The following is a 57,671-nucleotide window of genomic DNA, read 5'->3' on the forward strand; positions in this document are numbered from 1 at the left end:
GTATTGAAAGCTCCATGTCCAGATTAATCGAACTCAGGTTCTAATGTTATCGAATCGACAGAATATTATTTTTAAAATTATTTAATTCATCAGATTTTTTCTATTTTTGACATCCGTTTTGCTCGAGTGGCGGAATTGGTAGACGCGCTGGATTCAAAATCCAGTTTCTTCGGAAGTGCGGGTTCGATTCCCGCCTCGAGTACTTTAAAAACCTGTAAATGACCTATTAATAAGGCTTTACAGGTTTTTTTGTGTCTTGTTGACAAATATTTGACAAAGGAAATTAAAAGTACCTCCTTTTCTGAAAATTATAAGCGTTTCAGATTAATCCTTATTGGGTTCATTCTTCTAGGTTTTCAATTCCACTTCTATCACGGTTAAGATTCACTGGAATTAATCTCTATATTTATCCAACTAACCAATAATTAATTTTAAAGTTATGAGAACCTTCTTGATAGTCATCGGAATCTTACTAGGTGTTTTTGTTTTATTTGGTATTGTCAATAGTATAGTAGGTGAGGAAGATACTAAAAACGAAACCTATGCCTTAATTTATGCAGAAAAGGCAATCAAGAGTAAATTGAAATCCCCATCTACTTCAGAATTTCCGGGAGTGAGAGGAACATCTATTAAGAAAGATGTAGATACATTCTATGTGCGTTCGTATGTAGATTCTCAGAACGGTTTTGGTGCAATGATGCGCACTAATTTTGAAGTCAAGGTTATGTTTGTAGGTGATAAGGTGAAAACGTCAATTCTAAAACTTCAATAAAGGTTTAAATTCATCATTCTATCTGGTCAACTAAAAATCTTTTCTGCACTTTCTCATTTGTCTTCAAGGATCTATAATAGTAATCAATAACTTCAATGGGTTCCTGCCCCTGGGGTATTGCAATTGTAATTTTTCGTTTGCTACTATTCTGGCAAAGGAATACCATATTTTCGTTCACAACATCCACCTCCTGAATATACAGAACCTCAACTTCTTTACCTTCTTTAGTATCTGTTGCAATGGTTATTGTTTCAGGTTCAAAGACTATCCTGCGATTCACTGTTTCAGTGCTACTTGTGAATATTGAGGGATAAGTTTGAGTAAATGGAGAAAAAAAGACCTGTTGCCCTAACAGATAAAAGGGTGCAAAGAATAATATTAAGCAAAGTCTTCTCATTAATTAAAGATAGGATTTTATTCTTAAGTGTTGTGATCCCAAAAAAATCATCCTTAACGCTGATTAACTTGACTGCCTTATTTAGATTGAGTATAAATAGTGAGGTTTTTTAACCTTACTAATTCTTACGTTTTTGGATAAGAGAACTCTTTTTTATCGTGTGAAAAACAAAATTCCTGCTCCGGCATAATGACCGTTACAAAATCTTGGGAATTCTAAGGATTTACGCGCATGTTGTGATATGGAAAAAACCTTCATTGCAACTTCCTTTTTTAGGGTCGGAAAACTCTCTGACGCCTGCGCGCGTATAGACCCCAAAAAACTTGGATTCTCAGGAAAGTATTCTTTTAGGTCGTTCAGTTCGTTAAGTTTTAACCTCAGCGATTCTTTACTGTTTCTCGACTGTTTCTCGACTGTTTCTGTTAAAACAAGTTCTTTCCCTGATTCTTGCGCGTGAACAGATACCAGCAAAGTCTATGCGCGCGAAATCATATATTCTTGTGCGCCCGTTGTGACCTCGAAAAAACCTTTGTTCTTGTACGCGTAGTGATTGCCCAAAAACCTTAAATGAAAATTCCATGCGCGAACAGATAGTGGGATATTCCGGTGCCGTTTCCTCTTTTCTCGGGCTTTTTTGAATTCTTCAACCCTTAGTGTAATCTTAGTGTCTTTTGTAGTTCTCTACGCGCGCGCGTATTGGTTACTTTTTTTAATCTTAGGTATTCTTAGGAATTTTGGATCTCAGTTATTCTAAGTTTTCAACCTTAGCATTTTTTAGCATTTTGCTTTTTCAACTCTTTTACCCTTGCATCTACCTTGCTATTTTTTAAACCTTGACAATTCTTGGCAATCCGAGTAATTCCGAGTATTTACGCCAATTTTTTACACATGGTTTCGTTGGCCGCTAAGCATATAATGACTGTTACAAAGTCTTTTTTATAGTGTGTAATTCGAGTAATTCCTTGCGCGTGGGTAGTTGTACAAAAAGTACCTTTTATAGGGGGATTTTCCCCTTGTTTATCTTAAAAAAACGTTCTGAAAGAATAGTTTCTATATTTGAGGTTCAACTAAAACCTTAATTATGAAAAAACTACTACTATTATTACTGCTTACCACTTTAATTTCCTGTGGCGGCTATGAATCTACGGCTGTTTCTATTGAGCCTGTTGAAAAGGTATTTCAATTGGATCAGGATAAATCTGATCTTTACATTAAAGCCAATCAATGGATGGTTGAAAATTTCGGAAGCGCAGAAGAAGTTATTCAATTTTCAGATAAAGAATCTGGAGTAGTTACTGGAAAGTATTTAATAGGCGAAACATTTAGAAAAGAAGGATATGCGGTGCGCCCGGTATACGCAATTATTAAAGCGCAGGTAAAGGATGGCGCTGCTAAATTATCTATTGATCCTGAAGAGTACATATACACAACTGGTTTTGGTCATGCTCCGCAATATGTTATTACAGAATCTGATGTGCGCAATAGCATAGAACAATTAATGAGTTCATTTGAAATTTACATGAATCAAGAAATAGATACAGATTGGTAATCTAGTATTACTCCTGCATAACCGGCCATAAAAAGCCGGTTTTTTTTCTGCCCGCGCAAAAGAATTTTGCACCTCATCGATTCTTACCCAAATACTCTCAGTAACTTAAAATCAAATTCATTTTTTACCTCAGTTTTAAACATAAAAGCCTTTTCCTCTATTCCAGTATCAGAGGGAACATATTTAAACATTCCGTAAAAGTTGTTCATCCTTTTGCCTTCAATATCTGTATGACCTTGAATTTTTTCTAAGATGGTTTGATCAAATGGCAATTTTGCTTTTACCCATTCTGGTTCGAATAGTGGGCGGTCAAGTTTTCTTATTTCGAAATCTGCATTTTCTTTTACCGATTCTTTCCCTGGTAATTGTGTCATAAGTTCGCTGTTGCCCTCGCTAGATGAAAAACGAACATAATCTTCAGGCATATAGTATAAACCACCATTAAACCATTTGGAGTGCCGTAGTAGATTATTTGCCGGGCTAAGTCTGAGGTTAAAAGCGGTATCTGGAGAATAAACCCCTATTGGTCTTTGCTCGAAATCATCTTGCCATTTCTTAGGCTCGTAAAACTTGGCCGCCCTGTCTGATCTGCTTATAGATCCAGTTTCCTTTGCATCGATAATAAAATTGTCTTTGTCGTAGGGGCTATCCTCTTCTGCCGATTCTCCATACTGCCGTCTACGTGCATCTTCTACTCCATAAGAATCAGTGCGGGACGGGCTTAATACTTCAAATTTGTTACCTGGCACTGTAACGGTTACGGGGGTAATCCAATTGCCTTGCGTATTGTATTCATCTAGGCCTAACGGTCTTTCGTAATTGCCGCCTTTTGTGTACCCCGTGGTAATAGATGAATAATAGAATTCTGCTGCCGTGGTGCGTTCTTCTACCTGAATTTCGCCTAAATCTACCGTTACCACACGCTGAAAGAAATAATCTATATTTTCAAGTACCAACTTCTGTTTTGCCCCCTCTGTAACTACTCCATAGGCTACCGGTGTAATGGCGTTCAAAGATTTGTACAAATTCTCCCAACTCCAGGTAATAGGCCATTCAATTAATTTTCCCTGCTCGTCGGTCTTTGCTAAATTTCTGAGCCATCCCCCGGGCATTGTAATAAGGTTTTTCCACTTTCCGGAAGAAAGAATACTGCTTTCAAAACAGGGGTTTCCTGTGTAAATCTCGCTTAACCTTTGTCCGGCTTCAAACAAAGTAATTGCTTTTGCTTCTGTACGTTGGTAAAAAGAATCTACTGCTACGGTCAATCCTGCATTATAATCTGAGTAGTGAACGTCCGCCCATCCGTCAAATCTTACCGGGAACCCGCCCCCAAATTGCCCCACCATAAGAAGGCCTAATGCAAAACTTTCATTTTTCTTTGGTTCTAGTTCTATAGGTTCTAGCGAAGAATAACTAATTAATTCATCTGGATTAATACTTCGTGGATCTCCCAAATCCTTTAAAACGGTTCTGCCGCCTTCCTGCAATCTCAGGTTGTCTCCATTGTCATCACAGATGTACTTATCAAAAACCAATTTTAGGTTTAAATCGTTTATTCTGTTTCCTGTTACATCGAGTTTAAAACTTGTATTTATAGAAAACCTTGTGCGTCCCATATCCCGCTCTGCCTTGTAATAAAACATATTGGCTATGCTTGGTTCGTTCCATCGTTCATCTAGTTCATACGTAGGGAAAGGAGGTTGAATATTTTCGGGGTCTGCATTCGCTATTACATTTAGCGGTAAAGGGTGAAAGGAGGTTCTATCTTCGTCTATAGAATTCCACTTGCCACTGTGGGCTGTAAATTCCTGTACATTTTCATTTCTCAATTTGCTCAGCAAGTAAATTTCCCTTCCCTGAATACTTACCTTGTCGGTGTCTAATTTGGGGATAGAATTTCCTTTTATGTCAGTAGTCCGGTTAAGTTCAAATTTCTCCCTCATGTTTGATACCAGTAACTCTCTTAAACCTCCTTCCATAACATCGCATTCGAAATACCCGTCTTTGATCTTTCTAGTGGAGAATTCAAGATAACCGGTAAAGGACAAATTCCATTCGTCTGTCTGTGGATGCTTAACAAGTTTAGTAAGTTTTACTTTGGCCTGTACTTTGTCTATTTCAAAGGCTCTTTCCAGGTATTCTTTTGCTGCTCCGGTAAATCTTAAATTATTGGTCAGATTAACGAATATACCGTATGTTTTTTCGCTTCGACCAATTAATAATTTTGTATCGTCCCATCCCAAAGGATCTTGATCAAGTTCTAATTTTCCAAATTTGGAGTTAAGGATAAATCTGATTCTGTTGTCAAACATCGTTTTTAGTTTTAATTATTAAATAGTTGCCAGGTTAAACAGAGTTGGTTGCGCTCTGCTGTAAATTCTTTGTTGCTGTAGTTTTAAATTGTTGTGCTTGTTTCTGATATTATGGGCAATTTCCTTTATCTGGGTTTGGTGATCTTTATTGCTCCAGTTCCGGGAAAGAAATTTTCTTTTCACCTCATCAAATATTTTAATATCGGTTTTGAAGTAGTATTTCAGGCCGGTATGACTTAGGAGAATACTGCCTTTTTTCTGCATTGAAATGTTTATCCCTGTAACCACACAAAAACGTCTGTTTTCGTCCTTTTTCTCAGAAGTGCCAACACCCGTTTTTAACCGTATATGTAAAGGGTTAATTTCGGGTGTTGAGGTATTTAAAAAGTCGGCCTTTTCTTTTATCAATTTTGCTATCTGATCTTTGAGGTTTTCCGGTTGTGCTTTGGTAATCTTGTTTAAATTATTCCGGTGGTACTTTAAACCGTCATAGGTTAGATTTTCCCAAAAATTGGGGTTACTATACCTGTTTTCGTACTTCGTGCCTTTCAGGGCTTTAAAATCATAAAAAATGACCTGTTGCCATTGTTTTAAAAGTATGGGTGTAAAGTTCTGTAATCCGAAATTCAGTAAATCTTCTAAAGTGTAAATGCCTTTACTGTTCAGGTCATGCATCTTTGTATATTTCATTTCGATTCTCATAACCTCATCTTCAATTTTAAAACCTCGGTTTTTATAGTGGGTTTTCTTATCGTATATTTTTAAAATATGCCTTTGATGTTGCGCCTGGATATAATTTCCTTCGTCTCTGGTGAATACCCATTTAAGCCGGTCAGTTTTATGTAATAAGCATTGTTTTAAGAGGTTTTTAGTCTTGGCCGGTGGATTTATATTAACGCCTATTTCTAATTGCTTTAAAACGCAGTTTTCAGGACGTATTCTAAAATTCTCTTTCAGATTTTCCAGTACGTCTTGTATTTCATTAATCCCGAAGTCATTAAAGTTATGAGCGCCTTTGTTCCAGTATTTATGTAAACTCCCTTCAACTGTTATGCGTTGCTCCGGGTTCGCGGTTGTGGATCCAAATATTTTAAATTCCATCCCTCTGAAATATGCGTTTAAGTATGCTCCTAATTCCCCTGTTTTGGTGTTGACTTTGTTATGAAATTCCAAATAGGGGCTTCGCTCCAGATAATGCGGGGTAACTCCTTTGAGTTCATATTTAACAAAGTCTATCAATTATAATTTATATCTTTGGGGTGGGTATGCGTTGCCGTATTCCCGAACATTTGAACAATTAGAGGGGGTTGAACGCCCCTCTTTTTTTGTTTTATATCTTCTGAGAATTAACTAACGGTTTGCTCTATTAATTTGTTTAAATCCCGGGTGTAATAGTTCTTGAAGTAGTAGAGGGTAATACAACTTTTATTTTCTGTGAATTGTGCCAGGATGAGGTTCTTTTTTTTCTGGCTGTCGCCAATATAGATACCCGGGACGGTTGTTTTAAAAAGTCCTGTTATTGGCCTGCTCCATTTCTTACCCTGTCTAATCTTTAGCCAATAATCGGGCATTGATTTTGCGTAGTTTCGGTCTTTCTGAACGTTTATTGTTTCAGATAGTAGGGAAGTGCCGTTAATGACCTCAGCAAGTTCATAATGCTTTACGCTTCTGTATTTGCCGGGATTTATTTCTTTGTAACTATGTATAATCGGTGTCGGGTGCGCTGCCATTGCTAAAATTTTAAAGTTCAACAATAGCCTGTTCTACTTCAGACCTTTTATAGTAAACGCGGTTGCCTAAGGCGTGCTTTTTGAGTTTTCCTTTTTTGCTCCAGTTATGTACGGTCATGATATCGACCTTAAGCATTTTTGCTACTTCAGAGCGGCTTAAATATTCTTCCGGCTCTTTGGGTTGGTACTGCTTTTTAAGTTCTTCTAATTGCTTTTTTACCCCTTGTAAAATTGCATCCTGTAATTGCTTTGGGGTAGTGTTGTGAAGTTGGGTTACATTATCCATTGCGTAGTATTTTTAATTATACTGCAATAATAATGTGAGGTGGGTAAGTGTGTAAAACGTGTGCAAAGGCAACCTTGCACAAACTTTATTTCATTAAATCTTTCAAGTATGAATTAATTTCTTTTTCTCTGATCTTATTGGGCCGCGTTCCATTTACTACATTTCGAATGTTTGAAGTGTCGTTACCCATTATATAAGCCATTAACTGGTATTTCTCTGTGTCGGAAATATTTAGTTTTCTTATTTGTCCTTCAAAATCTAAAACCTCATTTGCTATTCTAATTCGTTCTGTAAGGTTTAGTTTCTTCCCATTAAATAAAAGGCTTTTATTGGAAGGTACTAGATTTTCTTTTTCTCCTTCAATTATCTGAAGTAGGCTTGCTTTTTCTTTTTTTAAAAAATTAATCATAACTGGATACCATTGGTGAGAGGGTTTATTTCTCAATTGCATTTCATAGAAATCAATACATCCTTTGATAACTGCTATTCTTTTTTCTGGTTCTTGAAGTAAAAACCGGGGGTTTAATAAATGATCTTCAAGTTTTTCACTTAAAGATAAACCAGAGGGTTGATCTTTTCTACTTTTTCTAGTCACCGGCTCGTGGTGCTCTATAATGGAAAGATATTTTTCAACAAATCTTGTAATTCTTCTGCTGAGCCATCGAAATTCGGAATAATTGTCTATTTCTGAGGTATTTACTTCTTTAAGGCATTTAACTTTTCTTATTCCTTTTGCACCCCTTAACACCACTGGGTTTATTTGCAAATACTTTAGAATGAATAAATGCAAAGGGTGCGAAATATATGGATCAACAGATCCTGCTTCTATAAATTTATCTTCTAAGAATTGTATTCTGTCAAAAATAAATGCTTTTGTTGGTTGGTGAGGGTGAGGTGTGGTCATTTGAACAATTTTATGCGGTGCCATTGCTAATGTACTAAAAACCCCTTGCATGGTTCTGCAGAGGGTTATTTATACTTTATAATTTTAATGTTGGTTTGAATACCGGTACTTCAATTCTTATATTCTGCTCTTGGGCTAATTTAAATAGCCGATCCTTTTCTGCTCTGGTTTTCTTTAATTCAATTTCTATTTCTTCAGGAGTTAAATCTTTACCCTTTCGCCTTAATTCCTTTTCAAGGTGTTCTATGACGGATTGCTTTCTTTTATTCTCCTTTTCAAGATATTCTGTAAGGTCACTTTTCATAATATTTACTTTTTTGGATTTATTTTATTTGGGAAATGATTTCTTCTAAAGATTGTTTAAAATCTTCTTTGTTTTTATAATCCCTACTCTTTTTAAAAATTTCTTTTGTTAGCCGGTCTGATTCAGATTGGCTTTTTTCGTTTTCCTGCTTTAGGTACTCTACTAGATCATTTTTCATAATTGATTTTTTAAATTTTTCAACTTAATTGTTTTAAGGTGAATTATATATTACGTATTTCCTGCCGCAACTTTTTTTTTATTTCCTTCCTTTCTTCTCGGGTATATTCATTCCTGTATTCCCGGTAAATTTGAAGTTCCTTAAAGATTTTTTCAGTTCTTGATTCCATTATTTTGCTTTTTACTGGTTTGCTGCGTTTTTAATGACCTTCATTTCAGGCTCTTTGTTCTGCTGTATAGTTTCATAGAACTGCATAAACATATCTGCGTTGAGGTCTTTATCTTCCCGGCGGTTAATGTACTCCAGGAACATACTTTCTTTAGAATGGCCGGTAATTCCGATTAGAACAGGAGTAGGTATTTTTTTATAGTAGTTGGTTGCAAAGGATCGTCTGAATGTGTGAGAAGTTACAAGTTCGTGTTTTGGGTAGAAGTCTAATTTCTTCCGCTTCGTTTTCTTGTCGTACTTTTTGCCCTCTATCATTTCATTGATTTTCGCAAGTTCGCAAACATCTTTGATATGCTTATTTAATTTTTGAGTACTGATTGAATAGGGAAAATCATTTTCTACAATATCAATAATGTGCGGGGCAATTACTCCGACCGTAACGGCTTTCCCTGTTTTCTGCTGTTCAATATCAATATAAATGCGGTTGTTCTTGTATCGTAGGTTATCGGGTGTAAGTTTTAAAAGGTCGCTTGCCCTTTGTCCTATTTCGCAACCTATCAACAACCATTTGCGGGCGTTTTCCTGGGCTTCTGTTTCTAGTTCTGCCTTGCGTATTTGTTCCAGTTCTTCAAAAGAGAGGGTTTGTATATACCTATCCTCGTTTTGCTCTTTAAAACCTTCTATTTTGTGCGCGTAATCATTAATTTTTATATCCATTTTTTCAGCATCTAAACAAACGGTTTTAAGGTTGTCTAATATTTTACCGGCTGAATTAGTGGAATAAATTTTAATATTAAATAACCAATTTGTAAACCTATCTACAAAGGGTTTATTTATATCCTGGAAATGAATTTTGCTTTTTATTACTTTCTCATATTCCTCAATAATCTTTTTAAAGTTCCTATAACCTTTTAAACGGTTTTCAGAAAGTCCTACTTTGTTACTACCTTTAATTTTTCGTGTGTTGGCATTATCAATTATGTACTGGATATGATTAGTTAATAGGCTTTGATCTGTTTTTTTAACCCGGTCAAAACACTTTTCAATATTCTTCTTTAACCAATTCACATCTATTAATTGCCCGGTTGCCTGTGCATCATTAACAGCATTATATATAAACTCCTGTAACTTGTTCAATTTGCTAAAGGTCTTTTTCGTTTCCTCTGAATTTTGCTTAGGTCGTTTCGTGGTCTTGCTCCAGTCTTTAGGGTGTACTGTGAAACCGGAAGGAGTAGAAATAACATTTCCTTCTTCTAGTGAAACATAAATAAAAATTGAAACTGATTTGTTTGCCTTACTGCGTATTCTAAAGTTTACCGTTGCCATAATCTGAAGTATTGAACATTTGAACAATGCTAATTTAGTTCAATTTGTCAACTTGACAAAGACTTGACAAAGGAAATATTTATTCTATTATATCTTATTATATAACATTAAGTACTCACTAACTACTGGTTTTATTGGGTTTAGTGGGAATTTACAGTGTTAGTTGAGGTTTTAAAGTAGTTTTCGAAAAGGGCAAAATAGTGGGTTTCTATTCCCGCCTCGAGTACTTAAAGCCCTTTTAAACGCAATGTTTATAAGGGTTTTTTTTGGAGTAACAAAAGGGTAGCAATCATCTCTTTAGATCTTAATATCAATTGGTCATCAAATTTGATAAAGCATTATAATCTTCATATCAGCAGTTGCCATTAAGATTTAAAAAATAAACTGTAAATAGATTAATTACCTTAATTGTTCGCAAATAAATATATATTGGTTTAGTTATGAAAAAGTAAAATGAAAATAAAACCAATTATTGCTCAGAACTTAAACTATGATAACATACTCAAATGTTACAACACAATCGATTGCGTATTTCTTGTTACGCTGACTTCATCTAATACTACAATCTTGAAAGGCAATAGACGGATTTTAAAGTGGTTCTCCTAATACCTTTTGGAAAGACTATACCATTTTAAACCTAATTTAATTTGAAGATGGTCAGGGGTCTGTTATTGTTAGCAATAATTATGTGAGGCTGTTCCTTAATTAAAACCAACTTCATATTTTTAGCGTTTAAATCATTGTAGAAATTGATATCTTTATAGGGTTTAAAACCTCCTTTAGAACCTCCTAGCAATACATATCCCACATTGGAGTCGTAGCGCACTGTTTCTACTTCAGCTTCATGTACAGCACCTATACCAATAACATCCATTTTTCCATCATGATTAACATCTGTAAATGCAAAAGACATGGTTGGTCCCAACTGTGCGTAATTCGGCAGATGTCTCAACTTAAAATTACCACCTCCTTTATTTTCCAGATAAACAGATTTAAATTCGGTAGTTTGTTTTTGATAGGAACTTTCCAGCACTCTTTTTCCATAAATATCTTCCAAGGTTGAATTCGCAAATTGATGATAGGTTTGAATTTTCTGACTCACAAAAGGATTTTGGCTTGAAGAACATTCTTTACCACGAACAGGTACTAAATTCCCTTTGTAAAGTTTGCTCAAAAACATATCGTACTTCTCGTCATCCTCTAAGTCTTTTCCGTAGATATACAGTGGCTTTTCTTCTGTAGGATGATATTTATTGTTTCCTCCAATATTACCTGCAAAATAGTCCATATCACCGTCGTTATCAAAATCAATTTCGGCAATTGTATTCCACCAACCCCCAGTATTTTCCAGGGATGGTACATTTGCTAATAAAAATTGTTTATCTACATTCTCAAAAACGATAATTGGCATCCACTCTCCGGCAACCAATAAATCTAAATCACTATCGTTATCGTAATCACTAAAAATTAAGTCATTTACTATTCCAATTTCTGAAAAATTTGGCGCAACCTCTTTAGTGACAACAGTAAATACCCCATTGGTGTTTTGCAACACGTAGGACCTGGGCGGTAAGGGATATTTACCTGGAATTAGGTGTCCGGCCACAAACAAATCTAAATCCCCATCGTGATCATAGTCTAAAGAAGTAACGGCTTTAGTACTGGTTAACATGGTAGGTAAATTGTAAGATTTAGAAAAGTTGCCACGACCATCATTTAAATAAAGCCTGTCCTGTAGTAAAGGATCATTTTCTTATAATTCGTAGCCGCCGCTGGTGACGTAAAGGTCCAAATTACCATCATTGTTGGCATCAAAAAAATGCGCTCCATTATCTTCATATTTTTTATCTTTTTCAAAAATGGCTATCTTTTTTTTCTGAAATTTGCCATCCGGATTCTGAAGGTATAGTTCCGCAGGCTGATCTAAGGCACCTCCGAGGTATAGATCGGCTAAGCCATCTTTATTTACATCAGCTTCTGCAAAGGCTGGACCTTTTTGAGATTGTTTTTGAGGCAAAAGCACCTGGCGGGAAAAATCATTAAATTCATTCTCATGGTGTCTATAGTTTAAGCCCAAATGCTCTGGACTTACCCTATTGAAATTATTAGAAAACTTGTATTTTGATTGATTTCCGTCGGACTTAGATTTGTTTTGATGAAACGTAAGTGTTTGATTTGCCTCTACATTCTCCTTTGTTGAGATACTTCCGTTATTCCATATAATTTCTACCCGTTTAATATTGGTTTCTTCACCAATACCAAAGTTTAAAATGGGAGAAACAGAAGATTGATATCCTCTAGAAAGAAACAATTCCTGATATTGCTTGGAACTATCAGTAAACAATTTGACCTTACTTCCAATTGCGGTGACATTATTTTTACTTCCAATAAGTTTTATATTTAGAAAATTGCTCGTGGAATTGTTACGATAAATACCAGCCTTATCTTCAAGATTATTGATGATAATATCCAAATCACCATCATTGTCCAGATCTGCATATGCTGCGCCGTTTGAATTTACCGCTTTAGTAAATCCCCAATTTGTATTTTCCTTACTAAAAGAAAGATTACCATTATTCTTAAAAGCATAATTTTGAAGCTTTTCCGAAGGCATTCTGTTCAAAATTTGTTCAATGGACATATCTTTAATAGAATCTTGTTGTGTGTCCAAAAAATTCCCAAAATCCTGATTTGCTATTTCTCGTTTAATTCCGTTTGTAACAAATACATCTTTAAAACCATCACCATCAAAATCCGCAATCAGTGGTCCCCAACTCCAATCGGTTTTTGAAAGTCCTGCAAATTGAGCTATGTCACTAAAATATCCATTTCCGTTATTGAGATTAAGAATGTTGGACATATATTGATAATGGTATCCTGAAGTAACAATCGACCAAAAACCACTGGTGTTCATGCTCGGCATATTCTGCTTCCCTCTGCTATGGTCTTCTGCAGACATATCAAGAACCAATAAATCTGGTAATAAATCATTATTAATATCGGCAATATCAGAGCCCATACTACTGTATGAGGTGTGTTTTACACGTGTATCTATTTGATTAATAAAAGTGCCATTTTTGTTATTAATGTATAATTTATCTGGAGTAATAAAATCGTTGGCAACATATACATCTGGCCATCCATCGTTGTTATAGTCACCTATTGCGGCACTCAAACTAAATTCTTTATTCATTATTCCGCTATCGATAGTAACATCGGTAAATTTATTGCCGTCATTTCTAAAGAGATGATCTGAGGTTTGTGAAAAAAAATCTTCGTCTTTCAAAATTGCTGCGAGAATAACAGAATTAAGAAAATCGACTCGGTGATTAATTAGATACATGTCTAAATCGCCATCCTTGTCATAATCAAGGAAGTAAGATTGAATTGAAAAACCGTCGTTATCTAACCCCCAGTTTTGTGCTTCTTCATTAAAAGTTCCATCCTTCTGATTAATGAAAAGTTTATTAGTACGGAGCGAATTGTTGTTTAACGATGCCGATTTACAAACATAAAGATCCATCCATCCGTCATTATTTATATCTATCATATTTACACCTGTGGTCCATCCTTCAGAATCTTCTACATGGGCCGCCTTTGTAATATCTTGAAATTTAAAATCTCCCTTATTAATATAAAGCTTATTGGATTTCTGGTTAGAGGTAAAATAGATGTCTTGTAAACCGTCATTATTTACGTCTCCTATGGCAACACCACCACCGTTATAGGCGTAGTAATAGTTAAGAACATTAAAATCAGAAGTTTCCTCTACGGAGTTTTCAAAATGAATATTGGTTTGATCATTAGATAGCAATGTGAAAAGATTGTCACCTACAGTTGGTTTCTTTGTAACTTCACCTTTATCTTTACAGGAAATTAAAAATGTCAGGAATAGTAGAAATAAATAAAAAGTGAATTTATGCTTCATTGTAAGACCTGGAGTATAATGAAATATATTGTAAACCTAATTTTATTCGCTCAAGACGCCATGATTGTATTCTGCAGCCAAATATAAATTTAAAGTATAAGAATTTATTTTGAAAACAGGTCGCAAGCGGTCTTCTAAAATAACATATTGCTTTTGGATAAAAAAACAGTATTTAAACTTATTGCTATTAGCTTCCCGTTTCTTCTAATTCTGGTGGTGGAGGTAATGCTCAGACTTTTTGGATATGGTGAAAATTATCAGCTTTTCCATAAAGTTACCTCCGAAAATAGCAAGGAATATTATGTGATGAATTCTGATATTTCTAAAAAGTATTTTAAGAATACAGGATTTAATTCCGATAATCAATCAGACCTTTTTTTAAAGAGTAAAACAGAAGATACATATAGAATATTTGTTCAGGGTGCCTCCACCGTAGTGGGTTTTCCATTTTATAAGAATGGTTCATTTCCGCGAATACTCAAACATAGGCTTTCCCGCACGTTCCCTGAAAAAAATATCGAAGTGATCAACACCGGAATTACCGCTGTTAATTCATATACGTTATGGGATCTGACAGATAAAATAATTGCACAAAATCCAGATCTTGTTATAATTTATGCGGGACATAATGAATACTATGGTGCTTTAGGTGCAGGGTCGTCTGTTTTTACCGGAAATCATCCTTCTCTAGTAAGAAGTTATTTAAAGTTGAAAAACTTACGTTTTTTTCAGTTACTGGAAAATACTTATTCTAAAATTTTCGCCTCAAAAATTGATGCTGGTTATAAGGTTGGAGAAACAACATTAATGGAAGTGATGGCCAGGGAACAGCAAATCCCTTTTGATTCAGAAATTTATCATGCAGGTATAGATCAATTCCGAAGTAATTTAAATATAATCATATCAAAATATCAGGATAACAATATTCCTGTTTTATTATCAACACTAGTTTCTAATGAAAAAGATATTCCACCATTCATAAGTGATGATATGGAGGAAGAAAAATTTGAGCGGGCTTTAAGAAACGATAAAGGGAATATTTATAGAATCGGGGAACAGAATGCTGAAGCCGCCTTCAAATTGGGGCAATATTATATTGATAAGCAAAAGGATTCGGCAAAGAAATATCTGCAAATTGCTAAAGAATTAGACTTGCTAAGATTCCGGGCACCCGAAAAAATTAATGATATAATTACTGAATTGTCAGAAAAAGAAGGTGTATTTCTGGTTGATGCAAAGAAACTGTTTCGGGATAAATCGCAGAGCGGATTTATTGATAATGAATTAATGACAGAGCATGTTCATCCTAATATAAAAGGGAACTTTTTAATAGCTGATGCGATTTATAACAAAATGGAAGAACTACAATTCATAGGCCGGTGGGACAATTTTATTCCTTATGATGATGCATTTCAGGACATACCTATAACTCAAATAGATTCTATTAGAGGAAAGTTTATTGTAGAAGACCTAAAACGATCATGGCCCTATATTTTAGAAATGTCTGGAAAAAATCCGGTAAGAGGTTATCATTCAATTCAGAATCCTACTTATGAAGAGCGAAAAGCCATCAATCTTTACTCTGGTATGGAGAAATGGGAGGATGTAATGAGGCAGGCCTATCATACCTATAATAATGAGGGCGATTTTAAAAATGCGCTACGTGTGGCACAATCTTTAATTTCTGAATATCCAGAACAACCAAAAGTTTACGAAATGGCCGCTGAGATTTGTATGAAGATGGATATGATGGATTATGCTGAATTTTATTCTAAAAAAGCAGAGCAATTGAAATAAAAAATTATTTACCAGGGCTTATCAATGTCTTTACTGGTAAATAAATGATTCCTTTTATGAAAATAGGAATCTCCCTTCTCTTTTTGCAGAATTTGATTTTTTCCGAATATTTTTTGCAGAGATGATAAAGGAACCAAGAAAATATAAAAGCAAATGAACATGATAAAATAATTCATTACGAAACCTAAATAATCAGAAAATCTAAACCAGATTTTTACGATTATTAAAGCGGCTTTAATTGAAATTAAAGGAATTGCCAAAAATGCGACAGATAAGTAAATTAACCAGATATTCCCATAAACTAAAAAACAAATGAGTCCAACTAATGCCAGAACAATTATGGTTTCATAGGCTTTTTCTTTCTTCATTAAAATAGGCTATAGATAAACGGTGCTAAAGCGGACCCGTTTGTAATAAATATAAGGCCTCCTAAAATCGCAAAGATTAATATCAGAGGCACCAACCACCACTTTTTTCGTTCCTTTAAAAAAAGGAAAAATTCCTTTATGAACTCCATCTATTTTACAATTAGATAATTCTCAAGCACTAATATATCCATCCCGGTATGCATAAAGCAAAGATAAGCATTTTCAGGAGTGTTAACTATTGGTTCATCCTTCACATTGAAGCTTGTATTAATTAGCACTCCGTTTCCAGTAAGTTTTTTATAGGCTTGTAATAAGTTCCAAAACCTTGGATTCATGCTTTTTTTCACAACCTGGACCCTGGCAGAAAAATCTGTATGGGTAATTGCAGGTAATTTGGACTTAACTAAGTTACGTTTTTCTTCAAGGCTAAGTTCATCAAAATTATTCGGTAATTTTTTTACTAGTGATCTTTTAAGCTCATTAGTAAATAACATATAATAAGACTGTTTTCCTTGTTCAAAATAAATGTCATAATCTTCCTCACATACTGCTGGGGCAAAGGGTCTAAAACTTTCTCTAAATTTAATCTTTAAATTCAGTTTAGACTGCATATCACTATCTGTTGCATCTGCTAAAATACTTCTGTTGCCCAATGCTCTGGGACCAAATTCTGTTCTTCCCTGAAACCAGCCAATTACTTTTTTTTCAGCAATATAATTTGCAATTTCTTTATATAAGTCTTCTGAGGATTCAAAATATTGGAAGTTGCATTTATTTTTCCTCAAAACTCTTTCAATTTCGAGATTTGAAAAATTGGGCCCTAAGTAATTATTAAAGGGGTCGTGCAAACCAGAGAAAGTTAAATTAGATTTAAGATAATTAGTTGATAATGCAGCTCCTATTGCGCCCCCGGCATCGCCTGCAGCTGGTTGAATATAAATGTCTTTAAAAATTTTCTGATGATATAAAGTTGAATTGGCTACACAATTAAGAGCAACACCTCCGGCCAAACATAGATAATCGGCATTTGTTTGTTGTTTGACGTGTATGATCATTTTAACCAGCACTTGTTCTAAAATTTTTTGAACAGCAAAAGCCAGGTCGGCATGAACTTGGGTTAAAGTTTCCTGGGGCTTTCTTTTTCTAAATTGAAACAATTTCTCCCATTTTTTTGGGTTTACCATCCGTAATCCAACGGGGTATTCAAAATAATCTGTATTTAATTTAATTGAACCATCGTCTTTAATGTCAATTAATTTTTCTTTGATAGTATCAATAAACTGAATTACCCTACCAGACTTTGCATTACTATAAGGCGCGAGCCCCATCATTTTGTATTCACCTTTATTCACTTCAAATCCCAGGAAATAAGTGAATGATGAATAAAATAAACCTATGGAATCTGGAAATTGCAATTCTCCCATTATTTTTATTCCTTTTTCACCGCAAGCGATTCCATAAGAGGTTGTAGTCCATTCACCAACACCATCAACTGTTATAAATGCACTTTTTTTAAATGGTGATGTATAAAATGCACTAGCAATATGGGATAAATGATGTTCTGGAAAAACTATATCAATTTTAGAAACTTTACTAATTTTATATATCTGCCTTAATCTTTTTCTTATAATCTGCTTAATAAATAGTTTTTCCTTTAACCAAACAGGCATAGCTTTTACAAAGGATTTAAAACCTTTGGGCGCAAAGGCATAATAGGTTTCCAATAACCTTTCAAATTTTAAAAAAGGCTTATCATAAAATGCTATTGCATCTATATCACCTAGATCAAAACCAGATTCATTAAGACAAAATTTAATGGCTTCTTCAGGAAAAGAGGCGTCATTCTTTATCCTGGTAAAACGTTCTTCCTGCGCGGCATACAGAACTTTACCATTCGAAATAATAGCAGCAGCCGAATCATGGTAATATGCGGAAATACCAAGAATTTTCATTTAAATTAAATTTTACCGTTTTATGATTTAAAATGTAAAAAGCGTTATCATTGGATTAGCTGTTGTGCCGTTTTCTTTATAAATCTACCAAAACAAAAGAGGTCATCTATTTTCCAGACAACCTCTTTTTTAATTATTAAATCAAATTTTTTATTCAGACTACCTTTGTTTTAGGCACTGCTTAAAAGCTCTTTATTAGATTTTAATTATATCCGGGGTTTTGGTAAGCAGCTTTTTCAGCTTCAGTCATTTCCATTCCATCCAGTTGACCTTGAGGAATAGGACGTAAATAATGAAAAGGCTGAATGTCACGATTTATGGTCATTGGTGTGTGGTCTCCTTTATCGGAACCTGCAATGGTATAAGTTCTAGCCCTCTCTTCCCATTTCTGAGTGCGGGTGAGGTCATACCACCGTATACCTTCCCCATAGTACTCCCTTGTTCTTTCATCGAGGATATAGTCGATTGTAATTACGGCTGGTGTATTTGCAATTAATTCATCGCTATAGTCTTCAATTTTTTCTTCTTGCTGGTTATTGCTATACCTCCATTTACCGGCACGACCACGAATAACATTGATAAGTTCTCTAGCAGTTTTTCCCGCTTCAGTATTTGCTCCTTTTACGGCAGCTTCCGCAGCAACGAAATACAATTCAGAAAATTTTGCCACAGGAAAAGGCCTTGTGTAAGTGACATTTGCCTGTCCTAGGGTTTGACCATTGTCTGTGCGATGAGGGCCCAATTTCCATAGGCCAGGATACATGTACCTACTAATCCCCTGAGGAGCGACTACCCAATCCGCCCTGTCCGGAATAATGCCCCCTCCTACATTACTTAACCCTCCTCCTTCCGGGTAGGAAATATTACCGGGATTATTATCCAGGAATGTAAGTGCGGGATCTTCCATTGTAATAGGCAAAAAGTTTGCATTATATAAAACATCGGAACTAATATTGTTCCGGTTCCAGTTACCACGATAGATCGTAGTGAATGTGCCGTCATAACGGGAGTCGGTTGATTTGTTGGCAAAAGTGTTTATAATGGTTTCTTGGGTTGTAGCTACACCCGTCCATGGTCGGCCATACTTCTGTACCGCTTCACGTCCAACGGTTACCACTGGTTGCCATTCAGAGGGATCTTCAGAACTTCTTATTTCAGTGTAATTCCATGTAGCAAACCAGGGTGCGAAATTTCCGGGAGAACCACCGGAGCCCCATCCATTAACAGCAGCACCATTAAATAAAGAACTGAATTCCGTATGGTCGGCATATAATAACCATTCTTTATTTCTTTCATTTTCTCCACTGTGCACGTCGTAATAATATTCTAATAATCCAACTGAACCTGGACTTAGCTCAATTCCATCAACAGCTACATCATATGCTTTTTGGTAATAATACTGGGCATCATGTCCATCAGGATCCGTTCTCGTTGTTTCGGGATAGGTAGGAATATTTTTCGGATTTTCTAGCCACCAAGCATAGGTTAAATATGCTTTTGATAACGTCAATCGTGCTAAGGTTTTATTAGCGGTTCCTGTTAACCGCGAGGTCTCCGGCAAATCTTCAACTGCTCGAATTAAATCCGGAAATATAGCTTTTGTATAAACTTCCGGTACTGTATTTCGTACAGAGGTACGGGCAGTAGATCTGTTAAACTGTAGTTCGCCAGCACCGAGATCCAAAGGCACACCACCAAAGTTCTTAACGAGTAAAGAATAATAAAATCCCCTAAAAAAACGAGCTTCCGCTACAAGTTCATCAGAAATCGTCCCTACCTCTTCTGCATTTTCAATAATACCGTTCGCCGTGTTGATGCTGGGAAAAACGCTCCATATAGCTCCGTAGGGATTCTGGGTAGATGAAAGATTTCCTACACCAGACAGATCAGCATTCTTTGAATCATTATTGACATTTGCTCCATACGTACTTTCATCAGTTCCCGATTGAACACCGGCGTAATAATATCCATTGCCGTAGATATAGCGCAATCGCTCATATAAAGAAGTAATACCTCCCTCAACACCTTGCTCGGTTTGAAAAAATTCTGGTGTAAAGATGCTTCGTGGTTGTTCTTGTAGAACATCCTCAGAACAACTTCCGAAAAGAATGACCAGAAGCATACTTAAAACTAAAACTTTTTTGTTTTTTGATTTTTTCATCATATTTTTTATTAAAATGATACATTAAGACCTACGATAAAGTTTCGGGTTGTAGGAGTATTCGTGCCTATTGTTAGTAATCTTCGAAGATTATTACTTAATGGAACCGCGGCATTTTCATTTCCATAAGAATTGGTTTCTGGGTCCATTCCCGAAAAATCATTATAAGGTGAAAATAAAACAAAGGGGTTTTGAGCGGTCAAATATAGTCGTAACCTGTTCAGGCCGTTCGCCTCTAACCACTGTTCATTATCAAAATTATAGCCTAAGGTAATGGTTCTTAATTTTAAATAAGAAGCATCAAAATAGGATAAAGAATTGAGATATTTTGGTTGATCACCACCAATACCGCCTGGTTTGGGAAACATAGCGTCAGTGTTCTCAGGTGTCCAATAGTCCACATCGATATTACCTCTTCTCCCGCTTAAAATGTTTAAGTAACCATTTGCACCATAAGGTGTTGCTATTAATAAACCACCACTTTGAAAAACTCCTACCATAGAAAGATCAAGATTTTTATAAGATAGTCGCGTATTAAAACCACCCTGAAAATCAGGTTGCATATCCATGATTTGTCTGTCATCTGGACCTATAGCCCTTGTTGGGGAGCCGTCTGCATTGAAATCACCTGTATATTTAACCCTGACCATACCTTCGTTGCCACCTGGTTCGTATGTTTGAAGAAATTCATAACCTTCATCCCCCTCGTTCCATAATCCTATTGCTTCATAATCATAAATGACATTAATTGGGTTTCCCACAAACCACCAGTTGCTTTCGTCCCTTTCCTGCCCGGATGCTAATTTTGTTAGCTCATTTCGATTACGATAGAAATTTACACCCACATCCCAGGAAAAACCATCAGGGTTGTCCAGGATAATTCCGTTTAGTGAAGCTTCAAATCCTTTATTAGTTGATTCCCCAATGTTAGCGATGTAACTATTTACACCGGAAGTTGTTGGGAGACCTACGCGAAATAATAGATCTTTTGTCCTAGTATCATAGTACTCTAATGTACCTGTAAGCCGATTTGTAAACAGACCAAATTCAAGTCCAAGGTTATAGGAGGTTGAATATTCCCATCCAAGATTATCATTTGGTAATTCTGAAACAAAGAGTCCAGTTGTATATGTATCTCCGAAATTATAGGGTCTGGTACTTAACAAACCAAGTGTGGAATAGGGGTCAATGGATTGATTCGATGCGGTACCATAACCAGCGCGTATCTTAAGTAAATTTAGGTAATCTACGTCTTGCATAAAAGATTCGTTATGGATGTTCCATCCTGCAGAAATTGCAGGATATGAAACCCATTTGTTGCCTTCCGATAACCTTGAAGACCCATCATAACGATAACTAGCAGATAGCATATACCGAGAATCATAGGAGTACATTACGCGACCCATAACCGATTGAAGTCCACTTTTAAGGTACGCTTGTTGATTAGGATCAACAATTGGCTGTTCGTTGGCTCTACCTAAGTTGAAGTACTGAAAAGCATCAGCTGGAATATCATTAGCGTTCACTTGAGATCTGTAATACAAGTTTTCAGAAGAGGAGTAAAGAGCTAATAAATTTAGATCATGCTTTTCTGCGAAGGTTTTATCATAGGTAAGCAAATTTTCTGCGGTCCAATCGAAGGTATGAGAATTTGTTATGGAAGCATTAGAAATTGTTGATTCATTTGTGCTGAATACTCCTTCTCCCTGGTAATAGCCTCCATTACTCTGCCTATAATTTAATCCTAAATTTAAACGATAGCTCAAACCTTCAATACCGGGTATTTTCACTTCAGCAAAAATGGAATTGTAAGAACCAAAGCCTCTTGTTTTATCCACATAGCTATCCCCTAAATCATTGAGTGACTGGCTTGTATAAACCCACTGCTCATCAAGAGGCATGCTGATAACTCTCTTTAAAGAACCATCTTCATTATATGGACTGGCAATTGGAGAACTATTTAATGCGCCATACATTCCAATGCTATTGCCATTACTCACTGAGTAATTGTTGTTAGTTGTAAGGCCTACACGGAGAAATTCCCCTATACTTTGGTCAACAGAAGCTCTTAGAGATATTCGCTCGTAATATTGTAGTGGCAGCACAGCCTCATCCTTATTGTAGTCCATACCTGCGCTATAGGAACCATTTTCAGTTCCTCCTACAACGCTAACATCGTGATTTGTTGTTAAAGCAGATTCATAAAGCAAATCCTGCCAATCAGTATTTATATCGTTAGATTCATCCAAAGTATTATCATAAATTCCGGCCTCTTCTCGGAGCTCAACAAAATCAGGACCGTTCATCATAGGATATTTACCAAAAACACTTTTTAAACCTACAAACCCATTATACCTAAATTCTGCTTCGCCTTTTTTTCCTTTATTTGTAGTAATTAAAACAACTCCATTGGCACCCCTAGATCCATAAATTGCAGTGGCAGAAGCATCTTTAAGTATATCTAGACTTTTAATATCCGAAGGGCTAATATCCGCTATAGATCCAGCAAATGGAATTCCATCCAGAACAATTAAAGGGTCGTTGCTTGCATTTAATGAGCGTGTACCTCTGATACGGATTTGTAACGGGGCTCCCGGTTTAGAGGATGAGGGTGACAATTCTACACCTGCAAGACGTCCTTGCAAGGCCTGAGTAACGTTTGAGGAAGGAACTTCTTTTAATTCATCACCTTGAATAGAAGCAACAGATCCTGTTACTGATTCCTTTCTTTGGGCACCATAACCGATTACCACTATTTCATCCAGAGCCTCAGTGTCTTCGCGCATAACAACGTCGATATTATCTCGGTTATTAACCGGAACACCTTGAGTGATAAAGCCAATAAAACTAAATTCCAGAACTGAATTGGCAGGAACATTGTTTAGAGTATATTCACCATTAAAGTTTGTAGTGGTCCCGTCCGTACTTCCCTTAATAACAACTGTTACTCCGGGAAGTGGGCCTGCATCATCAGTTACGGTCCCGCTTACTGTGATGTTCTGGGCATGAGCACCAAAACCAATGATCAAAAATAAGAAGAAGAGTAACTTCTTCCAGAGGTGATTGTCAATAATTTGTAATTTTTTGTTCATAATTTAGTATTTAGTGTTGGAATTGGATAAATGCAAAAAAACGCTCTTAATTACTCTTAAAAGTTGATAAATATACAGAAATATTCCCATAGCGCAATCGGTTGTGTAGATAATTTGTGAATTTTTATAATTTTAACATAAAGCCATTGCTGTTAATATGAAGCATTCTGAAAACAGGTTGTATGTCTTAAGTAGGCTTTTGTTGAAATGTAACTGTAAACCAAATCAGGCATATCTTTTCTGACCTATTCCAGACCTTCCTGACCATTTTTGATGATTATTTTTTTACAATCAGGATCTAATAGATAGTAATACAAAATTCCATTTTGGGTTTATCTTATTCAATCATAAGAGATTTTTACGCAGTTCCCTAATTTCCAGGGCTGTAGATTTGGCTCTTTTTTGAATCAATTACTTCCTTTTAAAGATGGTGAGTGGACCGTTGTTGTTGGCCATAATGTAGTGGGCTTCTTCTCTTATCTTAATACCTGCCATTCCCTTTACATTATAGCCGTTATAGAAACTTATATCCCTTTCAGGTTGTAAATTTCCTTCGGAATCTGAAACTAAAATATAGCCTGTGTTAGAATCGTACCTTATAGTCTCTACTTCAGCCTCAAAAATTCCTCCAACACCAAGAATATCGGGAAAACCATCGTCGTTTATGTCTGTTATCTGAAAATCCATTGTAGGGCCAATTTGGGCCTTAGTTGGTAACTTCTTTTTTGTAAAGCTGCCATCTCCATTATTTATCGCAATAATAGAACTGAATGTGTATACTTCTTTATGATAGGAGTTGGAAATTTCTTCTTCCCCATAAATGTCTTGTAGCGATGAAGAGGCAAATTCTTCATAAGTCGGTATTTTTTCGCTAACAAAGGGGTTTTGTGCTGTAGAACATTCCTTTCCCCGTACTGGCACTAATTTACCCTTGTAAACCTTGCTCAATACCATATCGTAGGTGTTGTTGTCGTCAAAATTATTTCCGTAGATATGGAGTGGTTTTTCTTCAGAAGGGTGAAATTTGTTGTTCTCTCCCAGGTTACCTACTAAATAGTCCATATCTCCATCTTTTTCAATATCAACTTCCTTAACAGTATTCCACCAGCCTTCAGTTTTATCAAAATCTGTTATGGATTTAAGTGCAAATTTGCCATTTCTGTTCTCCAGAATGCTTATTGGAAACCATTCCCCAACAACAACAAGATCCTCATCATCATCATTGTCATAATCTGAAAAAATCAGGTCGTTTACTATACCTATTTGCAGTAGTTCCTGGGCGATTTCCTGGGTGATATCCTTAAAATGCCCATTTTCGTTCTCCAGGAGGTAAGATCTTGGTGCTAAAGGATATTTTCCGGGGATATGATGGCCGCCAATGGCGAGATCAAGGTCTCCGTCGTTGTCAAAATCTGTTGCGCGGACGGTTTTTGAGCTAGTGCTCATTTTCGGCAATTTTCGGCTTACAGTAAAGTTTCCGTTGCCATCATTAATATAGAGCCGGTCCTGTAGAAGGGGATCATTCTCGTCTAGTTCATAACCGCCACTGGTTACATACAAATCGAGATCCTCATCACCATCGGCATCAAAGAAAAGAGCGGCATTATCTTCAAAATCTTTCTCTTTTTTCCAAAATTGCCGATTTATACTTTCAAATCTCCCTATTTTATGCTGAATATACATTTGAGCAGCCTGTCCTGCTGCACCACCAATAAAAAAATCATCAAGACCGTCGTTGTTGATATCTGCAACCTGAAGCGCAGGGCCTTGTTCTGAAAGTTTTTGAGGGAGTAAAGCCTGCCTCGAAAAATCATTAAAAGTGTTTTCTTCATGTTTAAAGTTAATTCCAAGCCTTTGTGGATCTACAGATGTGAAATTTTGAGTTGACCTTAAGGGTTGCTCTTTGTCACCTTTATATTGCTTTTTGCTGAAGCTAATTGTTTGATTTGGCTCTATATTTTCTGCGGCCAGAACCGAATTGTCTCCCCAAATCACCTCAATCCTGTCAATTTCTGTTTCTTCACCTATCCCAAAATTCAGGATGTTACTTACTGAGGATTGGTACCCCCTGGAGGTATAAAGAACCTGATATTGTTGATTTTCAGGGGTGTACACTTTTACTTTTGTACCAATACCATTAATATTATTTTCACTTCCTGTGAGTTTTATATTAATAAAATTACCTACAGAATTGTTTTTATAGACAGCTGCATTTCCAGAAGAATTGTTAAGAACCAGATCCAGGTCACCGTCATTATCAAAATCGGCATAAGCAACGCCATTTGTATTTATTTTTTTATCTAATCCCCAGTTACTGGTGCTATTTTCAAAAGTTAAATCGCCGTTGTTTTTAAAGGCGTAGTTAGAAAGTTCATCAGAAGGCATAAATTTCATCATTTCAGAAAAGGTAACATTTTCCTGTTCTTGCTGAAGTTCTCTTACCCTTGTCCTGTAATCCTGGTTCCCGAGTTCCCGTTCTATTCCGTTTGAAATAAATATATCTTTAAATCCGTCATTATCAAAATCGGCAATTAAAGGTGCCCAGCTCCAGTCGGTTTTTGAAATACCGGCCAATTGGCCAATGTCGCTAAAAGAACCATTACCATTGTTGAGTTGCAGGACGTTGGACATGTACGCATAGTGGTAACCGGAATTTACCATCATTTGGAAACCTTCAGTATTCATGCTCGCCATATTCTGCTTCCCACGCTGATGATCTTCCGCCAGCATATCCAGCACCAGAAGGTCGGGTAGAAAGTCGTTGTTGATGTCGGCATAATCAGAACCCATGCTGTTGTAGGAAATGTGCTTAAAACGGGTATTGATCTGGTTAGAGAAGGTTCCGTTCTTGTTGTTGATGTAAAGAAAATCGGGACCAATATAGTCGTTGGCCACATAAACATCTGGCCAGTCGTCGTTGTTAAAATCACCAATAGAAGCGCTAAGACCCCATTCTTTGTTGATAATCCCTGCCTGTAGTGTGATATTGGTGAAATTTCCACCGTCGTTGCGAAACAGGTGGTCTGAGGTTTCAGGGAAATATTGTTTTTCGCCCGTAGGCTCAATTTTATTCGTGTTCCCAAAATCAGGGCGGTGGTTTACCAGGTACATGTCCAGGTCACCATCTTTGTCAAAATCAAAAAAGTAAGCCTGAATAGAGAAACCATTATGATCCAGTCCCCACTTTTCGGCTTCATCTTTAAAAGTTCCGTCTTTTTGATTAATGAACAATATGTTCTTCCGAAGTTCATTATTTTCAATAGAGGCAGATTTACATACGTAGATATCCATCCATCCATCGTTATTAATATCTATCATAGTAACTCCGCTGGTCCAGCCATTGCTGTCTTCTATTCCGGCTTCTGCCGTCACATCTTCAAATTTAAAATCTCCGGTATTGAAGTAGAGCTTATTGGAATTTTGATTAGAAGTGAAATAAACATCCTGAAGGCCGTCATTGTTTATATCACCAACAGCAACGCCGCCGCCAGTAAAAGCATAAGGATAATTGATATAGTTAAACCCGGAATCCTGCTTTACACTATTTGTAAATTCTATATTTGTTTTGGATTGGTCAAGCTCGGTAAACAGGGTTTCTGCGTCTGAAGTCTTTCTTTTTACTTCATCCCGGCCACAACCTGCGAGAATAATTAAGCAGATAAAAAGTATTGTTCTGAAAATTAGGGACATGTAGTACAAATTTTTGCAAATATAAAATTTCTTCCATGTTTAAATGGGAATATAAAACTTAAAACCGCCTTCCCAATAAAGGAAGACGGTTTTCAACTCTCATCACAATACAAATTAACTAACTCAAAAACTAAAACTAACTACTTTTATGTTTCAGCAGGCCTGCAAAACTAGACATGATAAATTGTTCTCCTGGCTGCTTAAAAAACAAAATTTTATTCGAATAGGGAGAGATCTATAGCCTTTCCCATTATCTCATATCCCAGTTCATTGGGATGCAGATAATCACCTGAATGGGCTTCTGATAGGATAACCAACGTATCCTGTGGGTTTCTTATGGCTTTGTCAAAATCAATAACTGCATCAAAACGTCCGCTGTTACGTATCCATTTGTTGACGGAATCACGGGCAGCTTCACGAAAATCTTTGTAGTAAAAAGACTCTTTTATTGGTCCAATTGTACCTCCGCACAAAGAAATAGGCTATTATTTTTTGTTTTACATATCGGAATCTAGATGTAAAACCTTTAACAATATGAAAAGTATATTTATAGCTTTTGGGTCTATCATTTATTTTCGAAAAGACTTTCAATAGTTATATCAGAATTTTCAAGCTCTTCAGACGTAGCCTTTATTTGGATTGCTCCGGGTTTTCCAGCTATTGGACGTACTATAACCATCACTTTTCCATTAAAAGCTTTGCGCTGATGTGAAGGAAAAGGAGTCATATTGGTAGGATCTCCATTATCTGTGGCTACAATTTCTGCAGGACCTTCAACCGAAAATTGAATAGTGTTATTTGCCGTGGGAACGGTTAGCCCATCTTCATCAACCACTTCTACAGTAATAAACGCCAAATCTTTCCCATTGGCATTTATGTCTTTTCGCTCGGCTGATGTTTTTAAAGCAGCTGGTTCGCCGGTAGTTTTTACGATATCCTCAGCCCACTTTTCTCCGTTTTTATAAGCTATTACTTTTAATTCTCCCGGTTGATAAACCACGTCATCCCACCTAAGGCGGTACTCATATTCGCCTTTTTTCTTCCTTCCCAAAGATTCTCCGTTCAGAAACAATTCTGCTTCGTCTCCTGAAGTATATACATGAACAGGGGTTATTTCACCCATTCGCTCCGGCCAGTTCCAGTGAGGTAAAATATGAGCCATGGGATGATTGGGTCTCCAGCGGGATTGATATAAATAGAACCTGTCTTTTTTAAAGCCAGCCAGATCTATAACGCCAAAGTATGAACTCCGGGATAAATAATAAGGAGTAGGTTCGCCTAAATAATCCCATCCACTCCATACAAATCCTCCAGCAACATAAGGATGCTTATCAATTGAAGCAAATACCTTATCTGGGGAAGCTCCAAAAGGGGTTGTATAAAGACCGTAGGCGCTTACAAAGTCATTTTCTGAATCACCTCCGGTGGTGTCGCTAACAGGAGCACTTATTCCTTCAGTTACAGGAAATACGTAGGTTCCCCGGCTACTCACCGCTGCAGCATTTTCACTGCTTATAATTGTTTTGTTTGGAAACTTCTCATGAAAAGCGGGATAAAGCGGAGGGGTGTTTATTCCTTCTAAATGAGCATAGGCAGGAGCATTTCTAATGCCTTCTCCCTGATAATTCAGGTTTATAACTTCTGTTTCTTCAGTTATGGGCATATCTGGTTTTGCATAATTAAAGGATGCGGTAGTAGGTCGGGTAGGATCTTCCTGATTCGCAATTTCACGTAATCTGCGGGCGACTTCGGCTCCTTTTTCTCCAGTGTATTGTTCCCCAACTTCGTTGCCGGTGCTCCACATTATAACCGATGGATTGTTTCGATCACGGCGTATGAGAGCACGTAAATCCTGCTCATGCCATTCCGGAAAAATTAAATGAAAGTCGAGCGGAGTTTTCTTACGTTCCCAGGAGTCATACATTTCGTCAACTACTAGAAAGCCCATGTTATCGGTAAGATCCAGTAATTCGGGAGCAGGGGGGTTATGAGCCATCCTGATGGCATTAACTCCCATCTCCCTGAGTTTTTCCAGTTGCCGTTCTGCCGCTCGTTTATTAAAAGCCGCACCAAGGGCTCCTAAATCGTGATGCTGGTTCACGCCTTTTATGAAAACAGGCTCGCCATTAACTATCACTCCTCTTTCGCCATCAAATTCTATGGACCTTATGCCGAATTCAGTATTATATTGATCCACAATTTTCCCGTTGAGCAGGAGGCTAGTCTCCGCCACATATAAATTGGGAGTTTGTGTTGGAGGTGGCCCCCATAACCTGGGATTATCCAGGGTGACAGAATCTTTAATTGTAATGTTGCTTTTTGCAGGTATGCTTTTTTCAGAAGCATCAAAAACAGCAACTGGAGCCTTACTTTTTTCACCATCTTTATTTAGAGAAAAGACTTTGGTCAGAGTCTCAACTACAGCTTCTTCTTGGGAATCATTATCAATTTTCACTTCTAGTTCCAATGTGGCAGAGGCTTCAGAAACATCTTTGCTTTTGATAAAAGTGCCCCACTGCCCTACATGAAGAGGATTGGTTTTTACCAGCCATACATTCCTGTAAATTCCTCCTCCCGGATACCAGCGCGAGGAATTTGGAGGATTATCAAGACGAATGGCTATTTGATTTTCTTCTCCTGGATTCAGGTACGGGGTAATGTCCAGTCTCCATGAAGAATAGCCATAGGGCCAGCCGCCGGCAAGTTCTCCGTTTATCCAGACCATCGCGTAAGACATTGCCCCGTCTATATCCAGAAAAACAGATTTATTTATATCCGCCTGCGGAAGAAATATTTTCCTGCGGTACCATGCCACCCCGGGACTTGGTAAACGACCCATTCCACCACCTACTTCTGCATCCCAGCCTTTGAGGAAAGGCCCTTTAATGGCCCAGTCATGAGGAAGATTTATACTTTCCCAATCACTGTCATCAAAACTTGGCTGGACAAAATCAAAATCCCCACCTGGGTTTCCTTCGGGCCGCTGGTAATGTTTAGTTGAATCATTAAGAAACTGATTTCCCGTGGGCATTATCCATGGTTTTAGAACATCCTTAGCTGTTACCACTTCTACAGCTTCAGTAGGTTTTGCGTCTGCGGGTTTATCATCTCTTGCATCAGTAACTTCAGGACGAACATCATAAATCAGATCATCGGCTTCTTCGGCAGAATCGTATTTCATGAATTGCCAGCTCTGGTTTATAGAAATTTTTTCCCGTTCATCATATTGAAACATTTCTGACTGTGCCATCATTTCTATCCCGCAAAAGAAAAGGAATAATGGCAGGACTAATACTTTTATCTTTGTCATAAGATTATATTTTTTCATACTTAAAAATAATTTCTGTTGTTAATTAGCATATTAAAAAAGCTGTAATAAAAATGGCTGCCCAAAGCAGTAAGTTCACCCGGCAAGACGCCCTTTTCGTGCCTCCGAGTTATTTACCCTTTTACAGCTTCGTAAGTTAATTATCACAACAACGATCTCGTTAAGATCCTCGATATCTTATCTTAAGGGAATGTCAAAGTTGATATTCCCTTAATGAGAACTATTGTTGTGCTTTAACCAACAAAGTTGAATTAAAAGATGCCATCACAAGAAACGCCAGCGTCGGCGTAGTTCCAGTTAAAATTGATTGTTACTGAGTTACATCATAATTTAAATATGATAAATATACATAAATAATTTCCCTACGCAATCGGTTGTGTTAAAAATCAGGGTTCTTTTAGAAATTTTAACATTACGCCTCAGAATTAATTATTTATTATGGTGTTTAACAGTGATTTAATAAATTCATTGAATTTGCGAATACGATTAATTAAAGTTTTTCATAATTTAGCTCTTAATGTATTCACTAAAAACCGCCTTAATAAGATTTAAAATTTAAAAATTATGAATAAAAACTTTTTACGTTCCACCCTTCCAGTCCTAGGTTCACTTGTAATTTTGAGCTGCGGCGATGGGAAAAAAGATGGTAGTGCTGAAGAAAATAATGTGCAAGAGGATTCTATACCATCGCGAAGCGAAGTTAGAAAATCTGCCTCTGAGCCTTTAGTGACTGACAACTATACTGCAGATCCATCAGCTCACGTTTTTGATGGCAAAATCTACATTTATCCTTCCCATGACTGGGATTCCGGAATTCCAGAAGATGATACAGGTGCACATTTTGATATGAAGGATTACCACGTCTATTCTATGGATAGTATAGGTGGGGAGGTAAAAGATCATGGGGTGGTATTGGATGTTGAAGATGTGCCTTGGGCTTCAAGACAAATGTGGGCACCAGATGCTGCAGAAAAAGATGGAAAATACTACTTTTATTTTCCGGCCAAGGATGAAAATGATATTTTTAGAATTGGCGTGGCGACTGCAGATAACCCGGCCGGGCCTTTTAATCCGGAACAGGAGCCTATCGAAAACAGCTATAGTATAGACCCAGCGGTATACGAAGATACAGACGGCGAATATTATATGTATTTTGGAGGAATCTGGGGAGGACAGCTTCAGGATTACCGTAACAATGAGTATCAGGGAGAAGAAGATGTTTATCCGGCTGATGATGAACCTGCACTTTCACCAATGATTGCCAGAATGAGTGACGATATGCTGAGCTTTGCAGAAGAGCCAAAAGAAGTACAACTTCTTGATGAAAATGGAGAGCCGCTTCTTACCGGGGACAACGAAAGAAGATTTTTCGAGGCTGCCTGGGTACATAAATATAATGACACCTATTACTTCTCTTACTCTACTGGAGACACGCACAACATAGCTTATGCAACGGGTGACAATCCTTACGGTCCTTTTACATACCAGGGCGTGATCCTGGAACCGGTTTTAGGCTGGACAAATCACCACTCCATAGTTGAATATGAAGGGAAATGGTATTTATTTTATCATGATAGTTCACTTTCTGAAGGGAAAACGTACTTGAGAAGTGTTAAAATGACAGAGCTTAATTATAACGAAGACGGAAGCATTCAGACTATTAATGCTATGGTTGAATCTGGAGAGGAAACCGAACAGGATGCTTCAGCAGAATAAAGGAAAATTTTATAAAATATTTTTATTGTAGTTCCGTATTTTGCTCAGATACGATGACCTAAAGTGATTAACTACAGAATGGTGCTTTTCAGCGAGATGCAAATGTAAAGTACGGGGATGGGCTTCTGAAGAGAAGCCCATTCTTATTTCATTTTAGGGCGAAGAGCATAAACGAGGTCAAATTTTAAAGGGGAATGGTTCGTCACTATTTCTAATTTAAAACCTGGTGGTTCTTCTAAAAGGAAAAGGTAGCTTAGTGCAAATAATGAAATTATGCTGAAGGATATTTATTTAGGCGATAATTGTCAGGCTCAAGGGCGATCCCAATATGGAACTTCCTACCTGCCGGGTCTGTGAAACTTTAATATGTTGAAAAAGCAGCAAATGCTTTTAATTATGCTTTGCAAATTTTCGGATTCCGAAGACTTACGATTTTAAAGTCAATTTCCAAAAATTAATGTTCTTCCAACACCTTGATTTTAATATTTTTAAACCATATTGGTTGTCCTTCTGCTTGTAATGCTATATAGCCTTGATTTAAACTTTTATTGGCTCCCAGGTCAAGTAAATGCTTGGCGTCATTATCGGTATCATCAAGTTGAGGTTCGGCAAACCGCATTACCTCTTTTCCATTTACACGATAAATAACTTCTTTATTGCCGTGAACTTCAACTTCAAATCGTACCCAGGTATCTAAAGGGAATAACTCAGAATTTGAATTGATTATATGTTCCGTAATATGTTTGCCGTCCATCACAATATTTGTGCCTGGCGTAACTGCATTTCCAGTTTGTGTTCCAGCGGTGGCACCCTCTGAAAGAAATTGCCCTTCAATACTGACCGGAAAACCTTGTTCAATACGCATGCTTTGGGGGGATTGAGCGTGTATCATTACGCCACTGTTAAAATTGGTCCAATGTGGTGCATCTGGCATTCCTAAACCAATAATTTTATAGTCAACGCGGAATATGTAATTCGAATAGGCAATATCAGTGAAAATATGTCCAAACTGCATATCAAAATTTTTATAACCTTCATAGGAAACCTTCAGGATACTGTCCTCTGCATAAAATGTTTTGTTTATATTTTCATTCATCGGGTGTCCGGCAATCTTGACAGTCCAGCCATCTAAATTTTCACCATTGAATAAGGGAATCCAGTCAGATTCAGAATCACTCACCTGGCCATTTGCTGCGGTAATGAAAATCATTAATAAAAGTTGTAGTGCAGGAGTTTTCATAAGGTTAATTTTAATGTAGCTTGTCATTTGCTGTTTCATATTATCATGATTTTCTTGAACCGAAAAAGGGAGCTAGGGGTTACTTGCTGAAGTTGTCAGAGGTATTTGTGCTATGGTCATGCTAATCACAAATGGAAAATTAAAATTTTTTAACTGCTTCATAATTGTAGTCAGGTTTATATTTTCTTGTTTATGATTTTTCAGTTCTGCAATTTTCTGTCTGTGATGAATTACTATTTTATTGCTACTCGTTTTTCTTAAGAAACAAATAAGATCTAAAAGGAGCCTATGATCTCTTTCTAATTATTTCAAGTAGCTCAATTTTGTATCGAATAAACTTCATCTTCTCCTAAATATTTAAACCAGTCGAAAGCGGCTTTATTTCTTGAAGTATTACCGTTGGAAGTGGTGTACATTCCTAAAACTGCTCCCACAAAGCCACCTGCAACCCTGGTGCTAAGATATTTTCCGTCTAAATCACCTCCCAAATTCTTCCAATCTTCTTCAGTTTTATAGGAGAATTTGTAAAGATCCTCATCAAATTCAACTTTCAATTTTACAAGGGACTCAGGAGAATCCAGTTTAGCCGATTTTAATAAAACCTCACCATCTTCAGATCCTTTATAAAGCTGAATAACCTCTTGACCTTCAGCAAAAGATTTACATATATAATAATAGTGGGTTTCATTTTGAAAGGCTATTAAGCCAGCTTTCTCGTTGCTTTTTTTAGTTGAAAAATCCAAAGAAACAGAAGCTTCTCCCGTAAGATGTTGCTGCCTGTGCGCAATGAAACTTGGATTAGAGGTACCGGATACGGTTTCAGGTCGGGTTTCCATCACTAAAAAATCTTCCTTTTCAGTTAAACTGTACCACTTGTTCTTAACCGTTCTAAGAAATAACCAGTGTAAATCGAGTTCTTCATCATTAAAATCTTTGGTAAAGGAAAAATTTCCATTTAAAGGAAAAAGAGTATTATCTAGCGCTACTCCTTCAGGTAAAGGATATTGATATTTAATTTCTTCACCTCCCAGATCAAATACAGGCCAGTCGTTCACCCATTTTACGGGTGCAAGAAAAGTTTCTCTTCCGGTGTTATAAAAGTCACCTTCATAAGGTCTCACGGCAAGAAAAACTCCGTACCATTCGTTATCCGGGCCCACAACGATGTCCGCATGGCCGGCAGAAGTAATTGGGTTTTCCCTTTCAGGATCTAAATGCCTTTGCGTAAGGATAGGATTATCTTCGTAAGGAATAAAATCGTCGCCAATATTTTTATTTCTGTAGACGACTTCGGTATGGTTTACGGCTGTACCACCTTCTGCGGTCATAAGATAATAATAGCCGTTTTCCTTGTAAATTCGTGGTCCTTCAGCCCAAACAGGTTCTTGCGAAATGTCTACTCCTCCATTTACCAGGATACGATTTTCTCCTTTTACTTCCAGTTTTTCTTTATCAAATTCGAACATACGGATTGTGCGGTGCCCTTCATACAACGGTTCGTTGTTGGGAGCCGCTCCGTTGTAAACAATATAAGATTTCTCATCATCAAAAAACAATCCCGGATCTATACCCTGAACTTCAGGTAGCCATACAGGATTAGACCATGGTCCCGCCGGATCCTCTGCGGTTACCACAAAGTTTCCCTTACCATCAACAATAGTGCAGGTTACATAGAAGGTGCCATTATTATAACTGATATCTGGTGCAAAAATTGCTCTTGAAACTCCGAATCCTTCCAGGTCCACTTGTTCCGGTCGGTTCAGGACATTTCCTATTTGCTTCCAGTTTACAAGATCTGTACTGTGGAATATTGGGATTCCGGGATAAAAAGCAAAAGTGGAATGTACCATATAATAATTGCCATTTCCGTCATCTGTGATCGCAGGGTCGGGATAAAATCCAGCCAGGATCGGGTTTTGAAAATAATCTTGTTCCTGGGCTTGTGCTGGTAAAAAGCCAAGGCAAAAAGCGAAAACAAGAAGAAAAATTTTTGATTTCATATCTTAAAATTTATTATCGGGTCAAGATAAAGAAAAAATGTTATGGAGCAATCGGTTGCGTAGTGAGGTTCTTCAGAAAATTATAATATGTATAAAATCTTTGGCGTGAAGGTTGTTAATAAACCCTTACCTTGCATATTAAAATTGAACTTTTAAATTTGCAGAAAAGTGATATTCACTCTGAGAAGTTGTAGGAAAATTATTTCTCAGTAATATCACTTATATAAATGAAATAGAGAAGATTAACTCCCGAATTTTAGCCGCTGTTGGGCTTTATCGTGTATATTTATCGAAATTTTATTGTGTAATATTCTAGCCAGGTTTTCGAAAATTTTATGATAAATAGAAATAAACAATTAAAAAAGATGCGGACCTTCCTTATATGGGTCGTGTTGTTTTTTTCTGGATTTCAGGGATTTTCTCAATGCACTAACCCAGGATATAGGCCATGTGGGGAAAATGGTGCTTGTATTCCATCAAGACAATGTCGCCCAGGCGTGCCACCGCCACCGGGTCTTCCTATAGATTTTGGAATTTCAGCATTAATTGCTTCGGGGCTTCTTTTGGGGGGTTATCATCTTCGGAAGAAAAGAGAAGATGATTAACGCAAGTCATTGATCCGCTTTACATACTTTCCTATTACATCAAATTCCAGGTTCACTATATCTCCTTCCTTTAAATTATGAAAATTAGTATGATTGTAAGTATAAGGTATTATGGATACACTAAAGCTGTTCTTTCCTGAATTTACCACAGTAAGACTCACACCATTTATGGTAATAGATCCTTTTTCAATAGTAATATTTTGCATAGCAGGATCGTACTCAAAGCTAAAGTTCCAGCTTCCTCCGGCCTCTTCGGTTTTAATACAAATTGCTGTTTGATCTACATGCCCCTGCACGATATGGCCATCCAGTCTGTCGCCAAGTTTCATTCCGCGTTCCAGGTTAACCAGATTGCCTTTTTTGAGATTTCCAAAATTTGTCTTCTCAAGGGTTTCTTTTATTGCAGTTACGCTGTACGTGTCCTCTTCAATAGAAATTACCGTGAGACAGACTCCGTTATGGGCAATACTTTGATCTATCTTAAGCTCGGGAGTGAATTTCGCCTTTACTTTAATATGTAAATTCTCTTCTTCTTTGTGTAGTGTAGTAATTTCCCCTACTTCTTCAATGATCCCGGTAAACATGGATTGTATTATATTAGTTACATTTGTGTTGTAAAAATAGAAATAAAATATCGGGAATTTTATGAAACAAGTTCAAAAGATAAAATTGGGAATTAGTATAGGAGATTTGAATGGCATAGGGAGTGAGATTGTTCTTAAAACTTTTGACGACTCCCGTATGTTGGATTTTTGTACCCCTGTTATTTTCGCTTCAGCAAAGACTGTCACATTTCTGAAAAAGCAGTATAAACTATCCCTTAATTTCCAGGGAATAGACGATCCTTCCAAGGCAATAGATGGAAAAATAAACGTGATGAACGTGTGGAAGGAGAATGTGAATATCAATTTTGGCGAAGAAGATCCCGAAGTCGGGAAATATGCGTTTCTTTCTCTAGAAGCTGCCACAGTGGCATTGAAAAATGATGATATAGATGTTTTAGTTACTGCGCCCATAAATAAAAGCAGCATCCAGAGCGAAAACTTCAATTTTCCTGGACATACAGATTATTTAGCACAAGAGCTGGAGGGGGAGAGCCTTATGTTTATGATTACCGATACGCTTAAAATAGGATTACTTACAGACCATGTGGCTCTAAAAGATATAGCCAGCGTGATTACACCGGAATTAATTCAGAAGAAAATCGACATTATTCATGAAACTCTGAAACAGGATTTCAGGATTCAAAAGCCGAAAATTGCCGTTTTAGGCATCAATCCTCACAGTGGTGATAACGGAGTTATAGGCAGGGAAGATGAAGAAATTCTGAAACCAACTTTGCATAAAATCAGGGAAAAGGGTAAGCTCGTTTATGGTCCCTATTCTGCAGATAGCTTTTTTGGTTCCAAGAATTACAAAAATTTTGATGCGGTGGTTGCTTCTTATCACGACCAGGGGCTTATTCCTTTTAAAACCCTTTCTTTTGGTAACGGAGTGAATTTTACGGCAGGCTTAAATAAAGTGAGAACCTCACCAGATCATGGAACAGCTTTTGAAATTGCCGGAACCAACTCTGCCAATATAAATTCCTTTAAAGAGGCTGTATTTAAAGCCATTGAAATTTACAAATGCAGAAAGGAATACAGGAAACTAACAAAGAATGCCTTAAAGAAGCAGGGTAGAAAAGATACTAACAAAAAATTGTTCACAAAAGATAATTAATTAATTATATTTTTTATCTTTGCAGCCGCCTAAGCCTAAGGGCCTAGGGCTCGAAACTGAGTTTGAGATGAGAAGATTAGCAGCATATACAATCCCCTTTGTGGGATTAAAGCTAGGGAAGCACCAGTTTGAGTACGATATTGATAACGAGTTCTTTGATCATTTTGAGTACGACGAATTCAACAGTGTAGATGTAAAAATCGACCTGCTTTTCGAAAAGAAAAATACCATGATGGAGCTTACCTTTAAAGCTTCAGGAACGGTAAATGTTGATTGCGATATTACGAATGAACCATACGATCAGCCAATAGACAGCAGTCTTTTTCTGGTAATCAAGTTTGGGAATGAGTATAATGACGAAGATGAAGATTTACTTATAATCCCGCATGGAGAGTATGAGGTAAACGTACAACAATATATTTATGAGCTTATCGTGCTATCTTTGCCAATAAAAAGGGTACATCCCGGCGTTGAAGATGGAACTTTAAAGTCTGACGTGCTGGATAAGCTGGAAGAACTGAGCATCGACAAGAAAGAAAAAAATAATGAGGAGGATATAGATCCTCGATGGGATAAACTTAAGAATTTACTAAACGATTAAATAATAGCAAGCCATGGCACATCCAAAGAGAAAAATCTCTAAAACCAGAAGAGATAAAAGAAGGACACATTATAAGGCCTCGGTACCAAAAATAGCTACCGACCCTACAACAGGCGAAGCACATTTGTACCATAGAGCACACTGGCACGAAGGTAAATTATATTACCGCGGTCAGGTATTAATAGATAATACAGAAGAAGTAGAGGCTTAATGTCTTAGAGCTTCAATAAATTAAGAAAACTCTCACGCCGTGGGAGTTTTTTGTTTTTAGTTGAATAAGTCCTAAAAAGACCTTAATTTGCACCACTTTTAGAAGAAAAATTAGTACATTCCTTTTGATGTGCTTTTTTTTGTGCAGCGGCATGCACATTGGTGTTTTAAAATTGATTCTATGAATAAAATCACAGCAGCGATTACAGCTGTGGGTGCATATGTTCCCGACGATATTTTAACCAACAAGATGTTGGAGGAAATGGTGGATACCAATGATGAGTGGATATTCTCAAGAACAGGAATTAAGGAACGTAGAATTTTAAAAGATCCTAACAAAGGAACCTCTTTTTTAGCTATAGAAGCTTCAAAAGACCTGCTGAGAAAAACAAATCTTGATCCGCAGGAAATTGATCTTGTATTGGTAGCTACCGCAACACCAGATTTACCTGTTGCGGCAACGAGCGTTCACGTTGCAACGCAAATTGGAGCTACTAATGCTTTTGCGTATGATATTCAGGCAGCTTGTTCAGGATTTCTTTATGCAATGTCCACCGGTGCAGCCTATATCGAATCTGGCCGGTATAAAAAAGTATTGGTGATAGGTGCAGATAAAATGTCTTCCATTATCGATTATACAGATAGAACAACCTGTATTATTTTTGGTGATGGCGCCGGTGCAGTTCTAATGGAACCTAATGAAGAAGGCTTTGGTTTGCAGGACGAAATACTTCGTAGCGATTCGATTGGAAGGGATTCTTTAAGAATAGAAGCAGGTGGTTCTCTAATGCCTCCTTCAGAAGAAACTGTGGCAAAAAAACTTCATTACGTACGCCAGGATGGAAAAACGGTGTTCAAATTTGCAGTATCCAACATGGCAGCGGTAAGTGAACAAATCATGAAAAAGAACAATCTTACCAATGAAGATGTAAACTGGCTCATAGCCCATCAGGCGAATAAGCGAATAGTGGGAGCTACCGCCAGTAGGATGAATCTGGAAGACGAAAAAGTTCTTATGAATATTCAACGGTATGGAAATACGACTTCTGCTACGTTGCCGTTACTACTAAGTGACTACGAAAAAAACTTTAAAAAGGGAGATAACCTTATTTTTGCCTCATTTGGAGGTGGCTTCACCTGGGGTGCAGCCTATCTGAAATGGGCATATAATTCTTAAAAAAACCAACACTTTAATATTATGGATTTAAAAGAAATTCAGAATCTGATAAAGTTTGTAGCCAAGTCTGGTGCCAGTGAGGTTAAACTGGAAACGGGAGATGTGAAAATCACTATTAAAACCGGCGGCTCAGACGATAAAGAAACCATCGTACAGCAGGTGCCCATGGCAGGACAAATGCCGCAGCAAATGCCGGTACAGCAACAGGCGCCTTCGCCGGCTCCCGAAACTGCACCGCAGTCTGGCTCATCTTCTTCAGATAAAAAAGGATCTGCAGCAGAAGATAATTCAAATTATATAACCGTCAAGTCACCAATAATTGGAACTTTCTATAGAAAACCTTCACCAGACAAATCTGTATTTGTTGAGGTAGGAGATAGTATTAAAGAAGGGGATGTGCTCTGCGTAATTGAAGCAATGAAACTTTTCAATGAAATCGAGAGCGAAGTATCCGGTAAAATTGTAAAAGTATTGGTAGACGACTCCTCTCCTGTAGAGTTTGATCAGCCGTTATTTTTAGTAGACCCTTCATAATTACTGCCCATTTATCTGAAGAGAAATTTTCTTCAGAAGAAAAACACAATAGGTATGTTTAAAAAAATATTGATTGCCAATAGAGGAGAAATTGCCCTGCGAATTATCCGTACGTGCAAAGAGATGGGAATTAAGACAGTGGCAGTATATTCTACTGCTGATGCCGAAAGTCTCCATGTAAGATTTGCCGATGAAGCCGTATGTATTGGCCCTCCACCAAGTAACTTATCTTATCTAAAGATTTCAAACATTATCGCCGCTGCAGAAATTACTAATGCAGACGCGATACATCCAGGTTACGGATTTTTATCTGAAAATGCTAAATTTTCCAAAATCTGCGAGGAACACGGCATTAAATTTATCGGCGCCTCTGCAGATATGATTTCCAAAATGGGAGATAAAGCAACCGCAAAAGCTACTATGAAAGCGGCTGGCGTGCCCTGTATTCCAGGTTCTGAGGGAATTATAAAAGACTTTAAGGAGTGTAAAAAACTTGCTCAGGAAACCGGTTATCCCGTGATGCTAAAAGCAACTGCCGGTGGAGGTGGTAAAGGAATGCGTGCCGTCTGGAAACCCGAAGACCTTGAAGCTGCATGGGAATCTGCCCGTAAAGAAGCCGATGCTTCTTTTGGAAATGATGGTATGTACATGGAAAAACTTATCGAAGAACCACGTCATATCGAGATTCAGGTAGTAGGCGATAGCAGCGGGAAAGCCTGTCATCTTTCAGAGAGGGACTGCTCCATTCAAAGGCGTCATCAAAAGCTTACAGAGGAAACTCCGTCTCCTTTTATGACAGATAAACTTAGAAAGAAAATGGGTGAGGCAGCTGTAAAAGCAGCCGAATATATTAAGTACGAAGGTGCGGGAACAGTAGAATTTCTTGTAGATAAACACCGTAATTTCTACTTTATGGAAATGAACACACGAATCCAGGTAGAGCATCCAATTACCGAGCAGGTAATCGATTACGACCTTATTCGAGAGCAGATTTTAGTCGCTTCCGGAGTGCCAATTTCAGGGAAAAATTACTTCCCGCAGTTGCATTCTATAGAGTGCAGGATTAATGCAGAAGATCCCTACCACAACTTTCGTCCATCTCCGGGTAAAATTACCAATATGCATGCCCCGGGAGGCCATGGTGTAAGGATAGATACTCACGTTTACAGTGGCTATGTCATCCCACCACACTACGATTCCATGATCGCGAAACTTATTACCACTGCCCAAACGAGGGAAGAGGCTATAAATAAGATGAAGCGTGCACTGGATGAATTTGTGATAGAAGGTATAAAGACCACCATTCCCTTCCACAGGCAGCTTATGGATGAAACCGACTATAAAGAAGGTAACTATACTACAAAATTCATGGAATCCTTTAAAATGAAAGCTCCGGAAGAAGCGTAGAAATTATCAAATATTAGTAAAACCCGGAATTTTTTTCCGGGTTTTTTGATTTTGGGCGTTACCCCGTGAAAAACGGGGTCGGGCTATCCGTTCTTAGTCCCGCTCCACAAAAAAGTGGAGCGGGAGCTAACCACTCCTATCCCTAACGCAACCACCAATCCTGCCGGGCACCCCCTCCTTAAAAAGGAGGGGAACAGGAAGCAAATAAAATCATTGTTGCAGCAAATAATACATCTCAATTCAGCACAATCAAAAGCTCCCTTGAAAAAAGGGAAGGTTTCTTCATTAAAATGGAACTGATAAAGACGAAAGAATAAAAGTAGTTGTCCCTTATCTGCAGGTCGATAATTGCCATTTCTCAACCTTATTTTAATAAGATGAGAAAAGAAAAATTTTCGTCTCTCGTACCTATAACTTCCTACTTCAAAAAAGGTTGATAATTGCCATTTTTCCTATGCAATCAAATTTTATAAAAAGCTCCTTCCCTTTTTTCAAGGGAAGGTGGTTTCATCAGCATGGAGCTGATGAAGACGGAAGGGTAAAAACAGCGCACCCTTATCTTCAGGTTGAAATTTGCCATTTTTCGACATCAGCTTTGCTGTGATTAGGAAAAAAATATTAGTGAATTAGTGGTAAAACCTGAAGCCAAAAATTGCCATTTTTCGGTCTATTGACAACATGGTGCGAGTCAACTTAGAAAGTTTTTGTAAATTCATACAAAAGTAGAATATTACCTGCCTTTCCAAAAAAATCCTTCCGAATGATAAAAAAAATATTCAGGTTTATTCTGAAACTCATTGGTGCTTTATTCCTTTTTTCAATCCTGATGGTAATTATATATAAATGGGTGCCCGTCCCGTTTACGCCATTAATGGCAATCAGGTTTTTCGAAAATCCGCAGGAGGATATTAGGCACGATTGGGTAGAAATGGAAAAAATATCTGCCAATTTACAGCTTGCGGTAATTGCGAGTGAAGATCAAAATTTTCCAATCCATAGTGGTTTTGATATGGAAGCTATAGGAAAGGCGATAGAAAATAATAAAAAAGGAAAAAGAGTGCGCGGGGCCAGCACCATCTCGCAACAAACAGCGAAAAATGTCTTCCTATGGCCACAGCGCAGCTGGTTGCGTAAAGGTTTTGAAGTATATTTTACTTTTTTAATTGAACTTTTTTGGAGCAAAGAACGCATCCTGGAGGTTTATTTGAATAGTATAGAAATGGGAAAAAGCATATACGGAGCCGAGGCTGCCGCAAAGGCCTGGTTCAATAAATCTGCTACTGGATTATCCCAGTACGAAGCTGCTGCCATTGCCGCCATTCTGCCAAACCCAAGAGAATATTCGGCAAATCCTGCCAGTAATTATATTCAGCAACGTAAAAACTGGATTGTACGGCAAATGAATAATTTGGGGAAGTTAAATCTTGAGTGAAATTATCGAAGATTTTTAGACCTCACAGGTTTTTAATACCTGTGAGGTCTAATTTTAAACCACCTCCTTTAATTATAATATCCACATAAATGAATACTATAAAACAAACATTATTTGAAGCTTGTGAACAGTACGTTCAGGAACGAATTCAGCGGATTTCTTCTGCAATGAAAGCCCTGGAAAGCGATTTGGAAAACGAATCCAAGAGCAGCGCAGGAGATAAATACGAAACCGGAAGAGAAATGATCAATATTGAGTGGAATAAGCTTTCCAATCAGTTACAGCAATTTAAAATGCTCAGGGAAACTCTTGATAAGGCACGGAATAGGAAATCAACCGGAAAAATTCAATTGGGAAGCTTTATCAAAACTAACATGGCCAGTTATATTGTTGCTATTCCGGCGGGACAAATAGATATAGAAGGGGAGAAGTACTTTGCTATTGGAGCGAATTCTCCAATAGCACAAATTCTTCAGGACAAAGAAGCTGGAGAGGATTTCAGCTTTAACGGAAAAACAAATCATATCGTTTCGGTAGAATAGTTTTCTTAAACTGTCAATTGTCAGGAAAAAACCGGTGAGGTTTTGAATTTTAAACTATAACTCAGCAGCGGGATTTTATAAGCTTCTCCGAAATCTTAAGTCCGGCGATGCTTCCCGGTTTTAATGCTGATGAATGCATAAAGAAAATATGTTGCCCTTTCAAATTGGTTTCTATTAACCAGTTATGACCATGAAAATGGGCATTTTTGACAATCGACTTAATTTCAGATTTTGAACTGAATTTGATTTCTTCAGGATATAAAATGATTTTTTTTCTGCTCTTTTCTGAAGGTTTTATGTTCTTCAGCAATACTTCATTTACATCTCCAAAGAGCGAGGCGACATAAACATTAGGCGGATTCTTATATAACTCCTGCGGACTCGCTTCCGCGTAAATTTTCTGATTCTTTAAAACGATGGTTTTATCCGCAAAAGAAAGTGCATCGGTACTGTCATGAGTGGCCACAATACAACTAATCTTTTCCTTTTTGAGGTAATCGAAAAGCCTGCGCCGCAAATTATTCTTTCTAAACTGGTCGATATGGCTAAAGGGTTCGTCCAGTAAAATAAGTTCCGGTTTCTTTGCCAAAGCACGTGCTAGCGCTACTCTTTGCTGCTGCCCACCGCTAAGATGTTTAGCCTTTACATCCTTTAGTTCTGCCATTTCCACAACATCCAGAAGTTCCATAATCCTTCGTTTTTTCTTTACAGGATACATATTGCTGAGATATTTTCCCACGTTTTCTGCAACTGTTAAAGGGGGCATAAGATCGAAATCCTGGGCGAGATATTTCATAAAAGAATGTCCCGGAACCAGGTTAAAGGCAGGCCCAAAAATTTGCTCGTTGTTCCAGATGATCTCCCCCTCCACATCCTGAAGACCGTAAATCACCTGTAGCAGCGTACTTTTTCCACAACCGCTTTCACCAATTACCGAAACATTTTCTCCCTGATCAACTTCAAAATTTATATTATTTAGTACCGGTTCTTCGGCGTATCCAAAGGTTACATTCTTAAGTTTTAGCATAACAGATTAAACTCTTGTTTAGAAAATGATAAATTTAATGTCAGGAAGACGAATCTTAGTATCTTTCTCTGGATAAATCTAATTAACTTTTATTAGAAAGATGCAGGAAATTATAGTTTACGATCTTAACCAGACCTTATATCAAAAATCATCTAAGGATGAATTCTTTAAATTCATTTGTTATAAAAAAGGCTATAAACTGGTGCACCTCTTTCAGATAGGCTTGCTTACTGCCGCTGGTAAACTCCGCCTGATGAGTAAAACTTACTTTAAAGAAAATTTCTATAATTACCTGAATAAACTCCCGCCAGAACAAGTAGCTAAATATGCAAGGCAATTTTGGGACGTTGAATTTCCTGAATTTTTTAGGGAGGAAATGGTAGCTGATATTATTGAAAAAGATAAGGCCGGAATAAAAGTTGTGATCGTTACCGGCGGTTTCGAAGTCTATACGAAATATCTCGAAGAGCTTTTACCCCTCAAAGTAATTGGTACGATCACCGAATATAAGAATCAGGACTATAAGATTATAGGGAAAACCTGTAATGATGGTGAAAAATTAAGGCGACTCGACGCAGAAATAAATGGTGATTATAAGATTTTGGAAGCTTATTCAGATGACGACGAAGAAATTTTATATAAAGCTGAAAAAGGTTTCTTACTTAAAGAAGGAAAATTGGAATTAGTACAAGACAGCAAAAAATAGATATCGATATTATAATGAAAAACCTCACAGGTTTTAAAAACCTGCGAGGTTTGAACTTAAAAACAAAAACTATCCTTTTACGTTCTCTTCAGTTTTACTTGGCAAAACTTCATATCCCATATTGTACAAGGTAAAACCGAAAATATCGGCGTATTCTTCGATAATCATTTTGGTAGGTTTCCCTGCACCGTGACCGGCTTTGGTTTCAATCCTGATCAATGCAGGATTATTACCGGCCTGTTTATCCTGTAGTTCGGCAGCAAATTTAAAAGAATGCGCTGGCACCACACGGTCGTCGTGATCTCCTGTAGTTACCAAAGTAGCGGGATATGCTATGCCTTCTTCCAGGTTATGCACCGGAGAATAACCATACAGATACTGGAACATTTCTTTATTATCTTCTGCAGTACCATAATCGTAAGCCCAGCCCGCGCCGGCGGTGAAGGTATGGTATCGCAACATATCCATAACGCCAACAGCAGGTAAAGCCACCTGCATTAAATCCGGTCGTTGGGTCATTGTGGCGCCAACCAGCAAACCTCCGTTAGAACCACCTCTAATTGCCAGATAATCGCTGGAGGTATAATTTTCTGCGATAAGATATTCTGCAGCAGCGATAAAGTCATCAAAAACGTTCTGTTTCTTCATTTTAATTCCGGCATCGTGCCATTCTTTGCCATATTCTCCACCTCCGCGAAGGTTTGGAACTGCATAAATCCCGCCTTGTTCCATCCAAACGGCATTGGCTGTGCTAAAAGAAGGAGTAAGGCTAATGTTGAATCCGCCGTATCCGTAAAGAATAGTAGGGTTCTTTCCGTTAAGTTCCAGTCCTTTTTTATGCGTGATAATCATAGGAACTTTTGTTCCGTCTTTTGAAGTAAAAAACACCTGTTTACTCTCGTAATCTTCAGTATTAAAATCGATTTTTGGTTTATTATAAACTTCAGAAGTTCCTTTTTCAATCTGGTATTTGTAAATCGTGCCCGGCGTAACATAATTGGTGAAGCTGTAATAAAGCACGTCTTCTTCTTTTTTAGCACCAAATCCACCTGCAGAACCTATTCCGGGCAATTCCACATTGCGGACAAGGTTACCTTCGTAGTCATATTGTTTTACTTTAGAAATGGCATCTTCCATGTATTCGGCAAAAAAATAACCTCCTGCCGTTGATGGGCTCAACACATTTTCTGTCTCCGGAATAAAATCTTTCCAGTTTTCCGGCTGCGGATTTGCAGCGTCTACGGTAACAATTTTGCGGTTAGGAGCATTCAGATTTGTAACGAGGAAAAGTTTGCTGCCTTCGTTTTCTATCACGTAGGTATCTGTGTCCTCATTGCCGATAATTGTCATTATTTGCGGGTCATCCTGGGAAAGGTCCATCATAAAGAGTTTTCCTCCTGAAGTCGCATTTCTTGCTGAAATAAATAAGTAGCGGTTATCTTCACTCACGCTTCCACCCACATAGCGGTGCTTCTGATCTTCAGTTCCGCCGAAAATTAGCTTATCCTCGCTCTGTTTTGTGCCCAATTTATGATAAAACAGCCTGTGCTGATCTGTTTTTGCTGAAAGTTCACTTCCTTCAGGCTTTTCGTAGCTGGAATAAAAGAAACCTTCATCCCCTTTCCATGAAACTCCGCTGAATTTTACATCTCTGATGGTATCTTCAGCAATTTCCCTGCTTTCAGTATCCATAATAATGATTTTTCTCCAGTCGCTTCCACCTTCAGAAATACTGTAAGCCGCCATTTTCCCATTTTCAGAAAAACTTAAACCACTTAAGGAAGTGGTTCCGTCTTCACTAAATTTATTCGGATCCAGAAAAACTTCAGGTTCTGCATCTTCAGATTCCTTGCGGTAGATTACAAACTGATCCTGTAAACCATCATTTTTGGAAAAGTAGATATAATTTCCCTCCTGAAAAGGCGCGCCTATTTTTTCATAATTCCATAGTTTAGAAAGTCTTTCTTCAAGTTCTTTTCTGAAGGGAATCTTCTTCAAATAATCAAAAGTCACATCATTTTGGGCTTTCACCCATTCTTCAGTTTCTTCGCTACGGTCATCCTCCAGCCAACGGTAGGGATCTTTAACTTCGGTTCCAAAATAGTTGGTAACCGTATCGACTTTTTTAGTTTCGGGGTAATTCAAAGCAGTTTGTTCATTTCTGGAATTCTCGTTGCATCCAGCCAACAGACCGAGTCCAACTATTCCGGTTATAATTTTTTTCATAGATAAGATTAAAAGTTGCCGTATACGGAGGTTTAGTACGAAAAAATGCCTGTAGTTTACATTTCTACAGGCATTTTTAAGATACTTCTTAAATGATAATTATATAAGTTTGTTCTTTAAAAGATATTCGGCAATCTGGACAGCGTTTGTGGCAGCTCCTTTTCTCAAGTTATCGGCCACAATCCACATATTTAGCGTATTTGGCTGTGAATAATCTCTTCTTATCCTTCCTACAAAAACATCGTCCTTTCCTTCAGCATAAATAGGCATTGGATAAGTATTGGTATCCGGATTGTCCTGAACGGTAATCCCAGGGAATTCACTAAGGGTTTTTCTAACGTCCTTTTCATCAAAGTCAGATTCAAATTCAACGTTTACAGCCTCACTGTGCCCGCCAACGACAGGAATCCTGATGGCCGTGGCGCTAACGTTTACTGAATCGTCTCCAAGGATCTTCTTGGTTTCCTTGGTCAGTTTCATTTCTTCTTTAGTGTACCCATTTTCCTCAAAAACATCGCAATGTGGTAATGCATTTCTATGGATTGGGTAAGGGTAAGCCATTTCACCTTTCTCTCCTGCATATTCATTTTCGAGCTGCTGAACGGCTTTCACGCCTGTTCCGGTAATAGACTGATAGGTGGAAACGACAACTCGTTTGATCTTATATTTGTCGTGAAGCGGCTTTAAAGCCATTAGTAACTGAATTGTAGAACAGTTTGGATTGGCTATAATTTTATCTTGGTCGGTAAGTTCCTTAGCATTAATTTCCGGAATTACCAGTTTTTTGGTGGCATCCATTCTCCATGCTGAAGAGTTATCTATAACGGTAGTTCCAACTTCAGCAAATTTTGGAGCCCACTCCAATGAAGTTCCTCCTCCGGCAGAAAATATCGCCAGATCAGGTTTTTTTGCAACGGCAGTTTCAAGTCCAATAACTTCATAGTCTTTGCCCTTGAAGTTTACCTGCTTTCCAACCGATCTTTCTGAAGCAACCGGATATAATTCGTCTACCGGAAAATTTCTTTCCGCCAGTACCTTTAACATTACCTCGCCTACCATTCCGGTAGCGCCTACAACTGCTATTTTCATAAATAATACTTTAGTCATTTCCGCAATGGCGGAAAATTTCAAATAATTTTTCGTTTTGCTGAAGACTTTTCAGGTTTTCAATTCCTTAGAGTCCGTATATTTTTAATCTCTGGTGCAAATGTATTATACAAAAATTTATAGCGGCATTTTAACCTTTTAAATTTGATTCAAATATGGTTTTTTGTACTCATTTGTACAAATTGTTAAAAAAAGGACCCCTTGCTTTCACAAGGGGTTTAATTAATTGCTACTTTAAATATGCAGTATAGCGGTGCACGTATTTTTACTCGATAATCGAGATTTAAAAATTTCTAAACTTAGCCCGAGCCAATTTATTCCTATGGAGTTGTATTTTGTTTTCTCAGCTCGTCCCTTATCTCAACAAGTAATTCTTCCTGAGAAGGCCCTTTTGGAGCAGCCACTTTTGGAGCATCCTTTTTTGTTTTTGTCTTCTCGTAAGCTCGTAACAGTAAAAATATAAAAAATGCTACTATTATAAAATAGATAAGGGCCTGTAAAAGATTCCCGTAAGTTATTACAGCAGCTTCAGCTTCTTTTGCGGCATCAAGAGTTTCATAGTACTCGCCGTCCAGCGAAAAGAATTTTTGCGAAAAATCTGTTCCGCCGGTAAAAATGCCAATTATCGGCATAAGTACATCTGCAACTACAGAGGCGATAATTTTGTTAAATGCTGCTCCCATTACTACTGCTGTAGCCAAAGCAATAATGTCACCTTTCATTAGAAAGGCTTTAAAATCTTTAAAAAATGCCATAGGAATATTATTTATCTGTTAAAATAGTCCAATTTCTTCTGAAAAGCTAATTTTTTTTATTAAGAGATTATCCTGCGGGTGACGCGCTGTGAGATACCCGTGATAAGCTCGTAAGAAATAGTATTCCCGGCTGCAGCAAAATCAGAGGCATGTGGCTGTTCGCCAAAAATCACCACCTGATCTCCTTCTTCGCAATCAAGATCTGTTACATCTATCATTAAAATGTCCATACAAATATTACCAACAATGGGAGCAAATTTGCCATGAACAAGAACCCCGGTTTTCTCATTTCCGTATTTTCTATGGATACCATCTGCGTAGCCAAGTGGCAGCGTAGCAATTCTGGATGGTCTGGTAGCTTTAAATGTCCTATTATAACCCACGGTTTCTCCTTCTTCTAAATCCTGAATTTGAGAAATTAAAGTCTTTAGTGTACCTACAGGCTTCAGTTTTTTATCTATTTCTTTATCATTTCCGAAGCCATAGAGGCCAATTCCGCAGCGAACCATACTCATAGCAGCTTCAGGATAATTAAAAATAGCCGAAGTGTTGCAGACGTGCAAAATCGGTTCATAACTGAATTCTTCTACAAACTGTGCGGCAATTTTTCTGAAAGTATTAATCTGGTTGAGAGTAAATTCCCGCTCCCGCCAGTCATCACTTGCTGCCAAATGGGAAAAAACCGAATGCACTTTTACTGCAGATGTGGTGGCAAGCTTTTCAAAAACTGTTTCTACCTTTTTTGGTGAAAAACCAAGCCGATTCATGCCTGTATTAAACTTAATATGGACAGGATAATCTTTTTGGCCGAGCTTTTCGGCAGTGGCAATAAAATCTGTAAGAAGATGATCGCTGTAAAGGCTTGGTTCCAGGCAATTTTCTACAAGCTGATCGAAATTTTCCTGCTGCGGATGAAAGATCATGATAGGCGTGGTAATCCCTGCCTGCCTTAGCCGTACACCTTCCTGGGTATAGGCAACCGCGAAATAGTCGGCACCTAAATCTTCCAGTTTTCGTGCTATATTAATGGAGTCATTACCATAAGCGTAAGCTTTGATAACGGCCATAAATTTCACATCTTTCGGAACCCGCGAACGGATGGTGTTATAATTATGAGCAAGGGCTCCCAGATCTATTTCCAGTACTGTTTCGTAGGCTTTAGGCATTTGTTTGCTTTAGTTTAGGGTCAATTTCTTCTGCATCCTTTACGTTCAGCTTTTTTACCCTTTCCCTAGACATTGCCTTGTAATAGGCAGCGCGGCTAAGTGGCTCGTATTCTTCGTTTTCGCCAAGAAAAACCAGGTCGTCGTTTATCGCTTTTCTATAACTAAACTGCGCCAGGTTTCCTGTCCTCGTACAAACGGCATGTACCTTGGTTACATATTCGGCTGTAGCCATAAGGTTGGGCATTGGGCCAAAAGGATTTCCTTTAAAATCCATATCCAGACCCGCCACGATTACCCTCACCCCGCGATTTGCAAGGTCGTTGCAAACCGTCACAATTTCGTCATCAAAAAATTGGGCTTCATCAATGCCCACCACATCGCAACCATCGGCCAAAATTCTGATGTTGGAAGCAGATGGCACCGGAGTAGAGCGAATTTCGTTGGAATCGTGCGACACCACCATTTCTTCGTTATAGCGAATATCTATGGCGGGTTTAAAAATTTCAACCTTTTGTTTTGCAAAAGTGGCGCGTTTGAGCCTGCGAATCAATTCTTCAGTTTTACCCGAAAACATACTTCCGCAAATTACCTCAATCCACCCAAATTGCTCTTCGTGATTTACTGTATTTTCGAGAAACATTTTGTAATTTTCAAATCGAAATGGGAATTACCCTCGTTTCGTATAAAGGTGGAACAAATTTATTAAAAATACAAGCTTTGCAGAAGGGGTAGGTGCTAAAGTTATAAAGGCGAAGCAGGTATTTTTGAGATAGGTAAACTCCGTTGTGGTATCTATGAGGATAAATGATAACCTTTTTGATTTTGAGACGTATCTTAAGATTTTAAATCTTGAATATTAAGTAAGATTCAGAATGTAACTAAAGTTGTCGGTTTTAACCGGTAAAAAGCAGAATTATGAAAAAGAAGATTGAAGATGAGCTTTTAAGGCTTGCAGAGAAAATTTTAAATAGTAAAGACAATCTTGATGTTGCGCAGTTAAAAGCTGAAGCCCAGAATCTGTATGAAAAACTTTGTGTTCTGCATTTCACAGAAAGACACTTAGCAGAAACAGAGCTTGAAAAACCTGAGCCTGAAAATTTTTCTAAAGTGCCGGAAAAAAACGAGCCGGAGAAGCAAAATGAAACAGTTGATGAGCACTCTACATATTTTGCGCCAGACGGGACAGAGTACAACGATTCTGAGGCGATCACAGAGCCCAATACTGAAAAAATAAAGAACATTGTTGCAGAAATGCCGCAAGAAACCGAACAGATTGAGGATCTATTTGCCAGAATTAATACTGAAGAAAAGCCGAAACAGCAATCTGAAGCGCCTCAGCAAAAAGAAGAGGTTAAACCGGAACCAAAACAGCCGGAAGACAGACCCGATCCTGAATCTGAACCACAAGCCTCGTCACAACCTCAAGAACCAGCGCCTAAACCACAGCCGGAGAGTAGTAAAAAAGATTTTCACGATTTTGGAGTAGATTATGATAGTCTGCCAAAATTTGAACCGGTAAATCAGAACGGAAAAACACCACGCCCAAAGTCATTAAATGACCGGTTAAAGAAGGGAATTACGATTGGATTAAATGAGCGTCTGGCCTTTATAAAACATCTTTTTGAAGGAAATGCTACAGATTATAATCGTGTGCTTTCCCAGTTAAATACCTTCCACACGCTGGAAGAAGCCAATAAATTTATTCAGTTAGTGGTGAAACCAGATTATAACAACTGGGAAGGAAAAGAGCAATATGAGCAGCAATTCCTTGAGAAGATCGAAAATAAATTCGAATCATAAAAGTCCGTTTTTATGGCCAAGCTTTACCTGGTTCCTACTCCAATAGGAAATCTTGAGGATATTACTTTGCGGGCGCTAAGGGTGCTTAAAGAGGCCGATCTTATTCTTGCGGAGGATACAAGAAACAGCGGCAAACTCCTTAAACATTTTGATATTTCCACTCAAATGCACAGTCATCATATGCACAACGAGCATAAAACAGTGGATAGTATCGTTCAACGGATCAAGAATGGAGAAACTATTGCGCTCATAAGTGACGCCGGAACTCCGGCAATTTCAGATCCCGGATTTTTGTTAGTACGTGCCTGTGTAGAGGCTGGAGTAGAGGTAGATTGCCTTCCTGGGGCCACAGCTTTTGTGCCAGCACTTGTAAACAGCGGACTTCCGAATGATAAATTTATTTTTGAAGGTTTTCTTCCGGTAAAAAAAGGCCGGCAAACAAGGCTTAAACTTCTGGCAGAAGAGACCCGGACTATGGTTTTCTACGAATCTCCTCATAAACTCCTTAAAACCCTTACCCATTTTACTGAATATTTTGGTGCGGAAAGGCAGGCATCGGTCTCTCGTGAAATTACCAAGCTCCACGAAGAAACAATAAGAGGAACTATTGCTGAAGTTTTGGAGTATTACACAAATAAACCACCTAAAGGAGAGATTGTGGTTATCGTGGAAGGTAAAAAATAATGTTCCAACATGTCCTTCCTTTCATTTTATCATAGGAGCGTTCCGCCCTGGTATTTCTGGTATTTAAAATTTCATGAAAAAATTCACCAAAAAGGAAAGATAATTGCTGAGGTACTCAAAAATACTTGAATGCGAGACCTGCTTAAAGAAATCCGTCGTTGCGACCTCTGTCGTAAGAATTTACCTTTTGAACCAAGACCAATCCTGGAAGCATCTTCAGAATCTAAGATAGTTTTAATAAGTCAGGCGCCTGGGCAGGTGGTGCATAACAATAGGATAGCGTGGAATGATCAGAGTGGTAAAAGGCTGCGAGAATGGCTTGGTGTAGACAAATTTACTTTCTACAACACGAGCAATTTTGCAATTTTGCCAATGGGCATGTGCTATCCCGGAAAAGCAAAAACCGGGGATGCTCCGCCACGAAAAGAGTGTGCTCCATTGTGGCATAAGAAGGTGCTTTCGAAATTCGATAACCTAAAAATGACCATTCTTATCGGTTCTTATGCTTCAAATTATTACCTGAAGGATAAAAACAACCTCACTCAAAAAGTCGCTAATTTCAGGCAATATCTTCCGGAATTTTTTCCAATTCCGCATCCATCTCCCGTAAATATCTTTTGGAGGAAAAAGAATCCGTGGTTTGAAGATGAGGTGGTGCCTGAGCTTCAGAAAAGAGTAAAGGAAATAATTGAATAAGACTCCGGAAGGCAGAAGTATCCAGCTCCGGTTTTTCTATCTTGGAAGCATAAATTAGAATTATTTTTTACACCTTCGCAGAAAATCAGAAAGCATGAAAATTGCCCAATTTATCACTACACTTAAAGAAAAGCCTGAGCAAAATACTTTTGCACAAACAATGGAAGTAATTGATGCTCACTATAAATTTACACCTACCGCCTTTAAAAACGGAAACCTTGAAAACCATTCCGGCGAGAACAATGGGAGCTGTAAAATTTTTTATTTCGGAAAGTTACACAATCTTTCTGAAGAAGCTGTTCTGGCATGTTTTGGAGAAGTTTATTTTGAAGATGTACTGAAAAATCCTGAAGGCACAGGGCACCAGAATATCAGTTGGAACGGAATCGAATTTAAAGGCGAAGCTTTACAGCCTGAATAATTCAAATTCTTTATTATCTTCAGCTAAAAAATTGAAGTAAATGCGCTGGACATTAAAGCCCAAACCAGATCAGGAAAACGTAATAAAACTTTCAGAAGAACTGGGGGTGGGGAAACCTATTGCCTCTCTCTTGGTGCAGCGGGGAATAAGGACTTTTGAGGAAGCAAAAAAGTTCTTCCGTCCTTCACTAAAAGACCTTCACGATCCATATTTAATGCAGGATATGGACCTTGCCGTAGCTCGAATTGAAAAAGCCATTGCTTCCGAAGAAAACATTCTTGTGTACGGTGATTATGATGTGGATGGCACTACCAGCGTTGCTTTAATGTCTTCCTTTTTGCGGTCTTATTCTCCTTTTGTCGCAACTTATATTCCCGATCGTTACGATGAAGGCTATGGGGTTTCCTATAAAGGAATTGATTTTGCCGCAGATAACGACATCAGTCTTATTATTGCCCTGGACTGCGGAATAAAAGCCGTTGAAAAAGTCGCTTATGCCAGGGAAAAAGGCATCGACTTTATCATCTGTGATCATCACCGCCCCGGGAGTGAAATTCCGGCTGCTGTGGCAGTATTGGATCCCAAGCGGGAAGATTGTAATTATCCTTATAAGGAACTTTGCGGCTGCGGAGTGGGTTTTAAATTGATCCAGGCGCTCGCTGCAAACAGGGATTTAAAACTCGAAAACCTTCTGCCGTACCTGGATTTAGTGGCTACTGCTATTGGCGCAGACATTGTTCCCATTACCGGAGAGAACAGAATCTTGGCTTATCATGGGCTGCATGTAATTAATGTAGCACCAAGGATGGGTTTTAAAGCAATTCTGAAGCAGCTTAAAAAAGATACAATTACAATTACCGATGTGGTTTTTATCCTTGCTCCACGTATTAATGCTGCCGGAAGAATGAAGCACGGGCTGCATGCCGTGAATCTGCTAACGGAAGAAGATGAGGAAACAGCGATAAAATTTGCTTCAGAAATTGAAGAATATAATACCGACAGGCGTGATACCGATAAAACAATAACCGAAGAAGCGCTTGCACAAATTGAAGCCTCACAGGAGCAGGATCGCAATACAACGGTTGTTTATGACGAAAACTGGCATAAAGGAGTCATTGGTATTGTTGCTTCCAGGTTAACCGAAACCTATTACCGTCCTACCTTGGTTTTTACAAAAAGCGGCGAGAAACTTGCTGCTTCAGCACGTTCTGTAAAGGGTTTTGACGTTTATGATGCGCTGGAATCCTGTAAAGAACATATTGAGCAGTTTGGCGGACACAAATATGCCGCGGGACTCACTTTACTGGCTTCGGAATATGAGAATTTTAAGCTGAAGTTTGAGGAGGTAGTTTCCGAAACCATCGATAAAAACCTGCTTACCCCTGAAATTGCCATAGACGCCGAACTGGATTTAAAGGATATCACTCCAAAATTTTATCGCATTCTAAAGCAATTCGCTCCCTGCGGGCCGGGAAATATGTCTCCGGTTTTTATGACTCAGAACCTTCGGGATACCGGTTATGGCAAATGTGTAGGTGCAGACCAGAGTCATTTAAAATGCCAGGTAAAGCAGGAAGGAGATAGCCCTGTTTTTAATGTTATTGGCTTTGGCCTCGGCAATAAGTTTGACATTATAGCTAGGAATAGGGCTTTTAAAGCGGTTTATAGCATTGATGAAAATCAGTATAATGGGAATGTTTCACTACAGTTGAGACTTAAAGATATTTCCGAATAAGCTCACGCTATTTAGATTCAGTTTAAATAATTTTTTATCTTTGGAGAAAGCATTCAAAGATGGACGACGTAGATTTAATTTATCACAACAAATTCGGAATAGCTTTTAGGTGGAACAATTCTGAGCTTAAAGCCGATCCTAACAGGATTCAGATAATTTTTAAAGATATGGGCTTCTATCTTTTGCGTGAAGAAATCCTTCAGTTCTCGAGCAATATCAAACTGGCAGAAAAAAGATCCTGCAGTAATTGTCAAAACCCCGAAAACTGCAGAAATATCCTCCTGAGGTCTCCGCTTCAAAAGATGGATTTTACTGTGAGCAGTGAAGAATTGGAACAAATCTCAGAACTTATTGAAGGTACTCTGTTCCGGCTAAACTTACTTCATTACCTGGACGATATTTGTAAAAATTAGGGATTGGTTTCTTTTAGTTTGAAGTATTTTTATTTAATTGTTGTAGAGCATATAAAAACAACCAACTCAACGAACCTACTAAAATGAAGATTGCATTTCCACAGGATGATGAAGAGCTAATTCAGAAAATATTACAGGATTTAGATCAATATAAAATTGAAAGAAAAGAGGCGGATATTGGTGGCGGAGCTGACCTATGGGTCACCATTTTGATTGTAACCGCAACCGTATTTCTTTCAGGAAAGAAAATTAATGAGAATTTACATGCTTGGGTGGAAATTGGAAGAAAACTAAAAAAATTATTTAAACAAAAATATAAACCTCAAGCAATTGATAAGGAAGCAGCCATTGCACTTGCAGTTTCCATAATAAATGATAAAGCAAAAATTAAGAATATTGAATTATTAAGTTCTAAGGAAATAGTTGGAAATCATTAGAATACAAAAGGATTCAATTTAGAATTTTCTCCATATAATTACTATATTTTAACTTTTGAAGTTAATGATATTGAAAATTTCATATTCTGCATTAAGTCGAATGGGGAAATACGATTTAAAGATTATTTCGAAAATACGGAATGGAACTTTCAATACGACTGGAAAACCTTTGAGGATAGAGAAGATTATACTTCCTAATAAAACGATCTACAACATTGATGCTAAAAATGCTTAAACCAGTCTTGAATCGAAAGTCTTTGCTCGCTTGCAACGCGTGATTTTCCTGCTGACAATTAAGCTATCACTGTTTTATATGGTCGTTAAGTGCAATTTTAAAACGGACTTTATCCAAAACAAAATCGACATAACTTCCACAGCAATTGAAAAAGGAATTGCTTCAAAATTTAAAAAGCCGCAAACTAAAAAAGATTATTTGAATCTATAAAATAATAATAGTAACTTTTAAATTTTTCTATTGTGAGTCGTGGAGGTGCAAAATATAATGAACAGAGGAAAAAAAACAATTATCAGGTGTAAAGGAGGTAAAGATTACGTTTTAGTATCGCTGGATGAGTATAATTCACTAAAAGAAACTTTATACTTGTTAACTGGCAGAAACAGAGCAGTCTTATTAAAATCTATTGATGAGCTGGAATCCAGGTCAGATGTATGAAAAAATGGGCTTCCTCAATCCTAAAACTTCTCCAATTTCACTTCCTTCCCATCAAAAACAGCATAAGTATAGTAATTAATCCAGTCGCCGGTGTTGATGTATGTCGAATTATTATTTAACTCAAATTCTAGGGGCAAGTGTCGGTGCCCGAACAGAAAATAGTCATAGTGCTTTTTTTCCAGTTTTCGCCTGCAGTACTGAATAAGCCACTCTCTATCTTCTCCCAGGAATCCCTGATCTTCTTCACCTGAAATCATTTTATTTTTAATAGAAAAATACTGCGCAAGCGGTACGCCAAGATCGGGGTGGAGCCAGCGATAAAGCCATTTTGAAAGTGGATTGGTAAATACTTTTTTCATCCGTTTATAACCGTGATCTCCGGGACCTAGTCCGTCGC

The 57,671-nt window shown here is 37.7% G+C and carries 51 protein-coding genes, 1 tRNA gene and 1 pseudogene (1 of these 53 running past the window's edge); 22 read left to right on the forward strand and 31 right to left on the reverse strand.

Annotation, left to right across the window (positions count from 1 at the left end; genetic code table 11):
* Positions 1 to 120: 120 nt before the first annotated feature.
* Positions 121 to 202, forward strand: a tRNA-Leu gene (locus tag RM541_RS15785).
* Positions 203 to 439: 237 nt separating this feature from the next.
* Positions 440 to 772: a hypothetical protein gene (locus tag RM541_RS15790; protein ID WP_311501100.1), complete on the forward strand. Its 333-nt coding sequence runs from the start codon at positions 440 to 442 to the stop codon at positions 770 to 772.
* A gap of 13 nt (positions 773 to 785) precedes the next feature.
* Here RM541_RS15790 and RM541_RS15795 read toward each other — a convergent pair whose 3' ends face one another.
* A complete protein-coding gene (locus RM541_RS15795; protein ID WP_311501101.1) occupies positions 786 to 1,052 on the reverse strand; it encodes a hypothetical protein in 267 nt (88 codons plus the stop codon).
* 1,198 nt (positions 1,053 to 2,250) lie between these two features.
* Here RM541_RS15795 and RM541_RS15800 point away from each other — a divergent pair.
* On the forward strand, positions 2,251 to 2,718 hold the full coding sequence (locus tag RM541_RS15800; RefSeq protein ID WP_311501102.1) for a DUF4468 domain-containing protein: 468 nt from the start codon (positions 2,251 to 2,253) through the stop codon (positions 2,716 to 2,718).
* Positions 2,719 to 2,801: 83 nt separating this feature from the next.
* Here RM541_RS15800 and RM541_RS15805 read toward each other — a convergent pair whose 3' ends face one another.
* From RM541_RS15805 to RM541_RS15855, 12 genes and pseudogenes are all read right to left on the reverse strand, one after another.
* The gene (locus RM541_RS15805; RefSeq protein ID WP_311501103.1) at positions 2,802 to 5,030 is read right to left on the reverse strand and encodes a hypothetical protein; all 2,229 of its coding nucleotides are present in this window, start codon (positions 5,028 to 5,030) and stop codon (positions 2,802 to 2,804) included.
* An 18-nt stretch (positions 5,031 to 5,048) separates the two neighbouring features.
* Positions 5,049 to 6,269, reverse strand: a complete 1,221-nt coding sequence (locus RM541_RS15810) for a hypothetical protein (protein WP_311501104.1) — start codon at positions 6,267 to 6,269, stop codon at positions 5,049 to 5,051.
* 107 nt (positions 6,270 to 6,376) lie between these two features.
* Positions 6,377 to 6,760, reverse strand: coding sequence for a hypothetical protein (locus RM541_RS15815; protein ID WP_311483910.1), 384 nt, complete (start codon positions 6,758 to 6,760; stop codon positions 6,377 to 6,379).
* A 10-nt stretch (positions 6,761 to 6,770) separates the two neighbouring features.
* Entirely contained in the window at positions 6,771 to 7,046 is a 276-nt protein-coding gene (locus RM541_RS15820) for a helix-turn-helix domain-containing protein (RefSeq protein WP_311501105.1), read from the reverse strand.
* Positions 7,047 to 7,131: 85 nt separating this feature from the next.
* The gene (locus RM541_RS15825; RefSeq protein ID WP_311501106.1) at positions 7,132 to 7,950 is read right to left on the reverse strand and encodes a hypothetical protein; all 819 of its coding nucleotides are present in this window, start codon (positions 7,948 to 7,950) and stop codon (positions 7,132 to 7,134) included.
* A gap of 76 nt (positions 7,951 to 8,026) precedes the next feature.
* Entirely contained in the window at positions 8,027 to 8,254 is a 228-nt protein-coding gene (locus RM541_RS15830; protein ID WP_311501107.1) for a hypothetical protein, read from the reverse strand.
* 19 nt (positions 8,255 to 8,273) lie between these two features.
* Positions 8,274 to 8,432 (reverse strand): hypothetical protein, encoded by a 159-nt coding sequence (locus RM541_RS15835; protein ID WP_311501108.1) that lies wholly within the window; start codon positions 8,430 to 8,432, stop codon positions 8,274 to 8,276.
* Positions 8,433 to 8,475: 43 nt separating this feature from the next.
* Entirely contained in the window at positions 8,476 to 8,601 is a 126-nt protein-coding gene (locus tag RM541_RS15840; protein ID WP_311501109.1) for a hypothetical protein, read from the reverse strand.
* Positions 8,602 to 8,612: 11 nt separating this feature from the next.
* Positions 8,613 to 9,926, reverse strand: coding sequence for a tyrosine-type recombinase/integrase (locus RM541_RS15845; protein ID WP_311501110.1), 1,314 nt, complete (start codon positions 9,924 to 9,926; stop codon positions 8,613 to 8,615).
* 637 nt (positions 9,927 to 10,563) lie between these two features.
* Complete coding sequence (locus RM541_RS15850; protein ID WP_349254616.1) at positions 10,564 to 11,532, reverse strand: FG-GAP repeat domain-containing protein; 969 nt, start codon at positions 11,530 to 11,532, stop codon at positions 10,564 to 10,566.
* A 9-nt stretch (positions 11,533 to 11,541) separates the two neighbouring features.
* Positions 11,542 to 11,646, reverse strand: a pseudogene (locus RM541_RS17455) (hypothetical protein); the annotation flags it as partial.
* Between the two features lie 33 nt (positions 11,647 to 11,679).
* Positions 11,680 to 13,854 (reverse strand): VCBS repeat-containing protein, encoded by a 2,175-nt coding sequence (locus tag RM541_RS15855; protein WP_311501112.1) that lies wholly within the window; start codon positions 13,852 to 13,854, stop codon positions 11,680 to 11,682.
* Between the two features lie 153 nt (positions 13,855 to 14,007).
* On the opposite strand from RM541_RS15855, the gene RM541_RS15860 reads away from it, so the two are divergent.
* Complete coding sequence (locus RM541_RS15860; protein ID WP_311501113.1) at positions 14,008 to 15,651, forward strand: SGNH/GDSL hydrolase family protein; 1,644 nt, start codon at positions 14,008 to 14,010, stop codon at positions 15,649 to 15,651.
* Positions 15,652 to 15,659: 8 nt separating this feature from the next.
* On the opposite strand, the gene RM541_RS15865 is transcribed toward RM541_RS15860, so the two are convergent.
* The 8 genes from RM541_RS15865 to galB form a co-directional block, all read right to left on the reverse strand.
* Positions 15,660 to 16,019, reverse strand: a complete 360-nt coding sequence (locus RM541_RS15865; protein ID WP_311501114.1) for a hypothetical protein — start codon at positions 16,017 to 16,019, stop codon at positions 15,660 to 15,662.
* Positions 16,019 to 16,168 (reverse strand): DUF5989 family protein, encoded by a 150-nt coding sequence (locus tag RM541_RS15870; protein ID WP_311501115.1) that lies wholly within the window; start codon positions 16,166 to 16,168, stop codon positions 16,019 to 16,021. Before RM541_RS15870 ends, RM541_RS15865 begins: the two co-directional genes overlap by 1 nt.
* Positions 16,169 to 17,971 carry a carbamoyltransferase family protein gene (locus tag RM541_RS15875; protein WP_311501116.1) on the reverse strand — a complete coding sequence of 601 codons (1,803 nt, stop codon included), beginning with the start codon at positions 17,969 to 17,971 and terminating at the stop codon, positions 16,169 to 16,171.
* Between the two features lie 202 nt (positions 17,972 to 18,173).
* A complete protein-coding gene (locus RM541_RS15880) occupies positions 18,174 to 20,135 on the reverse strand; it encodes a RagB/SusD family nutrient uptake outer membrane protein (RefSeq protein WP_311501117.1) in 1,962 nt (653 codons plus the stop codon).
* 8 nt (positions 20,136 to 20,143) lie between these two features.
* A complete protein-coding gene (locus tag RM541_RS15885) occupies positions 20,144 to 23,224 on the reverse strand; it encodes a SusC/RagA family TonB-linked outer membrane protein (RefSeq protein WP_311501118.1) in 3,081 nt (1,026 codons plus the stop codon).
* A gap of 411 nt (positions 23,225 to 23,635) precedes the next feature.
* Complete coding sequence (locus RM541_RS15890; RefSeq protein WP_311501119.1) at positions 23,636 to 26,914, reverse strand: VCBS repeat-containing protein; 3,279 nt, start codon at positions 26,912 to 26,914, stop codon at positions 23,636 to 23,638.
* A gap of 215 nt (positions 26,915 to 27,129) precedes the next feature.
* The gene (locus tag RM541_RS15895) at positions 27,130 to 27,387 is read right to left on the reverse strand and encodes an SGNH/GDSL hydrolase family protein (RefSeq protein WP_311501120.1); all 258 of its coding nucleotides are present in this window, start codon (positions 27,385 to 27,387) and stop codon (positions 27,130 to 27,132) included.
* A gap of 92 nt (positions 27,388 to 27,479) precedes the next feature.
* On the reverse strand, positions 27,480 to 30,224 hold the full coding sequence (galB, locus tag RM541_RS15900; protein ID WP_311501121.1) for a beta-galactosidase GalB: 2,745 nt from the start codon (positions 30,222 to 30,224) through the stop codon (positions 27,480 to 27,482).
* A 582-nt stretch (positions 30,225 to 30,806) separates the two neighbouring features.
* On the opposite strand from galB, the gene RM541_RS15905 reads away from it, so the two are divergent.
* Positions 30,807 to 31,958 (forward strand): glycoside hydrolase family 43 protein, encoded by a 1,152-nt coding sequence (locus RM541_RS15905; RefSeq protein ID WP_311501122.1) that lies wholly within the window; start codon positions 30,807 to 30,809, stop codon positions 31,956 to 31,958.
* A 454-nt stretch (positions 31,959 to 32,412) separates the two neighbouring features.
* On the opposite strand, the gene RM541_RS15910 is transcribed toward RM541_RS15905, so the two are convergent.
* The gene (locus RM541_RS15910) at positions 32,413 to 33,198 is read right to left on the reverse strand and encodes a 3-keto-disaccharide hydrolase (RefSeq protein ID WP_311501123.1); all 786 of its coding nucleotides are present in this window, start codon (positions 33,196 to 33,198) and stop codon (positions 32,413 to 32,415) included.
* Positions 33,199 to 33,515: 317 nt separating this feature from the next.
* Positions 33,516 to 35,198: a glycoside hydrolase family 43 protein gene (locus tag RM541_RS15915; RefSeq protein ID WP_311501124.1), complete on the reverse strand. Its 1,683-nt coding sequence runs from the start codon at positions 35,196 to 35,198 to the stop codon at positions 33,516 to 33,518.
* 365 nt (positions 35,199 to 35,563) lie between these two features.
* Here RM541_RS15915 and RM541_RS17550 point away from each other — a divergent pair, with 365 nt between their 5' ends.
* Positions 35,564 to 35,803, forward strand: a complete 240-nt coding sequence (locus RM541_RS17550) for a hypothetical protein (protein WP_489752724.1) — start codon at positions 35,564 to 35,566, stop codon at positions 35,801 to 35,803.
* Here the strand turns inward: RM541_RS17550 and RM541_RS15920 are convergent.
* The gene (locus RM541_RS15920; RefSeq protein ID WP_311501125.1) at positions 35,800 to 36,387 is read right to left on the reverse strand and encodes a riboflavin synthase; all 588 of its coding nucleotides are present in this window, start codon (positions 36,385 to 36,387) and stop codon (positions 35,800 to 35,802) included. The genes RM541_RS17550 and RM541_RS15920 overlap by 4 nt on opposite strands.
* 61 nt (positions 36,388 to 36,448) lie before the next feature.
* Between RM541_RS15920 and pdxA the strand changes: the two genes are divergently transcribed.
* From pdxA to RM541_RS15960, 8 genes are all read left to right on the forward strand, one after another.
* A complete protein-coding gene (pdxA, locus tag RM541_RS15925; RefSeq protein ID WP_311501126.1) occupies positions 36,449 to 37,525 on the forward strand; it encodes a 4-hydroxythreonine-4-phosphate dehydrogenase PdxA in 1,077 nt (358 codons plus the stop codon).
* Positions 37,526 to 37,592: 67 nt separating this feature from the next.
* Complete coding sequence (locus RM541_RS15930) at positions 37,593 to 38,126, forward strand: YceD family protein (protein WP_311501127.1); 534 nt, start codon at positions 37,593 to 37,595, stop codon at positions 38,124 to 38,126.
* 13 nt (positions 38,127 to 38,139) lie between these two features.
* Positions 38,140 to 38,337, forward strand: coding sequence for a 50S ribosomal protein L32 (gene rpmF, locus RM541_RS15935; protein WP_081208252.1), 198 nt, complete (start codon positions 38,140 to 38,142; stop codon positions 38,335 to 38,337).
* A 180-nt stretch (positions 38,338 to 38,517) separates the two neighbouring features.
* Positions 38,518 to 39,513: a beta-ketoacyl-ACP synthase III gene (locus tag RM541_RS15940; protein ID WP_311501128.1), complete on the forward strand. Its 996-nt coding sequence runs from the start codon at positions 38,518 to 38,520 to the stop codon at positions 39,511 to 39,513.
* Positions 39,514 to 39,534: 21 nt separating this feature from the next.
* The gene (gene accB / locus RM541_RS15945; protein WP_311501129.1) at positions 39,535 to 40,047 is read left to right on the forward strand and encodes an acetyl-CoA carboxylase biotin carboxyl carrier protein; all 513 of its coding nucleotides are present in this window, start codon (positions 39,535 to 39,537) and stop codon (positions 40,045 to 40,047) included.
* A gap of 54 nt (positions 40,048 to 40,101) precedes the next feature.
* Positions 40,102 to 41,454: an acetyl-CoA carboxylase biotin carboxylase subunit gene (gene accC, locus RM541_RS15950; protein ID WP_311496433.1), complete on the forward strand. Its 1,353-nt coding sequence runs from the start codon at positions 40,102 to 40,104 to the stop codon at positions 41,452 to 41,454.
* Between the two features lie 760 nt (positions 41,455 to 42,214).
* Complete coding sequence (gene mtgA / locus RM541_RS15955; RefSeq protein WP_311501130.1) at positions 42,215 to 42,886, forward strand: monofunctional biosynthetic peptidoglycan transglycosylase; 672 nt, start codon at positions 42,215 to 42,217, stop codon at positions 42,884 to 42,886.
* Positions 42,887 to 42,975: 89 nt separating this feature from the next.
* Entirely contained in the window at positions 42,976 to 43,428 is a 453-nt protein-coding gene (locus tag RM541_RS15960) for a transcription elongation factor (protein WP_311501131.1), read from the forward strand.
* 61 nt (positions 43,429 to 43,489) lie between these two features.
* Here the strand turns inward: RM541_RS15960 and RM541_RS15965 are convergent, their stop codons facing one another.
* Positions 43,490 to 44,455, reverse strand: a complete 966-nt coding sequence (locus RM541_RS15965; RefSeq protein WP_311501132.1) for an ABC transporter ATP-binding protein — start codon at positions 44,453 to 44,455, stop codon at positions 43,490 to 43,492.
* A 100-nt stretch (positions 44,456 to 44,555) separates the two neighbouring features.
* On the opposite strand from RM541_RS15965, the gene RM541_RS15970 reads away from it, so the two are divergent.
* A complete protein-coding gene (locus RM541_RS15970) occupies positions 44,556 to 45,161 on the forward strand; it encodes an HAD family hydrolase (protein WP_311501133.1) in 606 nt (201 codons plus the stop codon).
* A 69-nt stretch (positions 45,162 to 45,230) separates the two neighbouring features.
* Here RM541_RS15970 and RM541_RS15975 read toward each other — a convergent pair whose 3' ends face one another.
* The 5 genes from RM541_RS15975 to RM541_RS15995 form a co-directional block, all read right to left on the reverse strand.
* On the reverse strand, positions 45,231 to 47,387 hold the full coding sequence (locus RM541_RS15975) for a prolyl oligopeptidase family serine peptidase (RefSeq protein WP_311501134.1): 2,157 nt from the start codon (positions 47,385 to 47,387) through the stop codon (positions 45,231 to 45,233).
* 99 nt (positions 47,388 to 47,486) lie between these two features.
* Positions 47,487 to 48,476, reverse strand: coding sequence for an aspartate-semialdehyde dehydrogenase (locus tag RM541_RS15980; RefSeq protein ID WP_311501135.1), 990 nt, complete (start codon positions 48,474 to 48,476; stop codon positions 47,487 to 47,489).
* Between the two features lie 338 nt (positions 48,477 to 48,814).
* Positions 48,815 to 49,249: a large conductance mechanosensitive channel protein MscL gene (mscL, locus tag RM541_RS15985; RefSeq protein WP_311501136.1), complete on the reverse strand. Its 435-nt coding sequence runs from the start codon at positions 49,247 to 49,249 to the stop codon at positions 48,815 to 48,817.
* 59 nt (positions 49,250 to 49,308) lie between these two features.
* Positions 49,309 to 50,415, reverse strand: a complete 1,107-nt coding sequence (alr, locus tag RM541_RS15990; protein ID WP_311501137.1) for an alanine racemase — start codon at positions 50,413 to 50,415, stop codon at positions 49,309 to 49,311.
* Positions 50,408 to 51,055: a thymidine kinase gene (locus RM541_RS15995; RefSeq protein ID WP_311501138.1), complete on the reverse strand. Its 648-nt coding sequence runs from the start codon at positions 51,053 to 51,055 to the stop codon at positions 50,408 to 50,410. The genes alr and RM541_RS15995 overlap by 8 nt, the downstream gene beginning before the upstream one ends.
* Positions 51,056 to 51,330: 275 nt before the next feature.
* Between RM541_RS15995 and RM541_RS16000 the strand changes: the two genes are divergently transcribed.
* From RM541_RS16000 to RM541_RS16030, 7 genes are all read left to right on the forward strand, one after another.
* A complete protein-coding gene (locus RM541_RS16000; RefSeq protein WP_311501139.1) occupies positions 51,331 to 52,215 on the forward strand; it encodes a DUF8457 domain-containing protein in 885 nt (294 codons plus the stop codon).
* A gap of 12 nt (positions 52,216 to 52,227) precedes the next feature.
* The gene (gene rsmI, locus RM541_RS16005; RefSeq protein ID WP_311501140.1) at positions 52,228 to 52,899 is read left to right on the forward strand and encodes a 16S rRNA (cytidine(1402)-2'-O)-methyltransferase; all 672 of its coding nucleotides are present in this window, start codon (positions 52,228 to 52,230) and stop codon (positions 52,897 to 52,899) included.
* Between the two features lie 129 nt (positions 52,900 to 53,028).
* Complete coding sequence (locus RM541_RS16010; RefSeq protein WP_311501141.1) at positions 53,029 to 53,595, forward strand: uracil-DNA glycosylase family protein; 567 nt, start codon at positions 53,029 to 53,031, stop codon at positions 53,593 to 53,595.
* 94 nt (positions 53,596 to 53,689) lie between these two features.
* A complete protein-coding gene (locus tag RM541_RS16015; RefSeq protein WP_311501142.1) occupies positions 53,690 to 54,016 on the forward strand; it encodes a HopJ type III effector protein in 327 nt (108 codons plus the stop codon).
* Positions 54,017 to 54,056: 40 nt separating this feature from the next.
* Complete coding sequence (gene recJ / locus RM541_RS16020) at positions 54,057 to 55,751, forward strand: single-stranded-DNA-specific exonuclease RecJ (RefSeq protein WP_311501143.1); 1,695 nt, start codon at positions 54,057 to 54,059, stop codon at positions 55,749 to 55,751.
* 59 nt (positions 55,752 to 55,810) lie between these two features.
* Entirely contained in the window at positions 55,811 to 56,164 is a 354-nt protein-coding gene (locus RM541_RS16025) for a hypothetical protein (protein WP_311501144.1), read from the forward strand.
* 83 nt (positions 56,165 to 56,247) lie between these two features.
* Positions 56,248 to 56,601, forward strand: a complete 354-nt coding sequence (locus RM541_RS16030; RefSeq protein ID WP_311501145.1) for a hypothetical protein — start codon at positions 56,248 to 56,250, stop codon at positions 56,599 to 56,601.
* Positions 56,602 to 57,294: 693 nt separating this feature from the next.
* Here RM541_RS16030 and RM541_RS16040 read toward each other — a convergent pair.
* A protein-coding gene (locus RM541_RS16040) for a UDP-2,3-diacylglucosamine diphosphatase (protein WP_311501147.1) crosses the window boundary here: on the reverse strand, positions 57,295 to 57,671 show its 3' portion. It continues 376 nt past the right edge of the window; only the last 377 of its 753 coding nucleotides appear in the window; its start codon lies beyond the right edge, outside the window — the gene reads right to left on this strand; it ends in the stop codon at positions 57,295 to 57,297.

It is taken from the genome of Autumnicola psychrophila (assembly GCF_031846645.1).
GTDB classification, from domain to species: domain Bacteria; phylum Bacteroidota; class Bacteroidia; order Flavobacteriales; family Flavobacteriaceae; genus Autumnicola; species Autumnicola psychrophila.

Coding starts and splice junctions, on each gene's coding strand:
- RM541_RS15790 (WP_311501100.1), top strand. CDS start 440: ATGAGAACCTTCTTGATAGTCATCGGAATCTTACTAGGTGTTTTTGTT.
- RM541_RS15800 (WP_311501102.1), top strand. CDS start 2,251: ATGAAAAAACTACTACTATTATTACTGCTTACCACTTTAATTTCCTGT.
- RM541_RS15805 (WP_311501103.1), bottom strand. CDS start 5,030: ATGTTTGACAACAGAATCAGATTTATCCTTAACTCCAAATTTGGAAAA.
- RM541_RS15815 (WP_311483910.1), bottom strand. CDS start 6,760: ATGGCAGCGCACCCGACACCGATTATACATAGTTACAAAGAAATAAAT.
- RM541_RS15820 (WP_311501105.1), bottom strand. CDS start 7,046: ATGGATAATGTAACCCAACTTCACAACACTACCCCAAAGCAATTACAG.
- RM541_RS15825 (WP_311501106.1), bottom strand. CDS start 7,950: ATGACCACACCTCACCCTCACCAACCAACAAAAGCATTTATTTTTGAC.
- RM541_RS15830 (WP_311501107.1), bottom strand. CDS start 8,254: ATGAAAAGTGACCTTACAGAATATCTTGAAAAGGAGAATAAAAGAAAG.
- RM541_RS15835 (WP_311501108.1), bottom strand. CDS start 8,432: ATGAAAAATGATCTAGTAGAGTACCTAAAGCAGGAAAACGAAAAAAGC.
- RM541_RS15840 (WP_311501109.1), bottom strand. CDS start 8,601: ATGGAATCAAGAACTGAAAAAATCTTTAAGGAACTTCAAATTTACCGG.
- RM541_RS15845 (WP_311501110.1), bottom strand. CDS start 9,926: ATGGCAACGGTAAACTTTAGAATACGCAGTAAGGCAAACAAATCAGTT.
- RM541_RS15855 (WP_311501112.1), bottom strand. CDS start 13,854: ATGAAGCATAAATTCACTTTTTATTTATTTCTACTATTCCTGACATTT.
- RM541_RS15865 (WP_311501114.1), bottom strand. CDS start 16,019: ATGAAGAAAGAAAAAGCCTATGAAACCATAATTGTTCTGGCATTAGTT.
- RM541_RS15870 (WP_311501115.1), bottom strand. CDS start 16,168: ATGGAGTTCATAAAGGAATTTTTCCTTTTTTTAAAGGAACGAAAAAAG.
- RM541_RS15875 (WP_311501116.1), bottom strand. CDS start 17,971: ATGAAAATTCTTGGTATTTCCGCATATTACCATGATTCGGCTGCTGCT.
- RM541_RS15880 (WP_311501117.1), bottom strand. CDS start 20,135: ATGATGAAAAAATCAAAAAACAAAAAAGTTTTAGTTTTAAGTATGCTT.
- RM541_RS15885 (WP_311501118.1), bottom strand. CDS start 23,224: ATGAACAAAAAATTACAAATTATTGACAATCACCTCTGGAAGAAGTTA.
- RM541_RS15890 (WP_311501119.1), bottom strand. CDS start 26,914: ATGTCCCTAATTTTCAGAACAATACTTTTTATCTGCTTAATTATTCTC.
- galB (WP_311501121.1), bottom strand. CDS start 30,224: ATGACAAAGATAAAAGTATTAGTCCTGCCATTATTCCTTTTCTTTTGC.
- RM541_RS15905 (WP_311501122.1), top strand. CDS start 30,807: ATGAATAAAAACTTTTTACGTTCCACCCTTCCAGTCCTAGGTTCACTT.
- RM541_RS15910 (WP_311501123.1), bottom strand. CDS start 33,198: ATGAAAACTCCTGCACTACAACTTTTATTAATGATTTTCATTACCGCA.
- RM541_RS15915 (WP_311501124.1), bottom strand. CDS start 35,198: ATGAAATCAAAAATTTTTCTTCTTGTTTTCGCTTTTTGCCTTGGCTTT.
- RM541_RS17550 (WP_489752724.1), top strand. CDS start 35,564: ATGCGGACCTTCCTTATATGGGTCGTGTTGTTTTTTTCTGGATTTCAG.
- RM541_RS15920 (WP_311501125.1), bottom strand. CDS start 36,387: ATGTTTACCGGGATCATTGAAGAAGTAGGGGAAATTACTACACTACAC.
- pdxA (WP_311501126.1), top strand. CDS start 36,449: ATGAAACAAGTTCAAAAGATAAAATTGGGAATTAGTATAGGAGATTTG.
- RM541_RS15930 (WP_311501127.1), top strand. CDS start 37,593: ATGAGAAGATTAGCAGCATATACAATCCCCTTTGTGGGATTAAAGCTA.
- rpmF (WP_081208252.1), top strand. CDS start 38,140: ATGGCACATCCAAAGAGAAAAATCTCTAAAACCAGAAGAGATAAAAGA.
- RM541_RS15940 (WP_311501128.1), top strand. CDS start 38,518: ATGAATAAAATCACAGCAGCGATTACAGCTGTGGGTGCATATGTTCCC.
- accB (WP_311501129.1), top strand. CDS start 39,535: ATGGATTTAAAAGAAATTCAGAATCTGATAAAGTTTGTAGCCAAGTCT.
- accC (WP_311496433.1), top strand. CDS start 40,102: ATGTTTAAAAAAATATTGATTGCCAATAGAGGAGAAATTGCCCTGCGA.
- mtgA (WP_311501130.1), top strand. CDS start 42,215: ATGATAAAAAAAATATTCAGGTTTATTCTGAAACTCATTGGTGCTTTA.
- RM541_RS15960 (WP_311501131.1), top strand. CDS start 42,976: ATGAATACTATAAAACAAACATTATTTGAAGCTTGTGAACAGTACGTT.
- RM541_RS15965 (WP_311501132.1), bottom strand. CDS start 44,455: ATGCTAAAACTTAAGAATGTAACCTTTGGATACGCCGAAGAACCGGTA.
- RM541_RS15970 (WP_311501133.1), top strand. CDS start 44,556: ATGCAGGAAATTATAGTTTACGATCTTAACCAGACCTTATATCAAAAA.
- RM541_RS15975 (WP_311501134.1), bottom strand. CDS start 47,387: ATGAAAAAAATTATAACCGGAATAGTTGGACTCGGTCTGTTGGCTGGA.
- RM541_RS15980 (WP_311501135.1), bottom strand. CDS start 48,476: ATGAAAATAGCAGTTGTAGGCGCTACCGGAATGGTAGGCGAGGTAATG.
- mscL (WP_311501136.1), bottom strand. CDS start 49,249: ATGGCATTTTTTAAAGATTTTAAAGCCTTTCTAATGAAAGGTGACATT.
- alr (WP_311501137.1), bottom strand. CDS start 50,415: ATGCCTAAAGCCTACGAAACAGTACTGGAAATAGATCTGGGAGCCCTT.
- RM541_RS15995 (WP_311501138.1), bottom strand. CDS start 51,055: ATGTTTCTCGAAAATACAGTAAATCACGAAGAGCAATTTGGGTGGATT.
- RM541_RS16000 (WP_311501139.1), top strand. CDS start 51,331: ATGAAAAAGAAGATTGAAGATGAGCTTTTAAGGCTTGCAGAGAAAATT.
- rsmI (WP_311501140.1), top strand. CDS start 52,228: ATGGCCAAGCTTTACCTGGTTCCTACTCCAATAGGAAATCTTGAGGAT.
- RM541_RS16010 (WP_311501141.1), top strand. CDS start 53,029: ATGCGAGACCTGCTTAAAGAAATCCGTCGTTGCGACCTCTGTCGTAAG.
- RM541_RS16015 (WP_311501142.1), top strand. CDS start 53,690: ATGAAAATTGCCCAATTTATCACTACACTTAAAGAAAAGCCTGAGCAA.
- recJ (WP_311501143.1), top strand. CDS start 54,057: ATGCGCTGGACATTAAAGCCCAAACCAGATCAGGAAAACGTAATAAAA.
- RM541_RS16025 (WP_311501144.1), top strand. CDS start 55,811: ATGGACGACGTAGATTTAATTTATCACAACAAATTCGGAATAGCTTTT.
- RM541_RS16030 (WP_311501145.1), top strand. CDS start 56,248: ATGAAGATTGCATTTCCACAGGATGATGAAGAGCTAATTCAGAAAATA.